Source organism: Demequina sp. NBRC 110057 (assembly GCF_002090175.1).
In the GTDB taxonomy this organism is placed as follows: Bacteria; Actinomycetota; Actinomycetes; order Actinomycetales; family Demequinaceae; genus Demequina.
In genome coordinates this window covers 794,965-852,494 of record NZ_BBRN01000003.1, presented here as the reverse complement: position 1 = coordinate 852,494, position 57,530 = coordinate 794,965, and the positions used below count along the sequence as shown (strand labels likewise).

Below are 57,530 nucleotides of genomic sequence, written 5' to 3'. Positions count from 1 at the left end.
CCGCGTCTACCAGATCAACTACCTGCGCTGCATCTTCTGCGGACTGTGCATCGAGGCGTGCCCCACGCGTGCGCTCACGATGACCAACGAGTACGAGCTCGCGGGTCCCACCCGCGAGGGCCTCATCTACGAGAAGCAGGACCTGCTGGCCCCCATGGGCGAGGCGATGCTCGCGGCCCCGCACCCGATGGTGCCCGGCACCGTGGATGACGACTACTACCGCGGGGATGTCCTCAAGGTCGTCGAGGAGCAGAAGGAGTGGGTGCGGGAGAACCGCCCCGAGGACCCGACGCTCCCCGAGAACCGCGCCGCGCACCAGGAGAACCCCGAGCACCGCAAGGGCGCGTACGTGAACCAGGACGCGAACGTGCGCAACCACCAGACGTCCATGCAGCATGCCTCCGGAAACCTGGGGAGCGGAATCTAACCATGGTCAACGAAGTCCTCTTCTGGGTGGTCGCCATCATCACGGTGACCGGATCGCTGTCGCTGCTGTTCGCCCGCAAGGGCGCGCACATCGCGATGAGCATCGTCACCGTGATGTGTGGCCTCGCCGCCGCGTATGTGGGCCTGGGCGCCCCGTTCCTCGGCGTCGTGCAGATCGTCGTCTACACCGGCGCGGTCATGATGCTCTTCCTGTTCGTCCTCATGCTCGTCGGTGTCGACCAGCGCGAGTCGCTCAAGGAGACCATCAAGGGCCAGCGCTGGATCGCGCTCGTCGGCGCTGGCGGCATCGCCCTGCTGCTGATCTCCGTCATCGGCCGCGTGGAGCTCACCTCCTCCGACCAGTTCACCGATGGCAACCCCGAGGAGATCGCGATCGAGCTGTTCTCCCAGTACGTGCTGGTGATGGAGGTGTTGGGCGCGCTGCTCATCACCGCCGCCGTGGGCGCGCTGGTGCTGACGCACACGCCGCGCCTCACGCCTCGCCGCACGCAGGTGGAGCTGCAGGCGGCCCGCATCCTCGCGGGTGCGGACCCGGTCAACAAGCCGATGCCGGGCGTCTACGCGCGCCACAACGCGCTCGACGTTCCCGCGCTCGACCCCGAGGGCAACCCCATCGACCACTCGGTCTCGCGCGTCCTCGAGGCGCGTCACCAGACGCAGGAGGGCGCGGAGTTCCGTCACCAGCTGGCGGATCCCGACAACCCCGACCACGACGCCAAGCCGGCGGACGCGCCGCCGCGTGACGCGCACGACCGCAACCCGCGCCAGGGTGAGGGGGAGTCCCGATGAACCCCATGAACTACGTCATCCTTGCGGCGATCCTGTTCTCCATCGGTGCCGCCGCCGTGCTGCTGCGCCGCAACGCCATCGTCGCGTTCATGGGCGTCGAGCTCATGCTGAACGCCGCGAACCTCGCGCTTGTCGCGTTCTCCCGCATTCACGGGGAGCTCGACGGACAGATCATGGCGTTCTTCGTCATGGTCGTCGCCGCTGCCGAGGTCGTGGTGGGCCTCGCGATCATCATCGCGGTGTTCCGCGCCCGCCAGACCATCTCGCTCGACGAGCCGGCAGAGCTGAAGGGATAAGCAACACATGCAGTCACTCATCTGGCTCGCCATCGCCCTGCCGCTGGCCAGCGCAGCCGTGCTCCTGTGCCTCGGGCGCAGGGCCGATGCGTGGGGCCACTGGATGGGCGTCGCCGCCTCGGGCGGTGCGTTCCTCGTCGGCCTCGGCGCGCTCATCGAGATGCTCGGCAAGCCCGCCGAGGAGCGCGCGCTCGACACGACGCTCTACACCTTCATCCCCGGTGGCGATCTCCACGTGGACGTCGGCCTGCTCGCCGACCCGCTGTCGATCACGTTCGTGCTGCTCATCACGTTCGTCGGCACGCTGATCCACGTCTACTCCGTGGCCTACATGGAGCACGACAAGGACCGTCGCCGGTTCTTCGCCTACCTCAACCTGTTCGTCGCCGCGATGCTGCTGCTCGTGCTCGCCGACTCCTACCTCCTGCTGTTCGTCGGCTGGGAGGGCGTGGGTGTCGCGTCGTACCTGCTCATCGGCTTCTGGAACTACAAGCCCGAGTACGCGACCGCCGCGAACAAGGCCTTCGTCGTCAACCGCATCGGTGACATCGGCCTCATCATCGCGATGGGCATCATGTTCACCACCTTCGGTGCGCTCGACTTCGCCACCATCGGCGAGCTCGCGGGCAACGCCTCGACGGCCACGCTCACGGCCGCCGGCCTCGCGCTGCTGCTCGCGGCGTGCGGTAAGTCCGCGCAGTTCCCGCTGCAGTCCTGGCTGGGAGACGCGATGGCGGGCCCCACGCCCGTCTCGGCGCTCATCCACGCCGCGACGATGGTCACCGCGGGCGTCTACCTGATCGTGCGCTCCGCACCCATCTTCGAGGGCGCCCCGAACGCCCAGGTGGTGGTGGCGATCGTCGGTGCCATCACGCTGACTCTCGGCGCGCTCATCGGTATGGCGAAGGACGACATCAAGAAGGCGCTCGCCGCCTCGACGATGTCGCAGATCGGCTACATGATGCTCGCGGCCGGACTCGGCCCGGTGGGCTACGCGTTCGCGATCTTCCACCTCATCACGCACGGCTTCTTCAAGGCGGGCATGTTCCTGGGCGCTGGCTCGGTCATGCACGCCATGAACGACCAGGTCGACATGCGCCGCTTCGGCGCGCTGAAGGGCGCGATGGTCGTCACCTGGGTGACCTTCGGCCTCGGCTGGCTCGCCATCCTCGGTGTCCCGCCCTTCTCGGGCTACTGGTCCAAGGACAAGATCATCGAGTCCGCGTTCGTGGGCGAGGGATGGCAGCCGTGGGTCTTCGGCCTCACCGCGCTCATCGGCGCCGGCCTCACGGCCTTCTACATGTCGCGCCTGTTCTTCATGACGTTCCACGGCAAGGCCCGCTGGACCGACGAGGTTCACCCGCACGAGAGCCCCGCGCTCATGACCGTGCCGATGATCATCCTCGCGGTCGGCTCCGCCTTCCTGGGTCTCATCCTCGCCACCGGCGACCGCTTCACGACCTGGCTTGAGCCCGTGACCGGACACGTCGAGCACCACGAGCCCGTGCTGCCCGTCGCCGTCATCGTCGCGCTCACGCTCATCCTTGTCGCGCTCGGCGCCGTCGGCGCCTGGTTCAAGTACGGCCGGGCCGAGGTCCCGCAGGAGGCGCCGTCGGCGTCGCTCGCGACCATCACCGCGCGCAACGACTTCTTCCAGGACTCCGTCAACCGCGCCGTGTTCCAGCGCCCCGGCCAGCACGTCACCCGCACCCTCGTCTACGCCGATGCGGCGATCGTCGACGGTGCAGTGAACAAGCAGGCCCGTGGCTGGAGCTCCCTCGGCTCGGCATCCCGCAAGCTTCAGACCGGTCAGGTCCGCTCCTACGCGGCGACGATGCTCGTCGGTCTGGTCATCGTCATCGCCGTCATCGTGGTGGGGGGTCTGTAAACCGTGTTCCCATTCCTGACCGTTCTCGTCGCGCTCCCCGCGCTCGGTGCAGCGCTGCTGTGGGCACTGCCCGCATCGGCCCTGACCCGCGTGCGGGAGATCGCGCTCGGCATCACCGTCGTCGAGGCCGTGCTGTTCGTCATCATGGCGCTGCAGTTCGACAAGGGCGACGCCGGAGCCTTCCAGTTCTCCGAGACCTACGCGTGGATCCCCCAGATCGGGGCCAGCTGGGCGCTGGGCGTCAACGGCATCGGCCTGCTGATGGTCGCGCTCGCCGTGATCCTCGTGCCGCTCACCATCCTCGCCGCCTGGCGTGAGGACAAGGTGCCCGCGCGCCGTCGCCACTACCTCGCCCTGGTGCTGCTCAGCCAGGCGTTCATGGTCGGCATCTTCGCCGCCCGCGACGTCTTCCTGTTCTACGTGCTGTTCGAGGCGATGCTGATCCCGCTGTACTTCCTCATCGGCTCGTTCGGCGGCGCCCAGCGCCGCTACGCCGCGGTGAAGTTCTTGCTGTACTCGCTGGTCGGCGGACTCGTCATGCTCGTCGGCGTGGTCGCGCTGTACTTCGTGGGCCCCGGCGGGGAGCAGGCGTTCCTCACGGACAACCTCACCGGCACGCTCGACCTCACCACGGCGCAGGAACGCCTCATGTTCCTGGCGTTCTTCCTCGCCTTCGCGATCAAGGCGCCGATGGTCCCCGTCCACACGTGGCTGCCCGACGTCGCGGAGAACGCGCGCCCCGGCACCACCGCGCTGCTTGTCGCCGTCCTGGACAAGATCGGCACGTTCGGCATGCTGACGCTGTGCCTCACGCTGTTCCCCGAGGCCGCCGACTGGGCGTCGCCGGTGATCATCGTGCTCGCCGTCATCTCGGTCATCTACGGCGCGCTGCTCGCGATCGGCCAGAAGGACATGATGCGCCTGGTGTCGTTCACCTCGGTGAGCCACTTCGGCATCATGGTGCTCGGCATCTTCGCGTTCCAGCAGACCTCGGTCGAGGGCGCGGCGCTGTACATGTTCAACCACGGCCTGTCGACCGGCGCGCTGTTCCTGCTGGTGGGCTTCCTCATCGCCCGCACCGGCACTGCCGACGTCGACGCGTACGGCGGCCTCCAGCGCATCGTCCCCGTCTTTGCGGGAACGTTCCTGGTGGTCGGCCTGTCCGCGCTGTCGCTGCCCGGACTGTCGCCGTTCGTGTCGGAGATCATGGTCCTCGTGGGCGCCTACCCGGTCGCCGCGTGGGCGGTCATCGTCTCCGCGGTGTCGGTGGTCCTCGCGGCGCTGTACATCCTGCTGACCTACAAGAAGGTCTTCACCGGACCCGCCCCCGAGGCGGCGCCGGCGACGACCCGCGACCTCACCCTGCGCGAGCGCCTGGTGGCGTGGCCCCTCGTCGGGCTCATGCTGCTGCTGGGCTTCGCCCCGGCGATCGCGATCGATTACCTGCGCGAGCCGTCGGCTGACATCGTCGCGCACGTCACCCTCGAGGAGGCCGACGCGTGAGTTTCACGACCCCCACGATCGACTGGGCGGCGTTCGCGCCCATCATCATCGTGCTCGGTGCGGGTGCCGCGGGCATCCTCGTCGAGGCGTTCGTCAAGACCCCGGCCACGCGCCGCACCGTCCAGCTCGCGCTGTCGCTCGCCGCGCTGGTGGCCTCGCTCGGCGTGATCATCGCCCAGTGGGCGGCCCTCGACGGCGCCGGCACCGTGGTGATGTCCGGCATGGCGACGGTCGACCGTCAGGCGCTCGCCTGGATGGCGATCCTGCTGGTCTTCGGCCTGCTGTCGATGCTGCTGTTCGCCTCGCGCGACGGCGGCGGCGCCTTCACCGAGCTGGGCGCCACCGCGCCGGGCTCCGTGGAGGAGAAGTTGGCGCGCCGCGCCGGCCTGCAGCTGACCGAGGTCTACCCGCTCGCGCTGTTCGCGGTGGGCGGCATGATGCTCTTCACCTGCGTCACCGACCTGGTGTTCCTGTTCGTCGCGCTCGAGGTGTTCTCGCTGCCGCTGTACCTGCTGGTGGCCCTCGCGCGCCGTCGCCGCTACCTCTCTCACGAGGCAGCGCTGAAGTACTTCATCCTCGGCGCGTTCTCGTCGGCGATCTACCTGTTCGGCGTCGCGCTCGTCTACGGCGCCACCACGGTGACCGACGTCAACATGATCGGCACGGCGATCGTCAACCTCGCCGACGCCGACCCGCTGCTGCTCGCGGGTGCCGTGATGATCATCGTGGGCTTCATGTTCAAGATCGGCGCCGTGCCGTTCCACTCGTGGGTCCCCGATGCCTACCAGGGCGCCCCCACCGCCGTCACCGCGTTCATGGGTGCCGCCACCAAGGCCGCCGCGACCGCCGCACTGGTGCGCGTCATGTTCGTCGCTTTCGCCCCCCTCGAGTGGGAGCTCTCCTGGCTGGTGTGGGCCGTCGCCATCGCGTCGATGGTCTACGGCACCGTCGTGGCTCTCGTCCAGACCGACATCAAGCGCATGCTCGCCTACTCCGGTGTCGCGCACGCGGGCTTCATCCTCGTGGCCTTCGCCGGCCTCGAGGGCGAGGCGCTCACCGCCTTGCCGTTCTACCTCCTTGCCTACGGCCTCGCCACCATCGGCGCTTTCGCGGTGGTGTCCCAGGTGCGCGAGCGCGCCGAGGACGGTGGCGTGGGTGCCGAGGCGGTCCGCCTTGGCCAGTGGGCGGGGCTCGGCAAGCGCTCCCCGCTGCTGGCGGGATCCATGGCGCTGTTCCTGCTGTCGTTCGCGGGCATCCCGATGACCGCTGGCTTCATCGGTAAGTTCGAGGCCTTCTCGGCGGCGATCGCCGGCGGCGCCTGGCCGCTCGTGCTCATCGCCGTGCTGGCATCGGCCGTCGCAGCGTTCTTCTACGTCCGTCTCATCGTCCTGATGTTCTTCACCGACGCCCCCGAGGGCGCGGAGGAGACCATCGCGATCGAGGACGGCGCCCTCACCCGCGTGGTCATCTACGTGACGGCGGCGGCGGTGCTGGTCCTCGGCATCCTGCCGTCGGGCGTGCTCAACCTGTTCGCCGACGCATCGGTGCTGCTGGTGAGCGTGGGAGGCTAGTCCCCATGACTCAGCTTCCCCTCGGCAGCGCCGAGCTCGAGGAGCGGCTGCTGCCGCGACTGGCCCTGGTCGAGGAGCGCCTGCGCGACGCCGTCGCACAGTCCGACTCCCTCGCCGACGCCACCTCGAAGCACCTGGTGAATGCCGGCGGGAAGCGCCTGCGGCCGATGCTGACGCTGCTTGCCGCCCAGTTGGGCGACGGCACGCGGCAGGAGGTCGTGGAGGCGGCCGTCGTGGTGGAGCTGACGCACCTCGCGACGCTGTACCACGACGACGTGATGGACTCCGCGCCCACCCGGCGCGGGGCTCCGTCGGCGCACTCCGTGTGGGGCAACTCCGTGGCGATCCTCACCGGTGACCTGCTGTTCGCGCGCGCCTCGCGCGTGGTGGCGGGGCTGGGCCCCGAGGCCGTCAGGCTGCAGGCCGCGACCTTCGAGCGCCTGTGCCTGGGACAGCTGCACGAGACCGTGGGCCCCGACGAGGGCGAGGACCCTGTCGCGCACTACATCCAGGTGCTTGCCGACAAGACCGGCTCCCTGATCGCCACCTCGGCACGCTTCGGCGCGCTGATGGCGGGCTGCGACCCGGCCACCGTCGAGCGCGTGACCCGCTACGGCGAGCTCGCCGGCGTCGCGTTCCAGCTGGCCGATGACGTCATCGACCTGCGCTCGGACGGCGAGACCACGGGCAAGACCCCCGGCACCGACCTTCGCGAGGGCGTCCCGACCATGCCGGTGCTGCTGCTGCGCGCCCGCGTGGCCGCCGGCGGCACCGAGGACGAGCGCCGGCTGCTCGCCGACATCGACGGCGACCTGTCCGACGATGCGGTGCTCGCCGACGTGGTGGCGCGCCTGTCGGCGCACGCGGTGGTCGACGAGACCAGCGCCAAGGCCCGCGAGTGGGCGGTGCGCGCGGAGGAGTCCGTCGCGGCGCTTCCTGACGGCGAGGTCAAGGACGCGTTCACCGCGTTCTCCGACGCCCTCGTCGCCCGCGCCAGCTAAGCCGCCCGGCTCCTCACCCGTACCGGCCCCTCACCGCCCGACAGTGTGAACCAGTTCGGGGTCGTGCGGCCGGCGTGTCGCCGCGTCGGAGCGCCCGCGCGCGGCGTGTCGCGGGCGACGCTGGTTCACAGTGTGGGGCCAGTGGGGGAGGCGCGGCGTCAGACCGGCTCGGCCGGCTCCACCTGGGCGACCCCGCGTCGCGGCCGCGCGCTCCACGCGTCCCACGTGATGATGACCAGCGCCACCCACACCAGGACGAACCCCGCCCACCGGGAGGTGGGCATCGGCTCCCCGAACTGCCATACGGCGAGCGCAAACATGAGCGTGGGGGCGATGTACTGCAGGATGCCCATCGCGAACAGCGGCAATCGCCTGGCCCCGGCAGCGAACAGCAGCAGCGCTCCCGCGGTGAAGATGCCTGTCGACATCATCAGCAGGTCGTGACCCAGCCCGAGGGCCTCCTCGCCCCGCACCCCGAACGTGCCGGAGCCGCCGATGACCAGCAGTGCCACCAGCCCGAGCGGCGCGAGCACCATCGTCTCCACGGTGAGCCCGGTGACGGCGTCGACGGATGCCCCGGCGCGCTTCTTCACCAGGCCGTATAGCCCAAAGGACGCCGCCAGCGCGAGCGAGATCCACGGAAACTCGCCCATGCCGACGCCGATGACCACCACCGCGACCGCCGCCACGGCGAGCGCCACCACCTGCAGCCTGCGCAGCCGCTCGCCGAGGACGACGACCCCCAGCAGCACGGTGAAGAGCGGATTGATGTAGTAGCCGAGCGAGGCGGAGTTCACGTGCCCCGAGACCACCGCGTAGACGTAGATGAGCCAGTTGGCGCCCACCAGCAGGGCCGCCACGGCGAAGGTCGCGACCATGCGGCGATCGCGCAGGACGGCGCCGAGCGCGCGCCAGCCGCGCACCACCGCGCACCACCGCGACCACGGCGAGGCACACCACGAGCGACCACACTGCCCTGTGCGCCGTGATCTCGACGGCGCCGGCCGGCTCGAGGGCCGCCATGAGCAGGGGGAACATCCCCCACATGAGGTAGGCGCCGGCGCCGTAGGCGAGGCCGGAGCGGGACGTGGTGTGAGGCATGGCGTCAGTCAACCACCGGCGGCCACTACCCACGGCCGATGCCGCCCGGCCCCGGAATTGAGGTTCCAGTTGCCGGGCGGCTGGCACCCGCGGCTCACCCTATCTGGGCGGCGATGAAGGCGAGCATGGCGGCGCGCGTGTTGCCGTCGTCGATCGCGTCGTCCGGCAGGGCGACGGCATCCTCCCAGGCCTGCGCGGCATCGTCCGGTCCGGCCAGCGCCTGGTACATCAGCAGGTAATCGCCGAACCCTGCCTCGTCGGCATCGGCCTGCGCGCCGGTGGCGGTGTCGCGAATCACCTGCGCGTCCTCGTCGGAGCGCGGGCCGAGGGTGGCGCCCTGGATGGGGGCCATGGGGATCAGCTCGATGCCGAGCTTCGCGGCCTCCGCGGGCGAGAACCACGTGGCGTGCTCGCGCTTGCCTCCCCACTCGAGCGACACGAAGTCGTGAGCGTAGTCGGGGAAGTCCGACAGGTCGGGCCTCACGTAGCGGGTGAGGGCCGCATCGGCCTCCGCCGAGAGGAGCCAGGTGGCGGTGTCGGTCATCGCCTGGTCTCCGCGCGCCTCGGCCCAGGCCGCGAGCCCATTCCACGCGATGACGGCCTCGGAGCTGGACTCCTGGTTGTTGCCGTCGCCGAACGGCGCCATTCCCGACGCCCACGCGTGTCCGGAGACGGGGTCGAAGGAGCGCAGTTGGGGGAAGCGATCGGAGGCCTCGGGGCTCGCGATGTCCTCCGCGAGCAGGTCGATCACGGGGCCGACGTCCTCGGCGAGCGAGGCGTCGTGGCCCACCGCGATCGCCGCGGCGGACAGGAAGTACCCGTAGTGGAAGTGGTGGTCGTTGAACTCCTCGGATCCGAACGACGCCTCGAGCCCGGTGACGCCCTTGAACCCCGTGTCGTAGACGAAGCAGCGGGAGTCGCGGGACTCGCAGCCGTCCGTCTCGGTCCAGGTGCGCAGCGCCTCGGCGAGGGGCTTGGCGAGCCGGTCGGCGAGGGTGTCCTCGCCCAGGGCCTCGGCCGTCGAGACCAGCATCGCCTGGCGATGGAGGGCCTTGCCTCCAAAGTAGGTGTCGGCGGGCAGTTCGGGCTCGCTCGCCGCGGCCTCCTGGAGGGCCTCGACGATCGCCGCGCGTGGGTACTGGCCGATGCCGGACAGGTCGAGCGCGGTGGTGGCCTGGGTGCGGGGGACGTCCCAGGACACGGCGTCGGCCGCGCAGGCGAGCAGGGGTCCGTTGATGGTCTCGTACGTGCCGAGCGAGCAGTCGAGGCCGTCCGCGCGGTCCTCCGGGACCGCCACCACCGTGCCGCCGTCCGCGTAGGTGACGGAGGTCGTGGCGGTGTCGCCGTCGACGCCCATCTGGAGCGTCGTCTGGGTCACGGGGGCGCCCAGCGCCTCGGCGAACGCCGCGGGGTCGCCGTCGTCGGGGACGACGGCGAGCTGCGCAGTGGCGCCCTCGGGAAGGGTGAGCGTGGCGCCGTCGACGGTGCCGCCGTCCGTGGCGAGCACGTAGGTGGTCTCGCCGATGACGAGGGTCGCGGGCCCATCAGCGCTCGTCGTCGCGGGCGAGGACAGGGTGATGCTCGCATCGGCGGCCGCGGTGAGGGTCACGGCAGGCCACCCCTTCGCGATGCTCGCCCGCACCAGCGTGTCGCCGGCGCCGTCGGTGTAGTCGAGGGTGGCCCCCACCGGGTCGGCGGCGGACGCGGCGGGAAGGCCCTCCGCGCCGTCGACCTGCAGGGTCACGTCCCGCGCGGCCGGGCCTGCGATGAGATCCGCGGAGGCCTGGACGCGGGGAAGGCCCACGGCGAGCCCGCCCTCGACGGCGGTGAACGACATCGGCTCCCCGAACGCCGAGTACGGGCCCGGGCCGAAGACGAGACCCGAGTACCACCGGTTGGTGGGGGCGGGAAGGTCTCCGACCACCCTGGCCTGGTCGGCGGGGGCGAGCTCGCGCTCGGGGAGGTCGGCGACGGCGGAGGTGGCAGAGGCCGCCACGGCGTCGCTCGACGGCGTCGCCGCCGGGGCATCGCCGTCGCAGGCGGCGAGCGCGAGGGCGCTCGCCAGGGCGACGGCGGTCAACGGTGCGGCCCTCATGACAGCCCCATCCGCGCGAGGAAATCGACCGCGGCGTCGCGCAGCCCCGCAAGGGGACCGTCGTCGCGCAGCGCGACGGTGGTCACCAGGGGAGTGCCCGGCGCCGTCAGCCCCGTCGGCTCGCTGCTCTTCAGCGCGGCCGATGCGACGGCCACCTTGGCGCGCGCGGCGCCGTCCTCAGTGGTCGCCTCGACGGACTCGACCGATCCGGTCATCTCGGAACTGTCGGGAAGCTCCACCGTCACCTCGGCGTCCTGCTCCAACCGGTCGTAGTCGCGCGGGCTCAGCACCAGCTCGGCCTCGATGGCGAGGGAGCCGTCCTCGTACACCGTCGCCGCGGTGCCGCCGGTGGGGATGTAGCCGCCCTGGCCCACGGGGACCTCCGCGACGGTGCCGGCCGCCGAGGCCGTCACCGTCCACGTGTCGTCGACCCTGTCGGCGGCATCGGCGGCCTCCTCGGCGAGGGACTCCGCCTCGTCGCGATCGGCCGCGGTGGCGTCGTCGGCCTCGGCAGCCTCGGCTGCACGATCCGCGGCGTCCTCGGCGGCATCGGCCTCCTGCTGGAGTTCGTCCTCGCGGTCGTGGCTCTCGAGGGTGACGAGGGGATCGCCCTCGGCGACCTGGTCGCCCGCCTCGACCATGGTGTCCACCACCCGGCCGCCGTAGTCGGTGCCGATGGGAAGGTCAGCCGCGGTGAACGTCGCGGTCTCGGACGTGGCGCTGGCCTCGCGGGCCGTGTAGATGTACGTGAGCGCGGCCACGAGAGCCACGACGAAGATCAGCCCCAGGGTGAGGCGAAGGCGATTGGCCCAGGTCATGACAGCTCCTTCCAGACGACGCGGGTGCCGTGGCCGGCCCCCGCGAGCGCGGGCTCGGGCGCGCGGCGAGGCTCGGCCGGTCGCGCGATGACGGTGCGGGGCGCCTCCTGCTCGGCGGGAGTGCGCGGCGCGGCGGCATCGGCCCCGAGCCCGCGGGCCTCGCGCTGGGCGGCGCGCAGGAACGCACCGAGGATGACGGTGTTGGTGACGCACCACGCGGTGGCCAGGGACAGCGCGCCGTCCTCGACGTCGCGCAGGATGCCGACCGCGGAGGTCAGCAGCAGGAACACGAAGAAGAGGATCTGCGGCACCACGTAGTTGTAGGGGGATCCCGACCGTGCCGTGCCCGTGGCCTGCCAGCCGACGTCCCGGCGCCGCAGCGCGTTGGTGAACGCCTTGAGGTAGATGGGGAAGGACACCGCTGCGAGGGTGAGGGTCTCCCAGCGGAAGGAGCCCATCGTGTACCAGGCGAACAGGATCTGCATGACGTAGAAGCCCGCGTAGTACAGGAACCACGTGAGCGCCGTGGTGGTGATGGTCACGGGGCGCAGGTCGAGGAAGATCTCCATGGGGGGCAACAGCAGCAGGATCAGCGGCGCGATGCCCGTGAGGTAGAACGTCGCGGTGACGAGGTACTGAAGCCGCTGCTCGCTGGTGAGGCGCACGCGCCGCGCCAGCGGATTGCGGGTCAGGAGGATCTCGAAGCCGCCGGTGGCCCAGCGCAGCTGCTGCTTGGAGTAGGCCTCGATGGTCTCGGGAGCCTCGCCCACGGCGAGCACGTCGGGGATGAACAGGGACCGCCAGCCGGCCTCGTGGAGGCGCATCGAGGTCCACACGTCCTCGGACTTCGAGTCGGTGCAGATGCCGTCGATGTCCTCGATGGCGGCGCGGCGGAACACGACGTTGGTGCCCACGCAGAAGGCCGCGTTGTAGCGGTTACGGCCCGGCTGGATGAAGCGGTAGAAGACGGACTGCATGTAGCCGGCGCCGCGAGCGATGGGGGTGCGCAGGTTGTCGTAGCTCTGCGGCGACTGCACGAAGGCCAGGCGCGGGTCGTGGAAGAACGGCACCGTCTGCTCGAGCAGGTGGGGGCGCGGCACAAAGTCCGCATCGAGGATCACGAACAGGTCGCCCTTGGCGAGCGTGAGCGCGTGGTTGACGTTTCCCGCCTTCGCGCCGCCCGACGTGCCGCGCCTCACGTACCTGGCGCCCTCCTGGGCGGCGAGCTCGCGCACGGCGTCGGACTTACCGTCGTCGAGGACCCAGGTGCGGTGCAGCCCGCGGATAGCGACGGCTGCCCTGACCGTGCGCCGGATCACCTCGGGGTCCTCTCCGCACGTGGTGATGAGGACGTCGACGTCGACGGGCCGGCCGGCGGAGTACAGCCGCCGATGCGCGGGGTCCTCCGACGGGTCGGGCTGCGGCCCGTACAGGTGGTCCTTGGCGTGGTAGTAGGCGAAGTCGCGGGGGTTATGGCCGCCGGACAGGATGGTCCACATGGCGACGAACGCCTGCGCGACGAGGACGAACTCGGCCAGCAGCACCATGGCGTAGGGAAGAAGGTCGCCGCGGTGGGCGGGGTTGAGGAGGAAGGCGGCGTAGGCGAGGGTGCCCAGCGCCGCGGCGCCGACGGTGAGGAACATGAGCGGGCTGGGGGTGGTGCCCGGCTCCGTCTCGGGCAGGGATCGGCGCGCCGGGGTGGGCGCCGTGGGGGAGGGGGGTGCGGACATGAGGCTCTCCTTGGACTCGTGCGGCGCGGGCGGGGGCCCGCGTGCCGGGACGGGGTGGGAGGCGGGCGCTCCGGGCCGGACGGTCCGTGCACGGAGTGCGGTCGACGTCGTCGGCGGTGGCGCCAGGGGCGCCCTGCGGGGTGAGGAGGTGAGGTCCTCCAACCCGGGCCAACCTAGGCAGGGCCGGCTCACAGAATCGAGACGCGTCTCTCAGAATCGTCGCGGGGCGCGGGCGCCGCCCGCGCCCCGCGACGCTCATGTCAGGCCGATGCGGTCGGCGAGGTCCCGCAGCGCGTCCTCGACCCCCGCGAGCGGGCCATCGTCGCGCAGGTGAAGGGTGGCGTTGAGCGGCGTTCCCGCCTGAATCAGGCCCCCGTCCTCGGCCACCAGGGCGTCCGAGTCGACGCGCATCGTGACGTGGGCGGTGCCGTCGATCGTCTCCACGGACATGTCGCTCACGGTGCCCGCGATGGTGCGTTCGTCCGGGAGGCGAAGGTCCACGGTGGCGCCGGATTCGACGAGGCCGAAGTCGCGTGGCGTGAGCACGAACTCGAGGTCCGCGTAGAGGGTGTGGGCCTGGTCGATGGTGGCGATCACGGTGCCGGGCGCGGCGTAGGAGCCCTTGCCCACGGCGACGTCGGCGACCGTGCCATCGGCCCCCGCCGTCACCAGCACGCTGCCGTCCGGCTGGATCGAGGCATCGGCCGCGGAGACCTCCCCCGCCGTGACGTCTTGCTCGAGCCTCAGGCTCGCGACGCGGAACAGGTCGTCGCCCGCGGCGACCTCGTCGCCCTTGGTGACGTAGGCCTCCGTGACGAGGCCGCCGTAGTCGGTGCCGACGGCGATCTCTGCCGCGCTGATCTCGCCCGAGGTGCTGGCCACCTCGGTACGGCGCTGGTTGAACAGGAGGGTGGCGGCGGCAGTGATGAGGAGGACGGCGATGATGCCGACCAGCAGCTTGAAGCGGTTGGCCCAGGTCATGGCACGAGCTCCTTCCTGCGGGCGGCGCGCCCGCGAGCGGGGACCGGGACGATGTCGTCGTCCGGGTCGGGGGTGACGGCGCCGGGTCTCGCCACGATGGTGCGCGGGACCGGCGCCACGGGAACGGCGGGCACGGGTGCGGGGCTGAGGGGTCGGCCCCTGCGCAGCGCCCTTGCCTCGCGGGAGGCGGTCCACACGAAGGCGCCCAGGATCAGGGTGTTCGTGAGGTTCCACGCTGTCGCGAGGGTGAGCACGCCGTTGTCGAGGTCGCGCCAGATCGCGACCGCTGACGTGAGGGACAGGAACAGCAGGAACAGGATCTGCGGGATCACGAAGTTGTACGGCGAGTGGCCCTTCGCGGTGCCCGTCGACTGCCACCCGACGTCCCGTCCCGTGAAGGCGTTGACGAAGGCCTTGGTGTAGATGGGGAAGGACACTGTCGCGAGGGTGAGGGTCTCCCAGCGGAACGACCCCAGCGTGTACCAGGCCAGCAGCACCTGCATGAGGTAGAAGCCCGCGTAGTACAGGAACCACGTCATGACGGTGATGGAGAGGTTCATGGGCCGCAGGTCGAAGTAGATCTCGAGCGGAGGCACCAGGATCAGCAGCAGCGGGCAGATGCCCGTGAGGTAGAACGTCGCCGTCACGAAGTACTGGACGCGCTGGTCCACGGTGAGCTTGCGGCTGAGGAGCGGCAGGTGGGTGAGGAGGATCTCGAAGCCGCCGGTGGCCCAGCGCAGCTGCTGCTTGGAGTAGGCCTCGATGGTCTCCGGGGCCTCGCCCACCGCGAGCACCTCGGGGATGAACACCGAGCGCCACCCGCGCTCGTGAAGGTTGAGGCTGGTCCACACGTCCTCCGACTTGGAGTCGGTGCAGATCCCGCCCACGTCGTCGATCGCCGCCCGCCTGAACAGGACGTTGGTTCCCACGCAGAAGGCAGCGTTGAAGCGATTGCGGCCCGGCTGAATGAAGCGGTAGAAGACCGCCTGCATGTAGGCGGCGCCGCGCGCGACGGTGGTGTGGAGGTTGCCGTAGGCCTGGGGGGTCTGCACGAACGCGACCTGGTCGTCGACCATGAACGGCACCGTCTCCTCGAGGAACCCGGGATCCGGCACAAAGTCGGCGTCGAAGATCGCGAAGCAGTCGCCCTTGGCGATGGTGAGCGCGTGGTTGACGTTTCCCGCCTTGGCGCCCCCGGAACTCAGGCGGCGCACGTACCGTGCCCCCAGCTGGGCCGCGAGGTCGCGGACCTCGTCCGAGCGGCCGTCGTCGAGGATCCAGGTGCGATGCGCGCCGCGCAGCGCGAGCGCCGCCTCGGCGGTGCGGCGGATCACCGCGGGGTCCTCGCCGTAGACGGTGATGAACACGTCGATGGTGAGGCGCTTGCCGGCGATCGTGACGGGCCACATGCGGGGGTCGCCCTGGGGGTGGGGGCCAAACATCGCGTCGCGCGCCTGGTGGTACGCGAAGGACCGGGGGTCCTGGCCGCCGGAGAGGATGGTCCACATGGCGAGCAGCGCGTGGAACACGAGGACGCTCTCCGCTGCGATCACCATGAGCCAGGGGATCATGTCGCCGCGGTTGTCGGGGTCGAGCAGGAACAGCGAGTAGACGAGGATGCCGAACGTGCTGACGAGCACGATGAGGATCATCACGGGGGACTGCCCGGCGAGGCGCTGGCGAGTGGCGGCGTCGCGGCTGGTGGTGGTCGAGGTCATGCGGGCCTCCGGGCGCGGCGGCGCCCAGCAGGGAAACAGACGGTCACGGCGCGAGCCGCGGTCGACCTCGTTGGCGGTGAGGCGGCAGCCGCCGGCCGGCGCCTCCTGACGAGCGCCGGGGGTTGCCACCTCCCCCGGTGCTCGTCAGGCTACGACGCGCGGCTGTGACATTCCAGACATCCCGCGTGAATTTCGTGTGACATGCGCCTCACCGGCGTGTGTCACGCGTCTCAAACGTGGATGCCGCACTCCGTCTTGCCCTGGCCGGCCCAGCGGCCCGAGCGCGGGTCCTCGCCGGGGGCGACCTTCTTGGTGCACGGCAGGCAGCCGATGCTCGGGTAGCCCTGGGCGACCAGCGGGTTGCGCGGCAGGTCGAAGCGCACCTGGTAGTCCTCGACTGCGGCGTCGTCCCACAGGGCGATCGGGTTGATCTTCACCAGCCCGTGCTTCGCGTCCCAGCTCACGACGGGCATCTCGGAGCGGGTGAGGGCGTCCACGCGGCGAGCGCCGGTGACCCAGGCGCTGTAGTTGCCCAGCGCCCGCTTGAGCGGCTCGACCTTGCGCATCTGGCAGCACAGGTTGGGGTCGCTGGCGAAAAGGTTCTTGCCGTACTGGGCGTCCTGCTGCTCGACCGTCAGTTCCGGCTCCACGTTGACGATCGTCACGGGGAACGCGGCGGCGGCGGCGTCGCGCGTCTCGATGGTCTCGGCGAAGTGGTAGCCGGTGTCGAGGAACAGGATGTCGACGCCGGTCAGGCGCGAGCCGAACATGTGGGGAAGGATCGTGTCCTGCATTGATCCGGCGACCACCAGGTCCTGGCCAAAGGTGGCCACGGCCCAGTCGGCGATGTGCCCCGCGGAGGCGTGCTCGAGCCGCGCGTTGACCTCCGCGCACGTCTCGGCGTTCCACTCCTTGGGGTTGAGCAGCGTGAGGGTCGCCGCTCCCGGCAGGATTGCTGTCATTTGATCAGCTCCTCCTCCGCACGGAAGGCCCAGTCGGCAAACGTCTCCTCGGGGCCCGTGCGGTCCGCGAGGTAGTGGGTGGTGACACGCTCGACGTACTCGGGCATGCCCTTCTCGGTGACCTTGTGGGCGCGGATCTTGCGACCGAAGTCGTTGTCGTCCCCGCGGCCAAGGCGGCCGCCGAGGTGGACCTGGAAGCCGGGCACCTGCTCGCCCGACTCCTCGTCCAGCACCAGCTGGCCCTTGAAGCCGATGTCCGCGATCTGCACGCGGGCGCACGAGTTGGGGCAGCCGTTGACGTGCACGGTGATGGGGTTGTCGAGCGTGGGGAACTTCTCGTCGAGGACCTTCACCACCTCGCGCGCCGTCGCCTTGGTCTCGACGATCGCGAGCTTGCAGTACTCGATTCCCGTGCACGCGATGACGTTGCGGTGGAACTCGCCGGGGTCGGACTCGAGCTCGAGGGCGCGTAGGCCGTTGACGACGTCGTTGACCTTGTCCTCGGGGACGTCGAGCACGAGGATCTTCTGCAGCGGCGTGAGGCGGATGCGGTCCGATCCCGCGGCCTCGGCGATGTCGGCGATGGCGTTGAGCTTGGCGCCGGAGACGCGGCCGGCCACGGGGGCGACGCCCACGTAGTAGTTGCCGTCCTTCTGACGATGGATGCCCACGTGGTCGCCGCGGTCGCCGCGCTCGGCGAGCTTGGGCTCGGGGCCCTTCGGCAGCTCGTAGCCCAGGTAGTCGTCCTGCAGCACCTGCAGGAACTTCTCGGGGCCCCAGGCCTTGAGGACGAACTTCAGGCGTGCGCGGGTGCGCAGGCGGCGGTAGCCGTGGTCGCGGAAGATTGACGCGACGCCCTTCCACACCTCGTGGGCGATCTCGGGCTTCACGAACACGCCAAGGCGGTGCCCGAGCATCGGGTTGACGGACAGTCCGCCGCCCACCCACAGGTCGTAGCCGATGCCCAGCTCCGGGTGCTCGACGGCGCAGAATGCGATGTCCTGCACCTCATGCAGGATGTCCGGCACGGGCATGCCGGTGAAGGCGGTCTTGAACTTACGCGGCAGGTTGGAGAACTCGGGGTTGCCGATGTAGCGGTCCATGATGTCGCGGATCTGCGGCGTGGGGTCGATGAGCTCGTCCTGGGCCACGCCCGCGACCGGGGAGCCCAGGATGACGCGCGGCACGTCGCCACAGGCCTCCGCGCACAGCAGGCCCACCTCTTCGACGCGGCGGAAGATCTCCGGGACGTCCTCGATGCGGATCCAGTGCAGCTGGATGTTCTGGCGGTCGGACACGTCGGCGGTGTCGCGCGCCATCGTCTCGGAGATGTCGCCGATGGTGCGCGCCTGGGCGACCGACAGCTGGCCGCCGTCGGAGCGCACGCGCAGCATGAAGAACTCGTCGTCCAGCTCGTGCGGCTCGAGGATGGCGGTCTTGCCGCCGTCGATGCCCTGGCGGCGCTGCGTGTACAGGCCCCACCAGCGGAAGCGGCCGCGCAGGTCGCCCGGGGGGATCGACCAGAAGCCCCACTTGGAGTACATGGACTCGATGCGTCCGCGCACCTCGAGCGGGTCACCCGCGGCCTTCATCTCCTCGTTGGGGTTCAGGGGGGTGCGGTCGCCCGCGGCCCACTGGCCGTCCTTGGAGGCGGTGTTCTTGCGCGCGGCGGCCTCGCGGGTACGGATGAGGCGCGCCTCCTCGCGGTGGCGCCGGCGCTCCTCCGCCTCGGCGGCGGCAGCATCGGGTGCAGGCTGGGTGGTGTCGGTGTCGGTCACCGAGACTCCTCGACTCGTCAAATTCTGGGAGCGAGGCCTTCGAGCGCGTCTGGTTCACGCTCGGAAGGCCGAGCGCCCAGGGCTACAGGGGACTGTATCCGCGGGCGGTCAGGCCGGCAGACACATGGCACAGCAGCAGCGGCACATCATGGATGCGCGGACAATCTGCTGCTGGGACATGGGGCCGATTCTGCCACAGCGCTCCCGCGTGCGGAACCCCCGGATTCAGCGGCGGCGCGGGGCTGCCGCCACGACCCGGTCGTGGTGGAAGGCGAGCAGCTGGTCGATCACCTCGTCGCGCTGCGTGAGCAGCGCGATCTCGCGGGTGCCAAGGCGGACGCCGCCGGCGACGAAGTTGTGGGAGCCGGTGAGGGCGACTCGGCGACCGCCTGGCAGCGTGAACACCATGAACTTCGCGTGCAGGTACGTGCCGCCGCGGTACGCGGTGCGGTGCCCGGTGCGCGCCATCGAGGCGGAGATGAGGACGCGGTTGGCCGGCGACGCGAGCCGTGGCGGGTTGAAGAACAGCTCGTGGTCGCGCTCCTCGATCACCCGCCCCAGTTCGCCCGTGGGGCAGTACTGGCTCACCAGTAGGACGTGCTCGGCCCGCCTCGCGTACGTCAGCGCCCGCCGGTAGATGATCGAGTCGCCCGGCTCGCCGCCGTCGACGAGCACCTCGTCGCGCCCGGTGGTGCGCAGCGCGAGCGAGCGGTGGCCCTGCTCTAGCAGGCTCGCCTCCCGGATCCGCGCGAACACGGCGTCGAGGCTGTCGGCGAGCTCCGCATCCTCGCACCGCAGCATGAAGTCCACGTTGCTCACCCCGCGGTCGTCGAGGTTGACGCCGCCGAAGGCGTACGCGACGTCGTCGACCACGCAGAACTTGGTGTGGGTGCGGCCGCGCCAGATGAGCCCTCGCTCGGAGCCCAGCCACATGAACGTCGCCCCCGCCCTTGCCAGGCGGGACGCCATCGCGGAGGACTCGCGCTTGCGGCGGGTGCGGTGGCCGCGCGGCAGGAAGGTGCCCGCCGCGTCGATGTAGGTGAAGACATCGGCCGCGACCCTGACGTCCACGCCGCGCCTGGCGGCGGCCTCGAGCGCGGCGATCAGCGGTCCGGTCTTGCCGTCGTCGGCGAGCGTGAGCGTGGTGATGAGCACCCGACGGGTGGCCGTCGCGATGCGGCTCACCGCATCGGCCAGGTAGTCGGGGCCCGCCAGCAGGACGGGGGTCGCCGGGACGGCGGTACGGGCGGCCGATGCGGGGGCCGGGCGGGCGGCGACAGGCGCCTGGGCGGCGGTGAGGGCCATGGGGCCAGCGTGGCGCCGGGCGGCCCCGGCCGCCACCGGACGCCGCGAAGGCCAGGAAATGTTCATGTCTATACTCGGGGCCTAGTGCCGTTCGAGAGCGCCCTCGCGGCCTGCTTCCCTGCCGCCAAGGAAATGTGAGTCCCGTGACCACCGAACGTCCCCTGCGCGTCGCCGTCATCGGCGCCGGCCCCGCCGGAACCTACGCGTCCGACATCCTGTCCAAGTCCGGCCTCGACGTGTCGATCGACATCATCGAGCGCCTCCCCGCACCCTTCGGGCTGGTCCGCTACGGCGTGGCCCCCGACCACCCGCGCATCAAGCAGATCATCGTGGCGCTGGCCAACGTCCTTGGCCGCGGCGACATCCGCCTGCTCGCCAACGTCAACATCGGCACCGACCTCACGCTCGACGAGCTCCGCGCGCACTACGACGCGGTCATCTTCGCGACCGGTGCCTTCAAGGACTCCGACCTCAACATCCCTGGTATCGACCTGGATGGTTCGTACGGTGCCGCGGACTTCGTGTCCTGGTTCGACGGCCACCCCGACGTTCCCCGCGAGTGGCCGCTGGACGCCAAGGAGGTCGCCGTCCTCGGCGTCGGCAACGTCGCGCTCGACGTGGCGCGCGTGCTCGCCAAGCACCCCCAGGACATCAAGGTCACCGAGATCCCCGACAACGTGTACGAGGGCCTCGCCGCCTCGCCCGTCACCGATGTCCACGTGTTCGGCCGCCGCGGCCCCGCGCAGGTGAAGTTCTCCCCGCTCGAGCTGCGCGAGCTGGGCCACGTTCCCGATGTCGACATCGTGGTCTACCCCGAGACCGACTACGAGTTCGACGAGGCCTCCATGGAGGTCGCGGAGAACAACAAACAGCAGAAGCAGGTCGTCAAGACGCTGACCGACTACGCGCTCAAGGAGCCCGGCACCGCGTCGCGCCGCATCCACCTGCACTTCCTGCAGTCGCCTCACGAGGTGCTCGGCGAGGACGGCAAGGTCACCGGCATCCGCATGGAGCGCACCGAGCTCCAGGGCGACGGCAACGTCAAGGGCACCGGCGAGTTCATCGACTACCCGGTCCAGGCCGTGTACCGCGCCGTGGGCTACTACGGCACCGAGATTGAGGGGCTTCCCTTCGACGCCTCGAAGGGCACCATCGCCAACGAGGGCGGCCGCGTGGTCGACGGCGGCGACGTGGTCCCCGGCATGTACACCACCGGCTGGATCAAGCGCGGACCCGTGGGCCTCATCGGCCACACCAAGTCCGACGCCCAGGAGACCATCGCGAACCTCGTCGAGGACGCGGAGCGCCTGTACGCCGAGTCCAAGGCCGGCGCCGAGCAGCTCAGCCCCGACAACGTCCTTCACCTGCTCAAGGAGCGCGGCGTGGACGTGGTCCAGTGGCACGACTGGGAGGTGCTCGACGCGCACGAGCGTGCGCTGGGAGAGGCCGACGGCCGCGAGCGCATCAAGGTCGTCCCCCGCGACGAGATGACGGACATCGCGCTCAAGCGCCACTAAGCATGTCGCAGCACGAGGCCGGCGCCGGGAGTTCTCCCGCGCCGGCCTTCGTGCGTTCCGGTGTCGCCGTGCGTCCAGCGCTGCTCGATGCCCCCGCCGACCGCGACGCCGTCGCCGCGATGCTCGCCGACTACCTGGTCATCACGGAGCGTGAGAAGGGCGGCCGGGTAAGCGGCGCATCGGCCCTCCCCGAGCGGTACCGGCGCGAGATCGAGGACCCCGCCGCCGCGCTCGCGGGCACGACGGTGCTGATCGCGGAGGGAGAGGGTGAGCCGCTCGGGATGGTCGTCCTCGCCGCACCCGACCTGGGCCGATGCGAGGTCAAGCGGCTGTGGACGCTCCCCGCGGCACGCGGGCGCGGCGTGGGTGCGTCGCTCATCGAGGCGGCGTGCGAGCTGGCCGCGGGGCGCGGCGACGACGTGGTGGCGCTGACAGTGTGGCGCTGGCGAGAGGGTGCGCGTCGCCTGTACGCGCGCCTGGGCTTCGTCGAGGTCGACTCGTGGGAGGCGCGGGCCGATCTCGTCTGTTACGCACGCGCACTGGCGCCCGCCGAGGCGGGACGGGGTGGGCGCGAGCGCTCGTAGAATCCTTCCAGCACAGCGATCGGGCGATCGGTGGGCGCGAGTGCCGCCGCGAGGCGGCGACGAGGGAACCTGGCCACGGCATCGGCCGTTTCCTCGCTGGACGCACGTGAGGGAAGAGGAAGCGTGGCAGGCAAGTACTTCAACGGTGTGAAGACCATGGGGCTGTTCGTGCTGCTGTGGGTGGTGCTGCTCGGCATCGGCTCGTTCGTCGGTAACGGCCAGTACATCTGGCTGTTTGCGGCGTTCGGCCTGTTCGGCACGTTCTACGGGTACTGGAACTCGGACAAGCTCGCGATCCGCGCCATGCACGCCCGCCCCGTGACCGAGGTCGAGCAGCCGGCGATGTACCGGATTGTGCGCGAGCTCTCGGCCCAGGCCAACCAGCCCATGCCGCAGCTGTACGTCTCGCCCACGGAGGCGCCCAACGCGTTCGCGACCGGCCGCAACCCCCAGAACTCGGCGGTGTGCTGCACCGAGGGGATCCTGCGGATCCTCGACGAGCGCGAGCTGCGCGGCGTCCTGGGCCACGAGCTGCAGCACGTGTACAACCGCGACATCCTCATCGGCTCCGTGGCGGCGGCCTTCGCGGGAATGATCACCGCCGTCGCGCAGATGCTGTTCTTCTTCGGTGGCGGCGGCAACAACCGCGACAACCCGTTCGGCCCGTTCGCCATGCTCGCCATGCTGATCCTCGCCCCCATCGCCGCGACGCTCATCAGGATGGCGATCTCGCGCACACGCGAGTACGACGCCGACGAGGACGGCGCCACCCTGACCGGCGACCCGCTGGCGCTCGCGAGCGCACTGCGCAAGCTCGAGCGCGGCACCGCTGCCCGGCCCCTCCCGGCGGACCCGAAACTCGAGAACGTGTCCCACATGATGATCGCGAACCCCTTCAAGGCGGAGGGAATGGCGAACCTGTTCGCGACCCACCCGCCCATGGACCAGCGCATCGGCCGCCTCGAGGACATGGCCAGGCGGAACGGCCAGCACTTCTAGGCCGTCACTGCTCCGGGGCGACGGGGCACGGGAATGGCCGGGCCCGGCCGATGCGTTGCCCCCCTGGCGAGGATCGCCGCCGGCCGCGCGACGCCCGCCTGGGAGGCACGATGCCCGACAAGCGGGTGGGCAAGGGGGTCGCCGGCGCCGCCGCCGCGCTGGGAGCCACGGCGGCGATCGGCGCGTACGACCTGATCCAGCGCCGCCACGCGGTGCTGCGCAACTACCCGCTGGTGGGCCACCTCCGCTACGGCCTGGAGAAGATCCGGCCCGAGCTGCAGCAGTACTTCATCGAGCGCGACTGGGACGGCAAGCCCTTCGACCGGGACACCCGCTCCATCATCTACGAGCGCGCCAAGGGCACCCACTCCGAGCAGGCCTACGGCACCGAGCTCGACGTGTACGAGGTGGGACACGAGTTCCTGGTGCACTCGACAGCGCCGCTCGAGGCGCCCGAGGAGCCCCCGCGCGTGAGCATCGGCGGCCCCGACTGCTCGCGGCCGTACTCGATGTCGCTCATGAACGTCTCCGCGATGAGCTTCGGCGCGCTGTCGGCGAACGCCATCCGCGCCCTCAACAAGGGAGCCGCGATGGGCGGCTTCGCCCACGACACCGGCGAGGGCGGCATCTCGCCGTATCACCGCGAGCACGGCGGCGACCTGGTGTGGGAGATCGGCACCGGGTACTTCGGTTGCCGCACCGAGGACGGCGACTTCGACCCCGAGCAGTTCGCCGCCAAGGCGCAGGACGACCAGGTCAAGACCGTCTCCCTCAAACTTTCGCAGGGGGCCAAGCCCGGCATCGGCGGCGTGCTTCCAGGCAAGAAGGTCACGCCGGAGATCGCGCAGACGCGCGGGGTGCCCGCAGGGGAGAAGTGCGTGAGTCCCCCCGGCCACCGCGTCTTCGACACTCCCGTCGAACTCATCGAGTTCATCGCCCGCATGCGCGAGTTGTCGGGCGGCAAGCCCGCAGGATTCAAGCTCTGCGTGAGCTCGCGCGTCGAGGTGCTCGCCATCGTCAAGGCGATGCTGGAGGTGGGGACCGCCCCCGACTTCATCATCGTCGACGGCTCCGAGGGTGGCACCGGCGCCGCCCCGCTCGAGTACGAGGACCACATGGGGATGCCGCTGACCGACGGCCTCATGGTGGTCCACAACGCCCTCGTGGGAGCGGGCCTGCGCGACCGCGTCCGCGTGGGAGCCAGCGGCAAGGTCGCCGCCGGCAACGACATCGTGAAGCGCCTGATCCAGGGCGCCGACTACACGAACGCTGCCCGCCCGATGATGATGGCCACCGGCTGCATCCAGTCCCAGCGCTGCCACCTCGACACCTGCCCGGTGGGCGTGGCCACGCAGGACCCGCGCCGGGCCCGCGCCCTCGACGTGGGCGACAAGTCCGAGCGCGTGCGCCGCTATCAGCGCGCCACCGTCGACGAGGCCGCGCGGATGATGGCCTCGATGGGCGTGCGCCGCCCCGAGGAGCTCAGCCCCGAGCAGCTGCGCCTGGTCATCGGCCCCGGCGAGACCGTGTCCTACGCGGACCGCTACGACTGGCTTCACCCCGGCCAGCTCCTGTCCGAGCCGCCCCAGAACTGGGCGCGCGACTGGGAGCTGGCCAGCGCGGACTCGTTCCGCATCCCGCACGTCACCACGAGAGGAGACACCCGATGAGCACCACCGTCGCGACCCACATCGTCGACGCCCTCGCCGACCACGGAGTCACGCAGGTGTGGGGGGTGGTGGGCGACGCCCTCAACCCCCTGACCGACGCGATCCGCACCGAGGACAGGATGGAATGGGTGGGGGTGAGGCACGAGGAGGCCGGCGCGTTCGCGGCGGCGGCACAGGCCCAGCTCACCGGGCGCATCGGCGTCGTGATGGGCACCGTCGGGCCCGGCTCCCTGCACCTCATCAACGGGCTGTACGACGCCAAGAAGTCGCACGCGCCGGTGCTGGCGATCTGCGGCCAGGTGCCCAGCCCCGAGATCGGCACCGACTACTTCCAGGAGGTCAACAACGACCGCGTCTTCCAGGACGTGTCGGTGTGGAACGAGACGCTGACCTCGCCCGAGCAACTGCCGCAGATGCTTGTCCAGGCCGTCAACGCGGCCTACGCCCAGCGCGGGGTGGCGGTGCTGACCATCCCCGGCGACATCGGCGGCCTCGACCTTCCCGACGGCACCCCGGCGCCGTCGTTCGCCGTGCCTTCGTCCGCCGCGATGCCGAGCGAGGGCGCGCTTGCGGCGGCGGCATCGGCCCTCGACAAGGGCTCCAAGGTGGCGATGCTCGTGGGACGCGGCGCCGAGCACGCGCGCGAGGACACCCTCGCCGTCGCCGAGCGGCTCGCCGCGCCGATGGTCGTCACCCTCAAGGGCAAGGGCGGCTTCGACGGCGACAACCCGTTCTCGGTGGGCCAGGCGGGCCTCCTGGGTAACCCCGGCGCCGCCGACGCGCTCAAGGACTGCGACGTCCTGCTCATGGTCGGCACCGACTTCCCCTACCGGGACTTCTATCCGGCCGATGCGACGGTCATCCAGATCGACCACGCCGCCACGCACATCGGCCGCCGCGTCCCCGTGGACGTCGCCGTGACGGGTGACGCAGGTCAGACGCTGCGGGCCCTGCTGCCCCGCCTCGCGGCGCACGAGGACACCGGGTTCCTCGACAAGATCCGCGGCACCTACGAGTCCTGGCGCGAGCGGCAGGCACACGTGGCCGACCCCGACTACGAGGAGTCGGGGATCGTCGCCAAGGTGCGCTCAGTGTTCGATAACCCCGACGACAGGATCCGCCCCGAGGCGCTCGCTGCCGCCGTGGACAGGCACGCGCCCGACGACGCGATCTTCACCGCCGACACCGGCATGTCCACCACGTGGTCGGCGCGGTTCATCGAGATGCGCGGGGAGCGTGAGCTGCTCGGGTCGTTCAACCTCGGGTCGATGGCCAACGCGCTGCCGCAGGCGCTCGGCGCCCAGGCGCTCGACCGGGTCCGCCGCGTGGTGTCCATGTCCGGCGACGGCGGCCTGATGATGCTCCTTGGGGACCTGCGGACCGCGGTGACGTACCGACTCCCGGTGGTCGTCGTGGTGTTCGACAACGGGTCGCTCGGCATGGTGCAGCTGGAGCAGCAGGAGGGCGGCATCGCCGCGTTCGGCACGGAGTTGGACAACCCCGACCTCGCCGCGGTGGCGACCGCCATGGGACTCGCGGCCCGACGGGTCGAGGAGCCCGAGGACCTCGACGGGGCGCTCGCGTGGGCGTTCGCGCAGGAGGGCCCGGTGTTGCTCGACGTCGTGACCAACCCCGACGAGATCGCCGTCCCGCCGCACCCGCAGGTGTCGCAGGCGTGGGGCTACGCGGTCGCCAAGCTCACCGAGGCGGTCGAGAGTCGCTGACGCGACGATGCCCGGGCCGCCCTCCGTACGGAAGGCGACCCGGGCATCGGCCGTCTGTCAGCGGTAGTTGACGAACTGCAGCGCCGTGTCGACGTCGGCGGTCTTGAGCAGCGCCATGGTCGTCTGAAGGTCGTCGCGGCTCTTGGAGCTGACGCGCAGCTCGTCGCCCTGGATGAGCGCCTTGACCGACTTGGGGCCCTCGTCGCGCACCAGCTTGGTGAGCTTCTTCGCGACGTCCGTGGCGATGCCCTCCTTGATGGAGGCGCCCAGGCGGAACTCCTTGCCGGACTGGGCGGGCTCGCCCTGGTCGATGGCCTTGAGCGAGATGCCGCGCTTGATGACCTTCGACTGGAACACGTCGAGGATGGCGAGCACGCGCTCCTCGGAGTTGGCCTTCATGACGATCGAGTCGCCCGACCACTCGATCGAGGCGCCCACGCCCTTGAAGTCGTAGCGCTGCTGGATCTCCTTGGATGCCTGGTTGAGCGCGTTGTCGACCTCCTGGCGGTCCACCTTGCTCACTACGTCGAAGCTGCTGTCGGAAGCCATGTCATCCTCCTTCGGGGGCCGCGGGATGGGCGGCCGATGCGTCTGAAGCGGGTGCGGCGGCGACGGATTAGCGTCGGAGCCGCTTTGGTTGCTATCCTTCCATGCGCGCCAGGTTCCTCGCGGACCGGACGCATGGCAGGTTGCCCGAGCGGCCAAAGGGAGCTGACTGTAAATCAGCCGTCACAGACTTCGGGGGTTCGAATCCCTCACCTGCCACATCAGAAGGCCCCGCTTCGGCGGGGCCTTCGTCGTTCCCGGGACTGAGAGAAGCATCACAGCGGCTCGTGAACGGGCGTGTGCGCGGGCTACAGTTCCCGGCAGTCACACGCTGAGGGAGCACCATGACGTCACGATTCACGCCGGCTGCCGCGCGCACGCGCACGGCCGTCCTGGCCGCCGGTATTGCGGTACTTGTCGCCGGGTGCGCGGTTCCGGCCGCCGCACCGTCGGCCTCGCCGAGCGCGACGGCGTCCGCCTCCCCGAGCGCCAGCGCGACCGCGTCGCCGAGCCCCTCCGCCACGCCGTCAGCGTCGCCGTCCGCCTCGCCGTCGCCGAGCGCGACCGCGGCGTCGCCCGCCCCGTCGCCGTCGGAGACGACAGAGTCCGGTGGCTCCGCCGAGGGGAGCGCGATGGCCGCCGTGCTGGCGCTCACGGTGCGCGCCGAGGCGTCGAGCGACGGCTACTCGCGCGACCAGTTCGGCGACGGGTGGGTCGACGTCGACCGCAACGGCTGCGGCACGCGCGACGACATGCTCGCGCTGCGGCTCGACAACGTCGAGACATCCGGCTCCTGCACCGTCACGTCGGGGGACCTCCCCGACCCGTTCACGGGGGAGTGGATCCACTTTGAGCGCGGCGGCGCGAGCGAGGTGGATATCGACCACCTGGTGGCGCTCTCGGCGGCCTGGACCACGGGTGCGCAGGACCTCACGTACTCCGAGCGGGTGAGCCTCGCGAATGACCCCCTCAACCTCGAGCCCGTGGACGCGGGCGAGAACCGCACCAAGGGCGACGACGACGCGTCAGAGTGGCTGCCTCCCGCCGCGGACTTCCGCTGCGAGTACGTCGCGCGCCAGGCCGCGGTGAAGACGAAGTACGGGCTGTGGCTGACGGCGTCCGAACGCGACGCCATGGTGTCCGTGCTCGAGACCTGCCCCCAGCAGCAGCTTCCCGACGAGGGCGATCAGCCGGTCATCTCCAGCGGGCTCGGCGAGGCGCCGAAGCCTGAGAAGACCAGCACACCCAAGAAGACCCAGGACTCCACCCCGGTGGCCGAGGGCGACGGCGACCTTGACCCCCGCTACGAGTACTGCAACCGGCTCCCGGCGGGCCTCGGGCCGTACGTTAAGGGAGTCGACCCCGAGTACGACTGGTACCGCGACGGCGACGGCGACGGGGTGGTCTGCGAGTAGCGCCGCCGGCCTCGCGCCCGCGCACCGTCGTGCGCACCACAGTTTCTGTGGAGCCGCGACGGCTGACGCGTAACCATGCGGGAGTCCGCCTCGCGGCCCCGCGGTCGCTCAGAAATTGTGGTGCGGACGGCGGGAAAGTGGCGCAACGCGGCCATGCACCCGCGCGCCAGTCACCCCGGGCTCAGCCCCAGGGCACCGCCCGCCCGGCGGCCACGGAGGCCTGCGCGTCGAGCACCCTCTGGTTGCGCGACCCCCGGAAGGCGAGCGAAAGGTCCCGCTGCTCCTCCTCGTAGGTGCCGTCCACGAGCACGTCGATCTCGGCCAGCAGCGCGCGTTTGTCCTCGGTGTCGACCGCGAGGCGCTCGAGCGTGTACCCGGTCCAACACCATACGTCGCGCTCGCGGCCAAACTCCTCGCGCAGCCTGCGGACCGCCGCCAGCGCCACCTGGGTGTTGAGGAACGGCTCCCCACCCAGCAGCGACAGGCCCTGCACGGCGGGGTGCGCGAGGTCGGCCATCAGGCGGTTCTCCAGCTCGCGCGAGTAGGGCTGGCCGTACCGAAACGACCATGCCGCCTCGTTGTAGCACCCCACGCACTTGAACAGGCAGCCCGCGACGTACAGCGAGCACCGCACCCCCTCGCCGTCCACGAAGCTGAACGGCTTGTAGTCCGCGACGTAGCCGTGGGAGACCTTGTCGGCCCTCCACGTGCGGACGTCCGGCTCGAGCGCCACCGCCGGTCCCCCTAGCCGCCTGCGACGATGCCCGAACCGGACGCCGAGGGGTTCGACCCGGCCGCGCGGCCGGCGCCCGGGCCCCCACCCGTGGCGTCGGGGCCCACGCGCACGGAGCCGGGCAGGTGCTTGACCCGCGCCGCGATCTCCTCGTGCCGTCCGTGGACCATGGGCCGCGCCTGGGGATTGCCCAGGTAGCCGCACGTGCGCTTGACGACGTCGCAGGTACGCGGGTCGTCATTGCCGCACTCGGGGCACGCGAAGCCGCGCGCGGTCGGGTCGAAGTCTCCTGTGTAGCCGCAGGCGTAGCAGCGGTCGATGGGCGTGTTGGTGCCCAGATAGCCCACGCGGTCGTAGGCGTAGTCCCACACTGCCTCGAGGGCCGCGGGGTTGGTGCGCAGCACCGGGTACTCGACGTAGTGGATGAAGCCTCCCGATGCCAGCGCCGGGTAGGGCGCCTCGAAGTCGAGCTTCTCGAACGGCGTGGGGCTCTTGCGCACGTCGTAGTGGAACGAGTTGGTGTAGTAGTCCTTGTCGGTAATGTCCGCGACTGCGCCAAAGCGCTCGCGGTCCAGCCGGCAGAACCTGTCCGTCAGCGACTCCGAGGGCGTCGAGTACACCGAGAAGTGGTAGCCAGTGTCTGCCTTCCACGCGGCCGTGGCGTCGGCCAGCCGGCGCAGCACGTCGAGCGTCAGCTCCTTTGCCGCCGCGTTGTCCTCCCACGCTCCCCCGTAGAAGGCCGCCGCGACCTCGTACAGGCCGATGTAGCCCAGCGAGATGGTCGCGCGCCCGTCACGGAACAGGTCGTCCACATCGTCCTCGACGGCGAGGCGCTGGCCGAAGGCGCCGTGGACGTACAGGATCGGGGCGTTGGCCGGCACTGCCTCCTTGCAGCGATCGACGCGGAACATGAGGGCGTCCCGCGCGACCTCGAGCCTCTCCTCGAGGAGCCGCCAGAACGCGGCCAGGTCCCCGTCGGCCTCGAGGGCGATGCGCGGCAGGTTGAGCGTCACGACGCCTAGGTTCATGCGGCCGTTGACGACGTCGTTGCCGTCGGCATCGGCCCATCCCTGGAGGAAGGACCGGCAGCCCATCGGCGCCTTGAAGGAGCCCGTGAGGTCGACGATCTTGTCGTAGGACAGCACGTCCGGGTACATGCGCTCGGTCGCGCAGCGCACGGCGAGCTGCTTGATGTCGTGGTTGGGGTCGCCCGCCTCGAGGTTGACGCCGCGGCGCAGGGTGAACAGCAGCTTGGGGAAGATCGCGGTGCGGCCCTCCTTGCCCAGGCCGCGGCGGCGGATCTCGAGGATGGCCGTCTGGATCTCGCGCTCGTACCAGCCGGTGCCCAGCCCGAATCCGACGGACGTGAACGGCGTCTGCCCGTTCGACGTGAACAGCGTGTTGATCTCATATTCGAGCGACTGCATCGCGTCGTAAATGTCCTTGCGCGTGCGCTCCTCGGCGTAGGGCCGATGCTTGCTCGGGTCGGCGATCCAGGTCGCCGCCTCGGCCATGTGCTTGTCGTAGTTGAGGGCCGCGTAGGGGGCGAGGACCTCGTCGATACGGTCGACGGTGCAGCCGCCGTACTGGCTCGACGACACGTTCGCGATGATCTGCGAGATCTGCGCGGTGGCGGTCTGGATGGAGCGCGGCGGCTCGATCTCGGCGTTTCCCATGCGGAATCCGTGCGCGAACATCTCGGGGATGTCGATGAGGCAACAGTTCGTCATGGGGGCGTACGGCTGGTAGTCGAGGTCGTGGAAGTGAAGGTCGCCCTTGGTGTGCGCGTTGGCCACGTGCGGAGGCAGCAGGCGCAGGCCGATCGCCTTGCCCACGAGTCCGGCGGTGAGGTCGCGCTGCGTGTTGAACACGTCCGCGTCCTTGTTCGCGTTCTCGTTGACCACCGCCGAGTCCTTCTCGAGGAGCGTGGTGACGGTGTGGTTGAGGTCGGTGGCCTTCGCGCGGCGGAAGTCTCGCGCCACGCGGTAGTCGATGTAGGCGCGGGCCACGTCGTACTCGCCCGCCTCGAGCAGCTCGTGCTCGACGGCGCCCTGGATCTCGTAAATCTTCACGTCGCCCAGGTGGCTGCTGCGCAGCTCGGCGACCACCCGTGCGGTGAGCGAGGTCAGGGTGGCCTCGTGGACGGCGCCCAGCGGCCCGTGTACCTCCACGAAGGCCTTGCGCAGTGCAGCCTGGATGCGGCTCGCGTCGAAGTCGAGCGTGCGCCCGTCGCGCTTGACGACGCGCAGGGCCGATGCCTCGGGCGCCGGCGCCGGCGCCGGCGTCGCGGCGGCGTGGTCAAGATCGGCGATGCTCATGGTGTCCTCCCGCGACGGTGTTGCTTCCAGCGACGCCGGAACCCACTACATGTGGTGGCGTCGCTTGGGAGATGACACTAGATGTGGAGGTTTCGAAGGCCTGGGCCCTTGGTCCCGTGCGGCGGCGTGTCCCCGCCTATCGGGGCCACGACACGGCCGCGACACGCCGTCCGAGCAGCGGATCGATCATGGCGCCGGTCGCGCTCATCACGGCGTCGGCGCCCGCCGCGACGTGCGCGGCGACGCCGGCGGTGTCCATGACGCCTCCCACGCCGACGATCGCGAAGCCCGCCCCGGCATCGGCCCTCCAGGCGGCGAGCCTGCGCACCATGGCGAGCGCGGCGGGCGCGATCGCCTCGCCGCAGACGCCCGCGACCTCTCGGCCGCGGCCGGGAAGCGCGGGCCTTCCCTCGTCCGTCACGAGGCGGGCGGGGACGGTGTTGATCGCGGCATAGCCGTCGACGAGAGGCGAGGTCGCGCGCAAGAGAGCGTCGAGCGCCTCGTCGGTGGGGAAGTGGGCGAGCTTCAGCACGAGCGGCACGTCGCCGACCTCCTCCTTGACGGCCCCGGCGATGCGCGCGACCAGCCGGGTGTCGAAGCACAGCAGCGCGCCCGTGCCCTCGTTGGGGCACGACAGGTTCATCTCGAGGACGGGCGCACCGGCCTCGACGCACAGGGCGGCGGCGTGCACGTGGTCGGCGACGTAGGCGTCCTCGCCGCCGGGGCCGCGCGTTCCCTGGAAGGAGCCGACCAGGACCTGGCCGGCACCTGCCGCCGCGACCGCGCGCGCCATGTCCGGCTGCCACGCGTCGGGATCGCGCGAGGGCACGCCGAAGGAGTTCGAGATCGACCGTGCCGCGTCGAGTGCGGAGTCGGCGACAAGGGTGTCGAGGCGGCCGGGATCGAGGGGGCCGGCCGTGCGGACCGCGAGGCAATTCGGGAACGGATGAGACGGGTGCGCCCCGGTGCGCACCGTCTTGTAGACGGCGATGTCGAATGCGTGGGCGAAGGCTGCCTCGCAGAAGGCGGCGTTCACGAGCGGGCCCGCGGGGATGCCGAAGGGGCGGCACACCGGCCGGCCCAGGAAGCTCAGGGTGGGAAGCTCCTCGGCGGGCGCGACCGCAGGCGACGGCCCGGCATCGGCGTCGGCTCCGGCATCGGCCGCGAACGCCCCGAACGGCCCGTGGGCGAGGTTGTCCTCATACGTGGCGCGCGGGTCGTAGAACCAGGTCACGCCTCCACGGTAGGTGCCGCAACGCACGGAAGGCCGGGACCCATGGCCCCGGCCTTCCGTCACGCGTGCGCGGTGCGGTTAGGAGATGACCTTCTCCTCGCCGCCCTCGATCTTCACGAACTTGCCGCGGTGGATTTCCACGCCGTCCATGTCCTCAAGCTCCATGCCCTTGGTCTCGGGCACCTTGAAGATGACGAAGAACAGCGACAGGAGAGCCATCGCCGCGTAGAAGCCGTAGGCGAAGGTGAGGCCGATGTCCGCGAAGACCGGGAAGGTCATCGTGATGGTCCAGTTGGCCAGCCACTGGGCGGCGGCCGCCACGGCGAGCGCGACCGCGCGGATCTTGTTCGGGAACATCTCGCCCAGGAGGACCCACACGACGGGGCCCCACGTGGCGGCGAAGAACGCGGTGAACAGGTTGGCGCCGCCGAGCGCGATGCCGCCCCACGCGCCGTCGAGAGCGGCGTTGCCGTCGGCGTCGACGGTGGCGGTGGAGAACGCGATCGCCATGGCCAGGAGGGACACGAACATTCCCGACGAACCGATAAGCAGCAGGAGGCGGCGGCCGATCCGGTCCACGAAGATGATCGCGACGATGGTGAAGACGATGTTGGTGATCGACGTGATGGTCGAGGTGAGGAACGCCTGGCTCTCGTCGAAGCCCACCGACTGCCACAGGGACGTGGAGTAGTAGAAGATCACGTTGATGCCGACGAACTGCTGGAAGACGCTCAGCAGGATGCCGATCCACACGATCGGCATGAGGCCGAATCGCTTGCCGCGCAGGTCGCGCACCGACTGGTTCTCGTCGTGACCGATGGAGCGCTCGATCTCCGCGATGCGGTGGTCGACGTTCGACTCGCCCGAGTACTTGCGCAGGACCTCGGCGGCCTCGTCCTTGCGGTTGCGGAACACCAGGTAGCGCGGGGATTCGGGGAGCTTCAGCGCGGCAAGGCCGTACACGAGGGCCGGCACCACGCAGGCGAGGAACATCCAGCGCCAGGCCTCGATGCCCAGCCAGAACTCGTTGTCGGCGCCGCCGGCACCCTCTGCGAACAGCTGGTCGCTGAGCAGCGCGGCGAAGATACCGAGCACGATCGCCATCTGCTGCAGCGAGCCCAGGCGGCCGCGGTACTTGGCCGGCGCGACCTCGGCGATGTAGGCGGGCGCGATCACGGAGGCCGCACCGATGGCGAGACCGCCGACGATGCGCCACAGCATGAGGTCCCACACGGCGAAGGCGAAGCCGGAGCCGATCGCGGAGATGAGGAACAGGATCGCGGAGATCACCATCACGCGGATGCGGCCAAAGCGGTTGGCGATGCCTCCCGCGAACCAGGCGCCCACCGCGCAACCGAGCAGCGCGGAGGCGACTACGAAGCCGGTGACGCCCTCCGAGAGGTCGAAGACGCCGGAGATCGAGTCCACCGCGCCGTTAATGACGGAGGAGTCGAAGCCGAACAGGAAGCCACCGAGGGCGGCGCCGATCGTGATGCCAAGAACCTTGCGATTCAGTTTCGCATCGGCGATCGGTGCGGGGGACTGGGTGCTCACGGGGAGACTCTCGCTTTCTCGTCAGCCGCGGCGGCCATCGCCGCGGGTGTCGCTCCGCTCACCCTAACGCCGCATCGTTCGCGTCGCCCAGGCGAGTGACCAGGGCCGATGCAAGCGCCGGGGCGAGGTCGCCACGAGGGGCGACGCTGACCGACTCCAGTCCCAACCATCGCGCCATGGTGGTCAATTCCCGTGCAGCCGCGCGGGCCACCGCGGAGTCGGGAAGGCGGCGGGCCCCCGGCGCCCGCCCCGGCTCGCGCCAGGACGCCTGCACCAGCAGGGCGCCGGCCTTGCGGTCGGCCTTAAGGTCGAACCGCGCCGGGATCTGGTCTCCCACGAGGAGGGGCAGGCAGTAGTACCCAAACTGACGCTGCGGCTCCGGGGTGTAGATCTCGATCCGGTAGTCGACGTCGAACATCCGCTTCAGGCGCGGCCGGAACCAGCACACCGGGTCGAAGGGGCTGAGGAGCGCTGTCGCGCCGGCGCGTCCCGGGTCGGCAGCGCCCGCCGCGAGGAGGGCCGGCTCGCCCCAGCCCTCGACGCTCACCCAGGTGGCGATCCCGCGCTCGACGGCCGAGGCCGCCCACGCCTTCGCGCCCGCGACATCGGGCGTCTTGGGACCCGCCTGGTAGCGCAGGCGGAAGTGGTCCGCGAGGTCGCGCGGGGTGCCGATGCCGCACGCCGCTATAGCGCGGTCGAACAGCGCCTGCCTGGCGTCGTCCGCCGATAGGCCCCAGTCGCCTTCCGCGCTGGCGGGCGACAGCTCCCACGCGCGCGCCGTCGAGTCGTAGGTTCGCGCGAAGTGCCTCCCGCGCGACGCCGCGACGCCGCCGGTCATGAAGAGGTACTCGAGGGCGCGCTTGACGAGCCCCTGGTCCCACCACGGCCCACGCGGGCCCTCCGCGGAAGCCAGGTGCTCGAGGTCGCGGGCGATGACGGGGCCGTGCTCCTCGACCGCGGCCTGCACCGCGGCGATGAGGCCAGGATGGGCCGCCTCGAGCTCGGCGCGCGTGCGGGCCTTCCACGACTCGCCAGCGACCATGCGGTGATGCATGAGCGGCAGCAGGTCGTGGGGCATCACGGACGCCTCGTGGCCCCAATGCTCGAAGGCCTCGGCCGCGTGCCCCGCTTCGTGCCCCCATAGGACGTGGTCGGCCATCGCCGTGTCGTAGGGCCCGAGCCTTGAGTAGAAGGGCAGGTAGTGGGCGCGGGCCAGCACGTTGACGGTGTCGAGTTGAAGGACGCCTTGGTGCTCGAGATAACGCGCGATGTCCGCGGGCCGCGCGCGCCGCCGCGGCCGGGGCCCGGCGAGCGACTGGGCCGCGAGAAAAATGCGCCGCGCCTCGCGCGCGCCGAGGTCGGTCGAGGCGGCATCGACGCCGGTATCCACGCTCATGGGGACACCCTAGTAAGGGGCGCTGACACGCTCGCCCGGCCACCGCATCGGCCGTCCCGAGGGCCGATTTCACTTTCTGGTCTCGTGGCGTGTACCCTAGTCCGGCTGGCCCCGATAGCTCAGTCGGCAGAGCGTTTCCATGGTAAGGAAAAGGTCCAGGGTTCGATTCCCTGTCGGGGCTCCAAGGATGGCTCGCCGCCGTCTCTCTCGCGAGAGCGGCGGCGGTCCCATTCTCGCGGCGGGGTAGCTCAGTTGGTTAGAGCACACGACTCATAATCGTGGGGTCGCGGGTTCAAGTCCCGCCCTCGCTACGACGCGGACGATCCGTCCGCTTTCGCGCTTATCGCATAGCGCGCCCTCACAAGGCTGGGAGAGAACCATGGCCAAGAACGACGTTCGTCCGAAGATCACGCTCGCGTGCACCGAGTGCAAGGACCGCAACTACATCACGCGCAAGAACCGTCGCAACAACCCTGACCGTGTGGAACTCTCCAAGTTCTGCCGGAAGTGCGGCAAGCACACCGCGCACCGCGAGACGCGCTGATCTACCGATCTGCCAGGCCCGTTCCTCCGCAAGGAGGGGCGGGCCTTTCTCGTTGTCCCGGCGTGTCCCGCCGGCAACGTTCGCACGCGTGAGATAGAGGGGCGCGGACGGGGTACGCTATCGCCGCATCCCCACCCGGACAAGCGCCGTCCCCGCGCGCGCCGGGTGGATTCATTTTGGGAACTCAGCACCCATTAAGTCACTGAGGAGACACTCATGTCCGCGCCTGCGCGCACCGGCCTGCTCGGCCGCGTCGACGGTTACTTCGAGATCACCGAGCGGGGTTCCACCTTCGCTCAGGAGATCCGCGGTGGCCTCACCACCTTCTTCACCATGGCCTACATCGTGGTGCTCAACCCGCTCATCATCGGCACCGTCGCTGACGGCCAGGGCAACTTCCTGGGAGGCGGCTCGGAGCCGAACATCCCGCTGGTCGCCGCCGCCACCGCGCTGATCGCGGGCCTGCTGTCGATCCTGATGGGCGTGTGGGCACGCTTCCCGCTGGCCATGGCCGCAGGACTGGGCATCAACGCCTTCCTGGCGTACGGCATCGCGTCGCGCGAGGGAATGAGCTGGCCCGAGGCCATGGGCTTCGTAGTCATCGAGGGCATCGTCATCACGCTGCTGGTCCTCAGCGGCTTCCGCAAGGCCGTCTTCGCGGCCGTCCCCGCGTTCCTCAAGCAGGCCATCGCCGTGGGCATCGGCCTGTTCCTGGCGTTCCTCGGTCTGGCCGATGCCGGCATCGTCACCGCCGGCTCCGGCACGCTGGTGCAGTTCGGCCAGGGCGGCTACATCTCGACGTGGCCCATGGTCGTGTTCTTCATCGGCCTCGTCACCGCCATCGTGCTGATGGTGAAGAAGGTGCGCGGCGCGCTGCTCATCTCGATCGTCGTCGCGACCGTGGTCGCCGTCATCGTCGAGGCCGTCGCCTCGCTCGGCTCGTCCACCGACAACCCCGACGGCTGGGCCCTCGTGGTGCCCTCCGTTCCCGACTCGCTTGTCGCGGCCCCCGACTTCTCGCTCGTGGGTCAGGTGGACCTCTTTGGCGGCTTCACCTCGCTGCCGGTCCTGACCGCGCTGCTGCTGATCTTCTCGCTGCTCATCACCGACTTCTTCGACACCATGGGCACCATGACCGCGGTGGGCGCGGAGGCCGGCCTGAACGACAAGGACGGCAACCCGCCCCGCTCGCAGCAGGTGCTGCTTGTCGACTCGATCGGTGCCGCCGCCGGTGGTCTCGGATCGGTGTCCTCGAACACCTCGTACGTGGAGTCCGCCGCCGGCGTGGGTGACGGTGCGCGCACCGGCCTCGCCCCCGTGGTGACCGGCCTCGCGTTCCTGCTGTCGACCTTCCTCACGCCGCTGTACGCGCTGGTGCCGTTCGAGGCGGCGAGCCCCGTGCTCGTGGTCGTCGGTTTCCTCATGGTGTCGCAGATCGCCGGCCTGGACTGGAAGGACTACCGGATCGCCATCCCCGCGTTCCTGACCTTCATCGTCATGCCGTTCGGCTACTCGATCTCGGCGGGTATCGGCGTGGGCTTCATCTCCTACGTGATCCTGCAGATCGTCACCGGTGGCGCCCGCAAGGTCCACCCGCTGATGTGGGGCACGGCCGCCGCGTTCGTCCTGTACTTCGCGCTCGGCCCCATCATGAACGCCGTCGGCTAACCCCCGACACGCGCGTCACGCCCCCGTCCCCCGTGCAGGGAGGCGGGGGCGTTTTCGTGTCCCCACCCCCTCCCCTCTGACGCAAATGTCCGCATTTGCGGCGCGAGGGAGGCGCCGGGGGAGCTGGAGGGGGAGGGGGACGCGACCGTTCGCTAGGCTGGCGGCGTGCCAGTGAATCCCGATGCCGTGGGCCGCGAGTACGGCCCCTTCGAGCCGTACGAGGTGACGCGGGTGAAGATCCGCGAATTCGCCGATGCCGTCGACGCCCGTTCCGGCGCCCACTACGACGTCGCCGTCGCGCGCGCCGAGGGCTACGCCGACCTCGTCGCCCCCTCCACCTTCGCCGTGATCATCGCGCAGAAGGCCGAGTTCCACGTGGTGGTCGACCCCGAGGTGGGCGTCGACTTCTCGCGCGTGGTGCATGCCGAGGAGCGCTTCACCCACGTGCGCCCCATCGTCGCGGGGGACGAGATCTCCGCCACCATTCACATCGACGGCATCAAGCAGCGCGCGGGCATCGCCATGGTGACCACGCGCGCCGAGCTCGCCGACTCGGACGGCGCTCCCGTCGCCACCGTGATCTCGACGCTCGCCGTGAGGGAGGACGCATGACCGAGTCGACCAGCCCCACGTTTGCCGGGCTCGAGGTGGGCCAGGTGGTCGCCGAGCGTGAGGTCGCCCTCACCCGCGACTCGCTCGTGCGCTACGCCGGCGCGTCGGGTGACTTCAACCCCATTCACTACAACGACGTGGTCGCCGAGGGAGTGGGCCTTCCCGGCGTCATCGCCCACGGCATGCTCACCATGGGCGTGGGTGCCTCCGTCGTTGAGGAGTGGGCCGGCGCTGGAAACGTGTCCGATTACCAGGTGCGTTTCACGCGCCCCATCCCGGTGCCCAATCCTGGCGAGGCCGTCGTGGCGGTGCGCGCCGTCATCGGCGCGCTCGACGAGGAGCGCCGTACCGCACGCGTGGACCTCACCGTCGAGCACGACGGCGCGAAGGTGCTGGGCAAGGCCCAGGCCGTCGTCGACTGCGACTAGACACAGGCGGTGGCCGATGCGGTGGCCGGGCTAGCGGCTCGGCGTCACCGCGGCGGTCGTCGTCCCCAGGCGTAGTTCGAGCGGGGTGAGGACCGGCGTCGGCTCCTCGCCGGCGAGGAGGTCCTTGACCGCCTTCGCGAGGGCGTGGCCCTTCTCGACGCCGTCCTGGAACACCGTGGTGAGCTCGAGCGGGGCGAGCCACGGCAGATCGAGCCCGTCGAAGCCGGTGATCGACACGTCGCCGGGCACGGACAGGTCGAGCTCGCGCGCGGCGAGGACGGCGCCGGCGGCCAGGAGGTCGGACTGCACCACCAGCGCGGTGGGCTGCGACTCGTGGGTGAGGGCAAGGTGGCCGGCGGCGATGCCCTCGGCGACCATCGACTCGCGCGTCTCCACGACCACGCAGGGCTTCACGCCGGCCAGGCGGAACGCCTCGAGGCGGTGGTGGGCGGGCGCCCACGACGTCTCGGGCCAGTAGTCCACGGGGCGCAGCGACGTCTCGAGGCCGGGGGCGTGCGGCAGCGTGATGGTGCCGATGCGCTCGTGCCCCAGCTCCCGCAGGTGCTCGATCAGTTCCACGGTGGCGGAGGTGTCATCGATCGTGACCTGGCCGCCGCCCGCGGGGGGCTCGGCGTCCATGACGACCACGGGCAGGCCGCGCTTCTTGAGTATGGCGAGGGCGGGGTCGTCGTGGTCACGGACGCGCAGCACCACTGCCGCGTCCATCGGGGCCGACTCGAGCAGTGAGGTCTCGCCCTCCTCGCCGCGGGGGGCGGGGATCAGCAGGGCGCCCAGGCCCATCTCGCCAAGGTCGGAGATGAGTCCATCCATGACGTTGAGGATGAGCGGGGCGCGGAACGCGAGGGTGAGCGAGTCGTGGATCACGACGCCGACCACGCCGGAGCGCCCCGAACGCAGCGCCCGCGCCTGCGCTGAGGGGCCGGTGTAGCCCAGCTCCTCGGCGGCGCGCACCACCTTCGCCTTCATCTCGGGCGAGATGGGACCCGCTCCGGAGTAGGCGAGGGAGACGGTCGACAAGGAGACCTTCGCCTTCGCGGCGACGTCAGCCATGGTCGGTCGACGGGTCCTGGCCACAGCGCCTCCTGTTCGTGGGTGCTCCTACACTAGTGCCGCCCCATTTTCCCCCGCCAAATGGATCCCATTGGTTCGTCTAAGGCCTTAGGTGCACCAAGTGGATCCATTTGACGGTGACGTGTCAGGAGTCGCGCCAGTGCCGAGAGTCCGCATTGCCCCCACCACGACGCCCGATGCGGGGCGGGTGCGGCAGGCACGGCTCGGCGTCCTCGCGCTGTTCGCCCTCATGGGCGCGTGCATGGCGACGTTCCTGTCGCGCGTCCCGACCATCCGCGACCTGCTCGGAGTCAGTTCGGGCGAGCTGGCGCTGCTCATCGCGCTCGGCGCCATCGGCTCCCTGATCGCGCTGCTCGTCACGGGCTGGGCCGCCGCCCGCTTCGGCACCCGCGCCCTCCTGGTGTGGTCGAGCGTCGGCTGGGCCGTGGCGATCGTGCTCGTCGGCCTGTCTACCGCGCTGTCCGCGACCTGGCTGTTCTCGCTGGGCTACTTCCTGGTGACCTTCTCGATGGCCTTCACCAACGTCGCCATCAACGCCGAGGCCGCGACCGTCGAGCGCTTCATGGGCCGCGCGATCATGAGCCAGTTCCACGGCACGTTTTCCCTGGGCGTCGCGATCAGCCTGGGCGTAGGCGCGGCGCTCAGCCACGCGGGCGTCGACCCCGTCTGGCACTTCCTCGGCGCCGCCGCGGTGATCACCGCCGTCCGCCTCGCGATCGTCCCCGTCTCCTGCCTCGACGGCAGCGCCCAGCCCGCCACCGCATCGGCCACGCTGGGAGGGCCCTTCGCCACCGCGAAGGCCGAGTACCGCGAGCGACGCGTCATCCTCATCGGCCTCATCGTGTTCGCCGCGTCGATGACCGAGATGACCGCAGCGCAGTGGATGGCCCTCACCATCGTGGACGACTTCGGACGCCCCGAGGCGATGGGCGACGTCATCTACTGGGTGTTCGTGGTCGCGATGGTGACCGTGCGCTGGTTCGGCGCGCCCATCATCGCGCGGCTGGGCCGCGTGGTGTCGCTGCGCATCTCCGCTGTGCTCGTGGTCGCCGGCCTGCTCGTGTTTGCCTTCGCGCCGTCGTTCGCCTGGATCCCCGTGGGCGCCGTGCTGTGGGGAATGGGAGCGGCGCTCGGAGTCCCGATCGCGTTCACTGCCGCCGCCGACGACCCCACCCGCGCCGCCGCTCGCGTCGCCGCCGTGGCGTCCTTCTCCACCGTGGCGGGCCTGCTCGTGCCGCAGCTCATCGGCTTCCTGGGCGAGGTGGTGCCGCTGCGCGACGCCCTGCTCGTCGTGGCCGCGGCCTCCGCCACCTCCTTCCTGCTCGCGCGTGCCGTCCGCACGGAGGGAACGCTGTTTGGCTCGCAGCGCCTTGCCAGGCGCCGGGCCGAGCGCGCGGCGCTCGAGGCCGACGAGGCGGGGGCGGGAGGCGCCGGCTACATCGCCGACGACGAGGACGGCGCCCCGGCGGGGGACGCCGGCACCGGCCGCGCCTCCTAGGCTGGGACGCATGACGACCCTCGCCGAGCTCACCACCCTGCGCGTCGGCGGCCCCGCCCGCGACGTCATCGAGGCGCGCAGCGAGCGCGACCTTATCGACGCCGTACGCGAGGCCGATGCCGCCGGCACCCCGCTGCTCATGCTCGGCGGCGGCTCCAACCTCCTGGTGGGCGACGAGGGCTTCGACGGCGTCGTGGTGCGCGACGCCCGTGTGGACATCTCGCTGCAGAACGACGGCGCGTGTGGCGGGGTGTCCATCACCGCGTCCGCTGGCACGCCCTGGGACCACCTCGTCGAGACCGCCGTGTCCGAGGACTGGATGGGCCTCGAGGCGCTGTCGGGCATCCCCGGCTCCACGGGCGCCACGCCCGTCCAGAACGTCGGCGCCTACGGCCAGGAGGTGGCGGACACCGTCGCGCTGGTGCGCGTGTGGGATCGCGCGGAGGAGCGCGTGCGCTCGTTTCCTCTTGTCGCCCTGCAGTTTGGCTACCGCGACTCGCTGCTGAAGCGGTCGATGCGGGGCGAGGCCCCCGACGGCGGTGTGTGGCGCCCCACCCCGCGCTACATCGTTCTCGACGTCACCTTCCACACGCGCATGGCGAGCCTCTCGGCGCCCATCAAGTACGCGCAGCTCGCGGCGGCCCTTGACGTCGCCGAGGGCGAGCGCGCGCCGCTGACCGAGGTGCGCGAGGCGGTTCTTGCGCTGCGCCGCTCCAAGGGGATGGTGCTCGACGGCGCCGACCACGACACCTGGTCGGCCGGATCCTTCTTCACCAACCCGATCCTCACCCGGGAGGCCGCCGCGGCGCTTCCCGAGGACGCTCCCCGCTTCGCGGCGACCGGCGGCATGGTCAAGACGTCCGCCGCGTGGCTCATCGAACGCGCGGGCTTCTCCCGCGGCTTCGCCGTCGCGGCCGATGCCCCGGCGTCGCTGTCCACCAAGCACACCCTCGCGCTCACCAACAGGGGAGGGGCGACGGCCGCCGATGTGGTCGCCCTCGCCAGGGCCGTCCAGGCGGGGGTCGCTGAACGCTTCGGAGTGGAGCTGGTGCCCGAGCCCGTCACCGTCGGCGTCACGCTGTAGCGACCCGCCGCATCGGCCACCCGCACCGACGCCGGGGGACATGCACGAAGGCCCGGCCATCCTCGCGGAATGGCCGGGCCTACGTGGTGTGAGGGACTACCCGTCAGCGGCGATCGCCTGCAGGATGTCCAGCCTCGAGGCACGGTAGGCGGGCCAGATGGCGGCCAGCACTCCCGCGATCGCGGCGAGCACCGTGTAGACGATGAGCCAGACCCACGGGATGGTGACGCCGTCGAAGCCGAAGTCGGCAAGCGACAGCACCAGCGCCGATCCGAGCGCGACGCCCAGCACCATGCCGAGGATCGTGCCGAAGACGGCCATGATCATCGACTCGATGGTGATCATGCGCCACACGGAGCGGCGCTTCATGCCCACCGCGCGCAGCAGCCCGATCTCGCGGGTGCGCTCCGTCACCGACAGCAGCAGCGTGTTCGCGACGCCCAGCAGGGCGATCACGAGCGCGGAGCCCAGCAGCGCGGAGATGATGCCGAGCAGCAGGTCGATGAACTGGTTGGCGAGCTGCTCGAGCTGACCCGGCTGGGCGAGGATCACGAGCGGGAAGTCCTCGCTCAGTGCTTCCTGGATCTTCTCCTGCTGGTCGGTGAACGTGATCTCCCCGGCGGCCGGCTCCTGGTCGTCGGGCACCACAGTGTCGTCGAACACCACGAGGGTCTGGACGGCCTGGACGTCGCCGAACAGCTCGTCGCCCGTGGGGAACGTCACGAAGAAAGCGCCCTCGTTCTCGTTGAGGTAGCGGCCCGTCACCTCGAGCGTGACGTCGCCCTCCGTGCCGGTGAGGGTGACCTCGTCGCCCACCTCGACGCCGAGCTCTTCGATGACGGGGTTGATGTAGACCTCGCCGTCCGACAGGTCGCCGATGGCGGGGTCGGTCGCGTACTCGTAGGTCTCCGCCGCCGTCTCGGGGTCGATGACGCCCACGGCGTATTGCGTGCCGTCGTAGTCGGCGGTGCCGAAGCCGATGGAGCTGGTGAACTCGACCCCGTCGACGCCCGCGATCACGTCGATCGCCCCGTCCGGGATGGGGCCCTGGGTCGAGGTCGCGAAGAGGTCGGCCTTGGTCGACGAGAACTCCGACGTGACGACCGTCTTGAGGGACTCGGTGAACGTCGCCACGAGGGCGAGCAGCATGACGCCGATCATCAGCGCGGCCGCCGTGTTGGCGCTGCGGCGCGGCTCTCGCTGGATGTTGTTGGCGGCGAGCTTGCCGTCCACGCGGAACCACGACGTGAGCGGGCGGCGCATGGCCCCCGCCAGCGGCGACAGCAGCTGCGCGGCGAGCAGGGTGACGCCCACCACGAGGACCGCCGCGCCCGCGCCCACGTAGATGTAGGGCTTGTCGAGGTCGACGTAGAGGCCGAGGGTCACGAGGCCAGCGCCGATGAGGGCGAGCGCCCCGCCCACGATGTTGCGCACCTTGAGGGGCTTCTTGCCTCCCGTGGCGGACTCGCGGAGCGCCTCCATGGGCGCGACGCGCGACGCGTGAAGCGCCGGCAGGAGGGCGGACACCAGCGTGACAGCGCCGCCCATCACGTAGGCCCACACGACGGCGTCCCACGGGAGCGTGAGCGTGCCGAAGATGTCGCCGGCAAACAGCGACACGATCCAGGAGAACGCGAGCGCCAGCAGGTAGCCCATGACGATGCCGAGCGTCGAGGCGAGGATCGCGACGATGACAGCCTCGAGCAGGATCATCGAGCGAATCTGCCGCCCCGTCACGCCGATCGCACGCATGAGGCCGAACTCGCGCGTGCGCTGGGTGACGATGATGCGGAACGTGTTGACGATGATGTACGCGCCCACGAAGAGCGAGATGCCGGCGAACGCGATCGCGAAGATGTCGACGTACTGCAGCACGTCGTCGAGCGCCTCGGTCTGCTCCGCTGCCTTGTCCTCGCCGGTGATGGCGCGGGTGCCGTCGGGGATGACCTCGTCGATGCCGGCGACGACGGCGTCGAGGTCGGCGCCCTCATCGGCGATCACGCTGACTGACGCGTAGTTCGGGTCGTCGGCGAGGCGATGGGCGTCGGCGTCGGAGATGTACGCGAGCGTCGCGCCCTGGAGGTTGTTGTCCTCTCCGAAGCGCACGGTGCCGACGAGGGTGAACTCGTCCACCCCGGTCTCGGTGGCGATGGACACTGTGTCGCCCAGGGAGTAGCCCAGGGTCTCGAGCGAGTCGATGTCGAGGGCGATCTCGCCGTCGGCCTCGATCCCGCGGCCGTCCACGACGGTGGACTGGTCCACGGAGGGCTCCCCGTACCAGTTGAAGATCTGGCTGGGGGCGCCGCCGCCCGTGGCGAGCGCGTCGGTCGACGTCTCCCCGGCATCGGCCGGGAGCACGGTGCCGGACACCTGGAGGCCGCCGGCGGCGATGGCGACGCCGTCCACGTCGCCGATGGCCATGACGTCCTCGGGCGAGAAGACGCCCTCGGCGGCGGCGAACGGGTCGCCGCCCTGGTCCTCCTCGGAGGCGGCCCCGGGGTCGATCTCCACCACGATGTCGGTGCCGGCGTAGATGTCGTCGAACAGATCGGAGAAGCCCGAGGACAGCGCGTTGGTGAACGTCTGCGTGGCGGCCACGAGCGAGACGCCGAGCGCCACCGCGACAGCGGTGAGGATCAGGCGTTTGGGATTGTGCCTGACGGACTTGAAGGCAAGGCGGAACATCAGTGACCCATCTGCTTCATGCGGTCCAGCACGCGGTCCGCGGTGGGCTCGCGCATCTCGTCGACGATGGTGCCGTCCTCGAGGAAGAGGATGCGGTCGGCATACGACGCGGCGGTCGGGTCGTGCGTCACCATGACGATGGTCTGGCCGAACTCCTTCACGGCGCGCTGCATGAACGCGAGCAGCTCGGCGCCGGACTTCGAGTCGAGGTTTCCCGAGGGCTCGTCGGCGAAGATGATCTCCGGGCGCGACACGAGCGCGCGCGCCACAGCGACGCGCTGCTGCTGGCCGCCGGAGAGCTCGGCGGGAAGGTGGGTGAGGCGCTGGCCCAGGCCCAGGATGCCGATGATCTCGTCGAACCAGGCCTTGTCGACCTTGGTGCCCGAGATGTCGAGCGGCAGCGTGATGTTCTCGCGCGCCGTCAGCGACGGGATGAGGTTGAACGACTGGAACACGAAGCCGATGTACTTGCGGCGCACCTCGGTGATCTGCGCCTCGGACAGGCTCGTGATGGTGGTGTCCGCAATGGTGGACTGTCCCGCCGAGAGCTTGTCCAGGCCCGCGAGCGTGTGCAGCAGGGTCGACTTGCCCGAGCCCGACGGCCCCATGATCGCGGTGAACTCGCTGCGCGCGATGTCCACGTTGACACCGTCGAGGGCGCGGACCGCCGCCTCCCCGGTGCCGTAGTCCTTGTAGCCGTCTCGCATGGACGCCGCGAGGGCGGGTGCGGCGGTGGAGGTCATGGTGGTGCCTTTCGTTCGGCAAAGGGGGAGCAGACGTCAGCGTCGACGCGCCCAGTCTGCCAAGGATCGGGGCGCGCGTCCCATCCCCCACACGGACGGTTCGGCCCTCCCGTTCTCAGGGTTCACCCCGTGGGGGTGGGGCCGATGCGTGGCTGCGGCCGATGCGGTGGCTAGCCGCGGGGGACGACGATGCCTGACTCGTACGCCTCCACGACCGCCTGGACACGGTCGCGCACGCCGAGCTTGGTGAGGATGTGGCTCACGTGCGTCTTGACGGTGGTGGACGACACCCACAGTTCCTGCGCGATCTCCTGGTTGGACATGCCGCGGGCGATGAGCCTCAGCACCTCCACCTCGCGATCCGACAGGTCGCCAATCGCCTCGGGGGAGGGAACGTGCTCCGCGGGGTCGGTGTGGGCGAAGCGTTCGATGACGCGGCGCGTCACCTGCGGCGCGAGCAGCGCCTCCCCGGCCGCGACGACGCGCACAGCGTTGACGAGGGTGTCGCCGTCGGCGCTCTTCAGGAGGAAGCCGGAGGCGCCCACCCGGAGGGCCTCGTAGACGTACTCGTCGTCGTCGAAGGTGGTGAGGATGACCACGCGCGTCTCGGGGTTCGCCTCGAGCACCGTCGAGGTCGCCGCGAGGCCGTCCATGCCTGGCATGCGGATGTCCATGAGCACCACGTCGGGGGTGTGCTCGCGCGCCATCGCTGCGGCCTCGGCGCCGTCGGACGCCTCCGCCACCACGGCGACGTCGTCCTCGGCCTCGAGGATCATGCGTAGCCCCACCCGCACCATCGCCTGGTCGTCGACCAGCGCCACCCGGATCATCGGTCCTCGCTTCCCGCCGCCTGAGCGGCCTCTCGCACCTGGTCGTCTCCCGAGGGAAGCACGGCGTGCACCTCGAATCCTCCGCCGCGGCGCGGGCCGTGCGAGAGTGCCCCGCCGAGCGCCTGCACCCTCTCCGCCATGCCCGCGAGCCCGTGGCCGCCGCTGACCCTCGCGCCCTCGGAGCCCACGCCGCGGCCGTCGTCCTCGACCGAGATGCGCACAGCATCGGCCGTGCGATTGACGATGACCTGGGCGCTCGCGCCGGGGCCCGCGTGCTTCATGGCGTTGGTGAGGGCCTCCTGGATGATGCGGTAGGCGCTCACCTCGACGCCGGCGGGAACGTGGGCGGAGCCCGACACCTCGAGAGTCACGGGCAGTCCCGCCTCGCGCACGTGGCGGGCGAGGGCGGGAAGCGCCGCCAGCGAGGGCATGGGGGACAGCTCGTCCCGCACCGGCGGGCGCTCGGCGCCGTGGCCGCCCACGAGGGCGCGGTCCACGACGGCGCGCTCGGCCGCCTCCTGCTCGGAGGCGCGCAGCACGCGGATCATGCGCTGCATCTCCTCGAGGCCCTTGCGGCCGGAGGCGGCGATCGTGACGAGCGCCTCGGTGAGCTCCGGCGACGCGTCGCGGGCGCGGCGCCGCGCCCCCTCCGCCTGCAGGGTCATGACGGTCATCTCGTGTGCCACGACGTCGTGAAGCTCGCGGGCGATGCGCGCGCGCTCGGCCCTCACCGCATCGGCCGCCACCTCGTAGCCCGCCTGCTCGCGCCGCGCGTGAGCCACCTCGAGCTCCGAGACGCGCTCGCGGCGACGCCTGTCGTTGAGCCCGAGCAGCAGCGGGATGGCGATCCCGAGCGGCTCCATGAGCAGCGCGTAGGCGCCGATGGAGTCGATGGTGACGATGCCCACCGCGGTCCACGCGAGCATGATGCCGAGCAGCACCCCGCACTGCTTGATCACCGTGGTGCGCGGCGCAAGCGACGCGACGGTGTAGACCGCGAGGAACAGGCCGAGCATGGCCGGTGTCGGCTCGTAGCCGAGGCCGGCCATCGCCATCCAGAACGCGAACGTCACCCACATCACCACGCGCGGATAGCGCTGGCGCCACACCAGCGGCACCACGAGAGCTGCCATGAGGGACCATCCGAGGGGGTCCATGCCGCGGTAGCTGTCGATGGGGACGCTCGTGAGCTGGAGGGTCCAGGCGACAGACACCACCATGAGCCCTGCCGCGATGGCGGCGTCGACCCACCGCGGTGCTCTCACGTCCACGCGCCCAGCGTAGGCGCAGCGACGCTGGTGAGCATCGGCCACGGGGCCGATGCCGCGCGTGCGTTAGCCGACGAAGCGGTAGCCGATGCCGCGGATGGTCTCGATCGCGTCGGAGCCGAGGTGGGAGCGCAGGTAGCGGATGTAGACGTCGAGCACGTTGTCGCGCGCCGCCGAGCCCCACACGTGCTCGAGGGCGTCAGCGCGGGGGACCACCTCGCCGCCGTGGGTCATCAGGAGGTGCGCCAGCTGGAACTCGCGGGGGCTCAGGGGGATCTGCACGCCGTCACACGTGAGCAGGCGCGCGATGGGGTCGAGCTCGCAGCGGCCGACGACGATGACGCCGTCCGGCGGCGGCGTGTCCTCGCTGGGCTTGCGCGCGCGCAGGCGGATGCGGGCCACGAGCTCGTCGAACACGAAGGGCTTCGCCATGTAGTCGTCGGCGCCGCGCTCGAGCCCTCGCACGGTGTCCTCCGCTGACGTGCGGGCGGTGAGGATGATGACGGGAAGGTCCGAGCCGGAGGAGCGCAGGCGACGCAGCACCGTGAAGCCCTCCTGGTCGGGAAGGCCGATGTCGAGAAGCATGATGTCGTGGTCGCCGTGGACAGCGCGGTCGAGCCCCTCGCGACCGGTGCGCACTGCCTCCACCTCGATGTCGGCGGTCCTGAGGCCCTTGATGAGGGAGGCGACGAGCTTGTCCTCGTCCTCCACGAGCAGCAGGCGGATCATGGCTGGGCTCCGTTCCTCGGCAGGATCATGGTGAAGGTGGAGCCGCGGCCGGGCTCGGAGAAGACGTCGAGCCTGCCGCCGTGCGCGCGCACGATGGCGACGACGATGGTGAGGCCGAGCCCCGATCCCTCGACGTCGGGGTCCAGCCGGGTGAAGCGCTCGACGATGTCCTTGTGCTTGCTGGGGGCGATGCCGATCCCCTCGTCGCTCACCCACAGACGGATCTGGGTCGCGGAGACGCTCGAGCCGAGCAGGATGCGCGAGCCCGGCTCGGAGAACTTCACGGCGTTCGCCGCCAGCTGCAGCCAGGCCTGCGTGATGCGCTGCGCGTCGACGAGTACCGTTCCCTGGCCCACGCCGTCGAGGTGCCAGTCGCGCTCGGCAAGAGCGCTGGCCCTCGCGTAGGTCGAGTCGGTGAGCTCCCCGAGGTCGGTGTCGGTGCGGTGCACGAACTCGGGGCGGTCGGACTTCGCGAGCGTCACGAGGTCGTCGACAAGGCGCGACATCATCGAGACCTCGTCGAGAAGCTCGCCCTGCGAGCGCTCCACCTCCTCGGGGTCGCGAGGCTCCAGCACCTCGAGGTTGGTGCGCATGATCGCCAGCGGCGTGCGCAACTCGTGCGAGGCGTCGTCGAGCAGGCGGCGCTGGTCCTCGAAGGCGCGCTCGAGGCGGTCGAGCATCGCGTTGACGGTCTTGGTGAGCCGCGCCAGGTCGTCGTGCCCCTCGACGGGGATGCGCTGCGAGAGGTCGTGCTCGGAGATGCGGCGCGTGCGGGCCTCAAGGGTGGCGATGGGCTGCAGGGTGCGGCCGACGGTGCTCCACGCGACCACGCCGATCATCGCGAGCGCGAGCAGCGCGACCAGCGCGTACAGCTGAAAGGTTTCCGCGAGGTTTGCCTGCTGGGCGCCGCGGTCGGTGCCCAGGGTGAAGACTCCCACCGTGGTGCCGTCCGGCTCCACGATCGGCACCGCGGCGTAGCGGTAGTCTGCGGTCTCGGTGGTCACCGACCGGACCACGACGGTCTCCGAGGCATGGTCGGCGGCCTCCTGGAGGAACTCCTCGTCGTCCTCGAGCCGCAGGCGGGTGGGGGTCGACGGCACGTACCTGGCCACCGTGCCCACGTGAGCGACGGCCGATGTGGTGGGGCTCGCGACCACGCGCAGCATCGCCTCGCGCATGAGGGCCTGAGACGAGGCGAAGGGCTCGCCTGTGGTGGGGTCGACGTCGTTCGCGAGCTCGGTGAACGCCTGGGCCCTGAGCGCCAGGTCGTCGTTGATCTGGCTGTCGATGCGGCCGCGTTCGATGGCCCACGCGGTGAGGCCCGCGATGAGCAGCGCGGCGGCGGTGAGCGCGATCAGGTACATCAGCAACCGCGAGCGCACGCTGGTGCGCTGCATGGCGGCGGCCGCCCTGTCGATGATGCGCGCGATGATGTCCTCCTGAGCCTTGCCGCTCACGGTAGCGCGCCCGGGGGTCGACGCAGGCTCACGCACGGACGGCCCCGGCGTGTGCCGGGGCCGTCCGTGCGTGAGCGTGTGAGGGTTCAGCGGTGTCCGTCCCATGCCCCGCCGTCGCGGTCACGGTCGCCTCCGCCGTCCCACCCATCGCGGTCCTGGCTGCGGCCCTCGTCGGAGTCCCGGTCGCCCCAGGAGCCCCGGTCCTCGCCCCACTCGTCGTCGCCGTCGCGGTCGTCCTCGACCGAGCGGGAGGCCGCCGCGGCATCGGCACGCTTGTCGGTGCTGTCGCGGTGGGCTCCGTCGCGCTGCTCGCGCGCGCCCTTCCAGCCGTCCATCAGGCGGTCGCAGCCCTTGCCGTTGGCGAGCTGTCCGGGGGAGAGGTCGACGCCGCATTCCTTCGCAGCCGCGACCAGCTGGTCCTTCCAGGCGGCGAAGGCGGCGTGGCGTTCCTCGCGCGTGGCGTCGTCGCCGAGCGACGGCTTGTCGGGAAGGTCGCAGTCCGCCAGCTGGGCGCCGATGCCCGCCAGCCCGTCGGCCTTGTCCTTGTCGTCCCCGGTGCCGGCGGCATCGGCCGTCGCCTCGGCGGGTTCGGAAGCCGCGGTCTCCTCGCCGACGACCGCGGTCTCCACCGCGCCAGTGTCAGCGGTGCCGGTATCGGCGGCGTCGCTCTCGGCGGCCGCGGTGTCCTCCTCGGATCCGCACGTGCCGGCCTCGTCGCACTCGAGGAGCGGGTCGCTGCCCACCTCGATGGGCAGGCCGGGGACGAGGGCGGCGCCCGTCGGGGAGGGCGTGGGAGTCGGGGTGGCGCCATCGGCCTGCGTCAGTTCGATGCTGCTGCCGATCGGCTCGGCGTCGGACCCGCCCGCCATGGCGGTCGCGGTGCCCGCGACGATCAGGGACAGACCACAGAAGCCCGCGGCGACGGCAACAGTGCGGATGCTCGGTGCGTTCATGGCCACCACTGTGCCTCGCCGCCTCTGAGGACTTCCTCAGGCGTGAGGATCAGCGGTCGTCGAGGCGCAGCCAGCGGAACGTGCGGGCGGAGATCACCAGGCCCGCGACCAGCCACACGGCGAGCATGAGCGCCACCAGCGGCAGCTGCCACGATCCCGCCGCCTCGGCCGCCGCGAACTGCTCGGGCAGGAACACGGCGCGCATGCCCTGGGCGAGCCACTTCAGCGGGAACACCTCGGCGAAGTGCTGCAGCCAGGTGGGCAGCTCGGTGAACACGAAAAACACGCCGGAGGTGAACTGCAGCACCAGCACCACCGGGGTGAGGATGGCCGATGCCGCCTTGCCGTTGCGCAGCAGCGAGGACGTGGCGATGCCCCACGCGGTGGAGCAGGCGAGCCCGAGCACGAACACCCACACGAAGGTGAACCAGTGCCATGCGTCCGCGGGAAGCGACACGTCGAACAGCAGCGCCCCCATCGCGATCAGCAGCGCGACCTGGACAACCGACACTGCCAGCACCTGGAGGATCTTGCCGAAGAAGTAGGCGGTGGGAGGCAGCGGCGTCGCGTGGATGCGCTTCAACACGTCCTCGGAACGGTCGATCGAGATCGAGATGGCGAGCGACTGGAAGCCGGTGTTGAGCATGCCGGAGGCGATCATGCCCGCCAGGAAGTACTGGCCGAACGAGACCCCGGTGCCGTACAGGTCGTCGGTGTTGAAGATCGCCCCGAACAGCGCCAGGAAGATCATCGGGAAGAAGAAGATGAAGATCATCTGCTCGCGCGAGCGGGTGAACTCCTTGACCTCGACCACGAACCTGTCGGCCGTCATCGACCACCACGAGGGGGCGGTGCGGGCGGTCACGCGGCGCCCCCTGCATCGGCCCCAATGAGGTCGAGGTAGACGTCCTCGAGGCTCGGGTGGACCACCTCGAGCCCGGGGATCTCGCCGTCGTGGCGCGCGATGAGGTCGCGCAGGAGAGCGGTCGGCGCGGCAGTGGTCTCGGTGCGAGCCGTCCCGTCCTCGGTCCACGTCACGCGGGCGCCGCTCGCGAGGGAGCGCAGCCCGGCGGGGGAGTCGAGCGCCACCAGGCGGCCGGCGGACAGGATGCCGATGCGGTCGGCAAGGTGGTCGGCCTCGTCGAGATAGTGGGTGGTGAGCAGCACGGTGGTGCCGTCCGCGGTGAGGGACTGGATGAGTCCCCAGAACTGGCGCCTTGCCTCGGGGTCGAAGCCCGTGGTCGGCTCGTCGAGGAAGATCAGCTCCGGGCGGCCGATGACCGCGAGGGCCACATCAAGGCGGCGCCGCTGGCCGCCCGACAGCTCCTGGGGCTTGGCGTCCGACTTCTCGGTGAGCCCCACGGCCGCGAGCGTCTCGTCGACGTCGCGCGGGTCGGAGTAAAGCGCGGTGGCGTGGCTGAGCGCCTCGCGCGCCGTGAGCACCGACCGCGGGGAGGTGGACTGAAGCATCAGCCCCACGCGCTCGCGCCACGAGCGGGTCGCCATGACCGGGTCGACCCCCAGGACGCTCACGTCCCCGGCGTCGCGCGTGCGGAAGCCCTCGAGGATCTCCACCGTGGTCGACTTGCCGGCGCCGTTGGGGCCCAGCAGGGCGAACACCTCGCCGCGCTCGATCGTGAGGTCGAGCCCGTCGACCGCCCTCACCCCGCCATAGGACTTCACCAGGCCGCTGACCTGGACCACCGCATCGGACATGACTACGAGGCTAATGCGCCGCCGATGCGGTGGCGGCCACCTCTACAGGCCGTACGCCTCGCCCAGGCGCAGCCAGGCCTCGCTGACGGTGGGGAAGGCGGGGACGGCGTGCCACAGGCGGTCGATCGTCACCTCGCCCACGACGGCGATGGTCGCGGCGTGCAGCATCTCTCCCGCCTCGGGGCCCACGACGGTGGCGCCCACGATCACGCGGCGCTCGCGGTCCACGAGGATCTGGATGCGGCCGGCGTAGTCCGGGTGGGTCACGCTCGCGCCGCCGACGGCGCCAAGGTCCACGCCCACCTCGTCGACCGACAGCCCTGCCGCGTCGGCCTGCGCGCGGGTGAGGCCCACCCACGCCACCTGGGGGCGCGTGAACACCGCCTGGGTCTGGGCGCCGTGGTCGGCCGTGGCGCGCAGGGGGCTCCACTCGTGGTCGGCGTCCTCGGTGCCGGCGGCCCGCGCTGCGATGACGTCGCCGCACACGCGTGCCTGGTACTTGCCCTGGTGAGTCGTGGCGACGCGTCCGGTGACGTCCCCGCAGGCGTAGAGCCACGGGTCGCCGTCGGCGCTCGCGGCGAGCACCGCGGTCGAGTCGTCGATCGCGAGCGGGGCCCGGGGGTCGAGGCCGACGGTGTCGAGCCCCACGTCGCCCGTGCGGGGGGTGCGCCCGGTGGCGACCAGGATCTCGGAGGCGACGATGTCGCGCTCGGCGCCCGCGGCATCGGCCACCGTCACGGTGACGTCGCCGTCGCGGGCGGCGCGCGTGGCCGATGCTCCGGTGAGGACCTCGACGCCGAGGTCCCGCAGCGAGTCCGCGACGGCCGCGCCGGCGAAGGGCTCCGCGGCGCCGAGCAGGCCGCCGCGCGCGATCAGGGTGACGCGCGCGCCGAGGTCGGCGTAGGCCATGGCCATCTCGCAGCCCACCACTCCGCCGCCGAGGATCACGAGCGAGTCGGGGACAGCGTCCGCCGCGGTGGCGTCGCGAGAGGTCCAGGGGTCGGCGTCGACGAGGCCAGGGATGTCGGGAAGGACGGGGACGGAGCCGGTGGCGACCACGACCGCGCGGGTCGCGGTAAGGGTGCGCGTCGAGGCCTCGCCCTGCGCGAGCTCGCCCGCCGTGACCTCGACGGTGCGCTCGCCGGCCAGGCGGCCGTGGCCGCGGATGAGCGTGATGCCCGCCGAGTCGAGCCACTCCTCCTGGCCGGAGTCGTCTCCCTCTCCCGTGACCTTGTCGCGCCACGCCAGGATCGCGATCGGGTCAAGCGGGCCGATGTCGGGGACGCCCGGCACTCCCGCGGCGGCGGCGCGGGCCGCCCCCGGCCGCAGCAGGGTCTTGGACGGCATGCAGGCCCAGTACGAGCATTCGCCGCCCACCAGCTCCGCCTCGACGATGGCGACGCTGAGGCCGCCCCGCTTCGCCCTGTCGGCGGCGTTCTCGCCCACGGGTCCTGCGCCGATCACGATCACATCGAAGGTGTCCATCCCCGCATCGTCACCCGTGGCGGACGCGGGGCGCAAGGGCAACGCCCCTGACAGACGCGAAGGGCGGCCCGGGCGGATGCCCGAGCCGCCCCGTCGACGGAAGGTGAGGCGTTACTCGGCGAGCAGCGCCTGGATGCGACCCACGCCCTCGGCGAGGTCGGCATCGGCCAACGCATACGAAAGGCGCACGTAGCCCGAGGGGCCGAACGCCTCGCCGGGCACCACGGCGACCTCGGCCTCGTCGAGGATGATCGCGGCGAGCTCGGCCGACGTCGAGGCGACCTTGCCGCGGATCTCGCGCCCGAGCGCACCCTGGACCGACGGGTAGGCGTAGAACGCGCCCTGGGGCACGGGCACCTGGAAACCGGGAATCGCGGACAGCATCTCGACCATGGTCTTGCGGCGGCGGTCGAAGGCGACGCGCATGGCCTCGACCTCGTCCATCGGGCCGGTGAGGGCGGCGATCGCGGCGCGCTGGCTCACGTTCGCGACGTTGCTCGTCAGGTGCGACTGGAAGTTAGTGGCGGCCTTGATGACGTCGGCGGGGCCCTGCATCCAGCCCACGCGCCATCCGGTCATCGCGAAGGTCTTGGCGACGCCGTTGAGCACCAGGGTGGTGTCCGCCAGCGCGGGGACCTCGCGCAGGATGGGGGTGAACTGGGCGCCGTCGTACAGCAGGTGCTCGTAGATCTCGTCGGTGATGACCCAGATGCCGTGCTCAAGAGCCCACTCGCCGATCGCCTTGGTCTGCTCGGGGGAGTAGACGGCGCCGGTGGGGTTTGAGGGCGAGCAGAACAGCAGCGCCTTGGTCTTGTCGGTGCGGGCCGCCTCGAGCTGCTCGACGGTGACGAGGTAGCCCTGGTCGGCGCCCGCGAAGACCTCGACGGAGGACGCGCCGGTGAGCGCGATCGCCTCGGGGTAGGTGGTCCAGTACGGGGCGGGGAGGATGACCTCGTCGCCCGGGTCGAGGATCGCGGCGAAGGCCTGGAAGACGGCCTGCTTGCCGCCGTTGGTGACGAGCACCGTCGCGGGGTCTACCTCGTAGCCGGAGTCGCGCTGGGTCTTGTCGGCGATGGCCTGCTTGAGCTCCGGGAGGCCGGCGGCGGGCGTGTACCGGTGGTTCTTGGGGTCGCGCGCCGCCTCGACGGCGGCGTCGACGATGTGCTGCGGCGTGGGGAAGTCGGGCTCACCCGCTCCGAAGCCGATCACCGGGCGGCCGGCGGCCTTGAGGGCCTTGGCCTTGGCGTCGACGGCGAGGGTGGCGGACGGCGCGATGGCGCCGAGGCGGGCGGAGACGCGGCTGGAGGAGGTCATGGGGGCATTGTTCCACGCGCGTGGGGTGTGCCCGCCGTCCCCTCGACCGTGCGGGCGTTTCGCCAGGATGCCCGCGCCTTCGCGGCAATAGGCCTCACCGTGCGGTCACCTGCGGAAACGCCCGCGCGGGCTATCCACAGATCGCGCTCGTCGCCCTTCTCGTCGCGCCCGATCCGCCAGCCTGAGGACATGGACGTCATCGCCGCGCTGCGCAGGTGCGGCTCTGTCGCCCGCACGCGAGACCTCGCCGCACGGGGGTGCACCCCTGCCCACGTGGCGGCCGCGATGGCGAAGGGGCAGGTCGTGGCGGTCTCACGGGGGCTCGTTGCCCTCCCGGACGCGGACCCTGCACGCCTGGTGGCGGCGCGGCTGCACGGAACCGTCACGTGTGGCTCGGCACTGGTGTTCCGCGGCGTCGCGCTGGCCCAGCGACCCGAGAAGCCCCACGTCGAAGTGGGCCGCAATCGTGGCGGCACTGCACCGTTCTCTCAGCAGGCTTCCCTGCACTTTTCGGTTCACGCGAGCAAGCCGCGACTCGCGCATCGGATGGCTCGCGTCCCGGAGGCGCTCGATGCCGCAGGCCGTTGCCTGAGCCCTCGCGATCACCTTGTCGCGGTGGATTCCGCCCTCCACCAAGGCCTCGTCCGCCCAGACCAGGTCGCCGCCTTCGTGCGAAGCACACGGGAGCGCAGGGACTGGCTGCTGAGCTACATGGACGGACGCGCGGAGTCGCCGCCGGAAACCTGGGCGCGGTTCGACCTCGCGAGCGCCGGCATCCCCGTGCACCCGCAGCGGTACATCCCGGGAGTCGGGAGGGTCGACATGGTCGCGGCGAACCGGGTGGTCGTGGAGGCAGACGGCCGCCAGTTCCATGATGACCAGGAGGCGTTCCAGCGTGATCGGACCCGGGATCGCGAGCTCGCGCGTCTGGGCTACACCGTGCTGCGGTTCACCTATCGCGACCTCGCCGGCCCCAACGCTGTCAGCGTGGCGGCCGCCGTGCGCGCGGTTCTCGGCTCGTGAGAGCGGGGTCGACGCGGGCATGTGCGAGATCGCCCGCGGTGCACGGCGCCGCGAAGCCCGCACGCGGGCAATGGCACAATTGACCGCACGGCGTGACGGCAGGGACGCCCCGGTCACGACCCGGGTTCGCTTTTTGGCCCGGGAACCCGTACCATTGCAGTTCGGCGATTGACGATCGCGATGATGACCCGCGCCCTGGTGCGGTCCCTCATCCGGGAGTCGAGAAGCCACGGAGGTCCCAACGCCTCCGGAGGGTAGTGGCGCAATTGGTAGCGCATCGGTCTCCAAAACCGACGGTTGGGGGTTCGAGTCCCTCCTACCCTGCTGGGTGCGGCCCAGGCCGCACGCACGAACACACCCCGATTCCGAGCAAAGGACTTACCTGGTGAGCGAATCTGCCGTGACGGATTCCGGAGAGAAGGACCCGCGGCACGAGAGCCGCGAGGGCCTGAGCATCTTCGGACGTATCGCGCTGTTCGTCCGCCAGGTCGTGTCCGAGCTGAAGCGGGTCGTGACCCCCACGCGCGAGGAACTCATCCAGTACATCTGGATCGTCCTGGGCTTCGTCGCCGTGATGATGCTCCTCGTCTTCGTGCTCGACGTCGGCTTCGGCTGGCTGTCCGCGTGGGTGTTCGGCGGCTAACTGCCGCACAACGAATCTAGGAAGTGGTGACTCGTGAGTGACGACAAGCTCGACGCGGCCGGCGACAAGCTGGACGCCCTCGTAG

Annotated in this window: 49 protein-coding genes and 4 tRNA genes (2 of these 53 only partly in view); 26 read left to right on the top strand and 27 right to left on the bottom strand. The window is 70.7% G+C overall.

Features of this window, described 5'->3' with window-relative positions; translation table 11 throughout:
• The 7 genes in view from nuoI to B7K26_RS03905 are tightly spaced (at most 7 nt apart) and all read left to right on the top strand, a layout consistent with a single transcriptional unit that may run on beyond the window.
• Positions 1–427: the 3' portion of an NADH-quinone oxidoreductase subunit NuoI gene (nuoI, locus tag B7K26_RS03935; RefSeq protein WP_084077339.1), read on the top strand. Its footprint begins 356 nt before the window's first position; 427 of the gene's 783 nt are visible here — the last part of the coding sequence; its start codon lies beyond the left edge, outside the window; it ends in the stop codon at positions 425–427.
• Between the two features lie 2 nt (positions 428–429).
• On the top strand, positions 430–1,236 hold the full coding sequence (locus B7K26_RS03930) for an NADH-quinone oxidoreductase subunit J (RefSeq protein ID WP_084077338.1): 807 nt from the start codon (positions 430–432) through the stop codon (positions 1,234–1,236).
• Positions 1,233–1,532, top strand: a complete 300-nt coding sequence (nuoK, locus tag B7K26_RS03925; RefSeq protein WP_084077337.1) for an NADH-quinone oxidoreductase subunit NuoK — start codon at positions 1,233–1,235, stop codon at positions 1,530–1,532. Before B7K26_RS03930 ends, nuoK begins: the two co-directional genes overlap by 4 nt.
• A gap of 7 nt (positions 1,533–1,539) precedes the next feature.
• Positions 1,540–3,420 carry an NADH-quinone oxidoreductase subunit L gene (gene nuoL / locus B7K26_RS03920; protein ID WP_084077336.1) on the top strand — a complete coding sequence of 627 codons (1,881 nt, stop codon included), beginning with the start codon at positions 1,540–1,542 and terminating at the stop codon, positions 3,418–3,420.
• Positions 3,421–3,423: 3 nt separating this feature from the next.
• Positions 3,424–4,923 (top strand): NADH-quinone oxidoreductase subunit M, encoded by a 1,500-nt coding sequence (locus B7K26_RS03915; RefSeq protein ID WP_084077335.1) that lies wholly within the window; start codon positions 3,424–3,426, stop codon positions 4,921–4,923.
• Positions 4,920–6,494 carry an NADH-quinone oxidoreductase subunit NuoN gene (nuoN, locus tag B7K26_RS03910; protein WP_084077334.1) on the top strand — a complete coding sequence of 525 codons (1,575 nt, stop codon included), beginning with the start codon at positions 4,920–4,922 and terminating at the stop codon, positions 6,492–6,494. The genes B7K26_RS03915 and nuoN overlap by 4 nt, the downstream gene beginning before the upstream one ends.
• 5 nt (positions 6,495–6,499) lie before the next feature.
• Entirely contained in the window at positions 6,500–7,495 is a 996-nt protein-coding gene (locus B7K26_RS03905) for a polyprenyl synthetase family protein (RefSeq protein ID WP_084077333.1), read from the top strand.
• A gap of 158 nt (positions 7,496–7,653) precedes the next feature.
• Here B7K26_RS03905 and rarD read toward each other — a convergent pair whose 3' ends face one another.
• The 9 genes from rarD to B7K26_RS03860 all read right to left on the bottom strand — a co-directional run bounded on the left by rarD (position 7,654) and on the right by B7K26_RS03860 (position 19,983).
• On the bottom strand, positions 7,654–8,418 hold the full coding sequence (gene rarD / locus B7K26_RS03900) for an EamA family transporter RarD (RefSeq protein ID WP_234998675.1): 765 nt from the start codon (positions 8,416–8,418) through the stop codon (positions 7,654–7,656).
• 272 nt (positions 8,419–8,690) lie between these two features.
• Positions 8,691–10,691 (bottom strand): glycosyl hydrolase, encoded by a 2,001-nt coding sequence (locus B7K26_RS03895; protein ID WP_143340442.1) that lies wholly within the window; start codon positions 10,689–10,691, stop codon positions 8,691–8,693.
• Positions 10,688–11,509 carry an HlyD family efflux transporter periplasmic adaptor subunit gene (locus B7K26_RS03890; protein ID WP_084077331.1) on the bottom strand — a complete coding sequence of 274 codons (822 nt, stop codon included), beginning with the start codon at positions 11,507–11,509 and terminating at the stop codon, positions 10,688–10,690. The genes B7K26_RS03895 and B7K26_RS03890 overlap by 4 nt, the downstream gene beginning before the upstream one ends.
• A complete protein-coding gene (locus tag B7K26_RS03885) occupies positions 11,506–13,239 on the bottom strand; it encodes a glycosyltransferase family 2 protein (RefSeq protein ID WP_084077330.1) in 1,734 nt (577 codons plus the stop codon). Before B7K26_RS03885 ends, B7K26_RS03890 begins: the two co-directional genes overlap by 4 nt.
• Before the next feature lie 255 nt (positions 13,240–13,494).
• Positions 13,495–14,220: an efflux RND transporter periplasmic adaptor subunit gene (locus B7K26_RS03880; RefSeq protein ID WP_084077329.1), complete on the bottom strand. Its 726-nt coding sequence runs from the start codon at positions 14,218–14,220 to the stop codon at positions 13,495–13,497.
• A complete protein-coding gene (locus B7K26_RS03875; RefSeq protein ID WP_084077573.1) occupies positions 14,217–15,938 on the bottom strand; it encodes a glycosyltransferase in 1,722 nt (573 codons plus the stop codon). Before B7K26_RS03875 ends, B7K26_RS03880 begins: the two co-directional genes overlap by 4 nt.
• A 230-nt stretch (positions 15,939–16,168) precedes the next feature.
• Complete coding sequence (locus B7K26_RS03870; RefSeq protein ID WP_084077328.1) at positions 16,169–16,900, bottom strand: phosphoadenylyl-sulfate reductase; 732 nt, start codon at positions 16,898–16,900, stop codon at positions 16,169–16,171.
• A complete protein-coding gene (locus B7K26_RS03865) occupies positions 16,897–18,678 on the bottom strand; it encodes a nitrite/sulfite reductase (RefSeq protein ID WP_304441435.1) in 1,782 nt (593 codons plus the stop codon). Before B7K26_RS03865 ends, B7K26_RS03870 begins: the two co-directional genes overlap by 4 nt.
• A gap of 225 nt (positions 18,679–18,903) precedes the next feature.
• Complete coding sequence (locus tag B7K26_RS03860) at positions 18,904–19,983, bottom strand: phosphatidylserine/phosphatidylglycerophosphate/cardiolipin synthase family protein (protein WP_084077327.1); 1,080 nt, start codon at positions 19,981–19,983, stop codon at positions 18,904–18,906.
• A gap of 143 nt (positions 19,984–20,126) precedes the next feature.
• Here B7K26_RS03860 and B7K26_RS03855 point away from each other — a divergent pair, with 143 nt between their 5' ends.
• From B7K26_RS03855 to B7K26_RS03835, 5 genes are all read left to right on the top strand, one after another.
• A complete protein-coding gene (locus B7K26_RS03855; RefSeq protein WP_084077326.1) occupies positions 20,127–21,500 on the top strand; it encodes an FAD-dependent oxidoreductase in 1,374 nt (457 codons plus the stop codon).
• Between the two features lie 2 nt (positions 21,501–21,502).
• The gene (locus B7K26_RS03850; protein WP_200810940.1) at positions 21,503–22,084 is read left to right on the top strand and encodes a GNAT family N-acetyltransferase; all 582 of its coding nucleotides are present in this window, start codon (positions 21,503–21,505) and stop codon (positions 22,082–22,084) included.
• Between the two features lie 123 nt (positions 22,085–22,207).
• Positions 22,208–23,083: a zinc metalloprotease HtpX gene (gene htpX / locus B7K26_RS03845; RefSeq protein WP_143340441.1), complete on the top strand. Its 876-nt coding sequence runs from the start codon at positions 22,208–22,210 to the stop codon at positions 23,081–23,083.
• Between the two features lie 110 nt (positions 23,084–23,193).
• Positions 23,194–24,753, top strand: coding sequence for an FMN-binding glutamate synthase family protein (locus tag B7K26_RS03840; RefSeq protein WP_084077325.1), 1,560 nt, complete (start codon positions 23,194–23,196; stop codon positions 24,751–24,753).
• Positions 24,750–26,477: a thiamine pyrophosphate-dependent enzyme gene (locus tag B7K26_RS03835; RefSeq protein ID WP_084077324.1), complete on the top strand. Its 1,728-nt coding sequence runs from the start codon at positions 24,750–24,752 to the stop codon at positions 26,475–26,477. Before B7K26_RS03840 ends, B7K26_RS03835 begins: the two co-directional genes overlap by 4 nt.
• 57 nt (positions 26,478–26,534) lie before the next feature.
• On the opposite strand, the gene B7K26_RS03830 is transcribed toward B7K26_RS03835, so the two are convergent.
• On the bottom strand, positions 26,535–27,026 hold the full coding sequence (locus B7K26_RS03830; protein WP_084077323.1) for a YajQ family cyclic di-GMP-binding protein: 492 nt from the start codon (positions 27,024–27,026) through the stop codon (positions 26,535–26,537).
• A 134-nt stretch (positions 27,027–27,160) separates the two neighbouring features.
• Between B7K26_RS03830 and B7K26_RS03825 the strand changes: the two genes are divergently transcribed.
• A tRNA-Tyr gene (locus B7K26_RS03825) sits at positions 27,161–27,242 on the top strand.
• 413 nt (positions 27,243–27,655) lie between these two features.
• Entirely contained in the window at positions 27,656–28,438 is a 783-nt protein-coding gene (locus B7K26_RS03820; protein ID WP_084077322.1) for a DUF1524 domain-containing protein, read from the top strand.
• A gap of 181 nt (positions 28,439–28,619) precedes the next feature.
• Here B7K26_RS03820 and nrdG read toward each other — a convergent pair whose 3' ends face one another.
• The 5 genes from nrdG to B7K26_RS03795 all read right to left on the bottom strand — a co-directional run bounded on the left by nrdG (position 28,620) and on the right by B7K26_RS03795 (position 35,673).
• On the bottom strand, positions 28,620–29,171 hold the full coding sequence (gene nrdG / locus B7K26_RS03815; protein WP_084077321.1) for an anaerobic ribonucleoside-triphosphate reductase activating protein: 552 nt from the start codon (positions 29,169–29,171) through the stop codon (positions 28,620–28,622).
• Positions 29,172–29,182: 11 nt separating this feature from the next.
• Complete coding sequence (nrdD, locus tag B7K26_RS03810; protein ID WP_084077320.1) at positions 29,183–31,489, bottom strand: anaerobic ribonucleoside-triphosphate reductase; 2,307 nt, start codon at positions 31,487–31,489, stop codon at positions 29,183–29,185.
• Positions 31,490–31,625: 136 nt separating this feature from the next.
• Positions 31,626–32,723, bottom strand: a complete 1,098-nt coding sequence (locus B7K26_RS03805) for a tRNA-dihydrouridine synthase (protein ID WP_084077319.1) — start codon at positions 32,721–32,723, stop codon at positions 31,626–31,628.
• A gap of 78 nt (positions 32,724–32,801) precedes the next feature.
• Complete coding sequence (locus B7K26_RS03800; RefSeq protein ID WP_143340440.1) at positions 32,802–34,277, bottom strand: sugar porter family MFS transporter; 1,476 nt, start codon at positions 34,275–34,277, stop codon at positions 32,802–32,804.
• Between the two features lie 58 nt (positions 34,278–34,335).
• Entirely contained in the window at positions 34,336–35,673 is a 1,338-nt protein-coding gene (locus tag B7K26_RS03795) for a winged helix-turn-helix domain-containing protein (protein WP_084077318.1), read from the bottom strand.
• 108 nt (positions 35,674–35,781) lie between these two features.
• Here B7K26_RS03795 and B7K26_RS03790 point away from each other — a divergent pair.
• From B7K26_RS03790 to B7K26_RS03765, 6 genes are all read left to right on the top strand, one after another.
• Positions 35,782–35,857, top strand: a tRNA-Thr gene (locus tag B7K26_RS03790).
• 53 nt (positions 35,858–35,910) lie between these two features.
• Positions 35,911–35,984: transfer RNA gene (locus B7K26_RS03785), tRNA-Met, on the top strand.
• A gap of 68 nt (positions 35,985–36,052) precedes the next feature.
• Positions 36,053–36,217, top strand: coding sequence for a 50S ribosomal protein L33 (gene rpmG, locus B7K26_RS03780; RefSeq protein WP_042213233.1), 165 nt, complete (start codon positions 36,053–36,055; stop codon positions 36,215–36,217).
• 216 nt (positions 36,218–36,433) lie between these two features.
• Complete coding sequence (locus B7K26_RS03775) at positions 36,434–37,885, top strand: NCS2 family permease (RefSeq protein ID WP_084077317.1); 1,452 nt, start codon at positions 36,434–36,436, stop codon at positions 37,883–37,885.
• 165 nt (positions 37,886–38,050) lie between these two features.
• The gene (locus tag B7K26_RS03770) at positions 38,051–38,497 is read left to right on the top strand and encodes a MaoC family dehydratase N-terminal domain-containing protein (protein ID WP_084077316.1); all 447 of its coding nucleotides are present in this window, start codon (positions 38,051–38,053) and stop codon (positions 38,495–38,497) included.
• A complete protein-coding gene (locus B7K26_RS03765) occupies positions 38,494–38,925 on the top strand; it encodes a MaoC/PaaZ C-terminal domain-containing protein (protein ID WP_084077315.1) in 432 nt (143 codons plus the stop codon). The genes B7K26_RS03770 and B7K26_RS03765 overlap by 4 nt, the downstream gene beginning before the upstream one ends.
• Before the next feature lie 30 nt (positions 38,926–38,955).
• On the opposite strand, the gene B7K26_RS03760 is transcribed toward B7K26_RS03765, so the two are convergent.
• Positions 38,956–39,996, bottom strand: a complete 1,041-nt coding sequence (locus tag B7K26_RS03760; RefSeq protein ID WP_084077314.1) for a LacI family DNA-binding transcriptional regulator — start codon at positions 39,994–39,996, stop codon at positions 38,956–38,958.
• A gap of 160 nt (positions 39,997–40,156) precedes the next feature.
• Here B7K26_RS03760 and B7K26_RS03755 point away from each other — a divergent pair, with 160 nt between their 5' ends.
• A complete protein-coding gene (locus B7K26_RS03755) occupies positions 40,157–41,515 on the top strand; it encodes an MFS transporter (protein ID WP_143340439.1) in 1,359 nt (452 codons plus the stop codon).
• A 10-nt stretch (positions 41,516–41,525) separates the two neighbouring features.
• On the top strand, positions 41,526–42,599 hold the full coding sequence (locus tag B7K26_RS03750; RefSeq protein WP_084077312.1) for a UDP-N-acetylmuramate dehydrogenase: 1,074 nt from the start codon (positions 41,526–41,528) through the stop codon (positions 42,597–42,599).
• 96 nt (positions 42,600–42,695) lie between these two features.
• Here the strand turns inward: B7K26_RS03750 and B7K26_RS03745 are convergent, their stop codons facing one another.
• From B7K26_RS03745 to B7K26_RS03695, 11 genes are all read right to left on the bottom strand, one after another.
• Complete coding sequence (locus tag B7K26_RS03745; protein ID WP_084077311.1) at positions 42,696–45,284, bottom strand: ABC transporter permease; 2,589 nt, start codon at positions 45,282–45,284, stop codon at positions 42,696–42,698.
• A complete protein-coding gene (locus B7K26_RS03740; RefSeq protein WP_084077310.1) occupies positions 45,284–46,027 on the bottom strand; it encodes an ABC transporter ATP-binding protein in 744 nt (247 codons plus the stop codon). The genes B7K26_RS03745 and B7K26_RS03740 overlap by 1 nt, the downstream gene beginning before the upstream one ends.
• 170 nt (positions 46,028–46,197) lie before the next feature.
• Complete coding sequence (locus B7K26_RS03735) at positions 46,198–46,857, bottom strand: response regulator transcription factor (protein WP_084077309.1); 660 nt, start codon at positions 46,855–46,857, stop codon at positions 46,198–46,200.
• Positions 46,854–48,128 carry a sensor histidine kinase gene (locus tag B7K26_RS03730; RefSeq protein WP_084077308.1) on the bottom strand — a complete coding sequence of 425 codons (1,275 nt, stop codon included), beginning with the start codon at positions 48,126–48,128 and terminating at the stop codon, positions 46,854–46,856. The genes B7K26_RS03735 and B7K26_RS03730 overlap by 4 nt, the downstream gene beginning before the upstream one ends.
• A gap of 63 nt (positions 48,129–48,191) precedes the next feature.
• Entirely contained in the window at positions 48,192–48,854 is a 663-nt protein-coding gene (locus B7K26_RS03725) for a response regulator transcription factor (RefSeq protein ID WP_084077307.1), read from the bottom strand.
• Positions 48,851–50,311 carry a cell wall metabolism sensor histidine kinase WalK gene (locus B7K26_RS03720; RefSeq protein ID WP_159449598.1) on the bottom strand — a complete coding sequence of 487 codons (1,461 nt, stop codon included), beginning with the start codon at positions 50,309–50,311 and terminating at the stop codon, positions 48,851–48,853. The genes B7K26_RS03725 and B7K26_RS03720 overlap by 4 nt, the downstream gene beginning before the upstream one ends.
• Before the next feature lie 86 nt (positions 50,312–50,397).
• Positions 50,398–51,264, bottom strand: a complete 867-nt coding sequence (locus B7K26_RS03715) for a hypothetical protein (RefSeq protein WP_084077305.1) — start codon at positions 51,262–51,264, stop codon at positions 50,398–50,400.
• Between the two features lie 49 nt (positions 51,265–51,313).
• Complete coding sequence (locus tag B7K26_RS03710; RefSeq protein ID WP_234998674.1) at positions 51,314–52,129, bottom strand: ABC transporter permease; 816 nt, start codon at positions 52,127–52,129, stop codon at positions 51,314–51,316.
• Positions 52,126–52,980, bottom strand: coding sequence for an ABC transporter ATP-binding protein (locus tag B7K26_RS03705; RefSeq protein ID WP_084077304.1), 855 nt, complete (start codon positions 52,978–52,980; stop codon positions 52,126–52,128). Before B7K26_RS03705 ends, B7K26_RS03710 begins: the two co-directional genes overlap by 4 nt.
• Before the next feature lie 42 nt (positions 52,981–53,022).
• Positions 53,023–54,465, bottom strand: a complete 1,443-nt coding sequence (locus B7K26_RS03700) for an NAD(P)/FAD-dependent oxidoreductase (RefSeq protein WP_084077303.1) — start codon at positions 54,463–54,465, stop codon at positions 53,023–53,025.
• A gap of 111 nt (positions 54,466–54,576) precedes the next feature.
• The gene (locus tag B7K26_RS03695; RefSeq protein ID WP_084077302.1) at positions 54,577–55,779 is read right to left on the bottom strand and encodes a pyridoxal phosphate-dependent aminotransferase; all 1,203 of its coding nucleotides are present in this window, start codon (positions 55,777–55,779) and stop codon (positions 54,577–54,579) included.
• A 189-nt stretch (positions 55,780–55,968) separates the two neighbouring features.
• On the opposite strand from B7K26_RS03695, the gene B7K26_RS03690 reads away from it, so the two are divergent.
• The 4 genes from B7K26_RS03690 to nusG form a co-directional block, all read left to right on the top strand.
• Positions 55,969–56,802, top strand: coding sequence for an endonuclease domain-containing protein (locus tag B7K26_RS03690; protein ID WP_143340438.1), 834 nt, complete (start codon positions 55,969–55,971; stop codon positions 56,800–56,802).
• A 251-nt stretch (positions 56,803–57,053) separates the two neighbouring features.
• A tRNA-Trp gene (locus B7K26_RS03685) sits at positions 57,054–57,126 on the top strand.
• 61 nt (positions 57,127–57,187) lie between these two features.
• Positions 57,188–57,445: a preprotein translocase subunit SecE gene (secE, locus tag B7K26_RS03680; protein WP_084077300.1), complete on the top strand. Its 258-nt coding sequence runs from the start codon at positions 57,188–57,190 to the stop codon at positions 57,443–57,445.
• A 33-nt stretch (positions 57,446–57,478) separates the two neighbouring features.
• On the top strand, positions 57,479–57,530 hold the 5' portion of the coding sequence (gene nusG / locus B7K26_RS03675) for a transcription termination/antitermination protein NusG (RefSeq protein WP_084077299.1). The gene runs 812 nt beyond the window's last position; only the first 52 of its 864 coding nucleotides appear in the window; its start codon is at positions 57,479–57,481; its stop codon lies off the right edge, out of view.

Coding starts and splice junctions, on each gene's coding strand:
- B7K26_RS03850 (WP_200810940.1), top strand. CDS start 21,503: ATGTCGCAGCACGAGGCCGGCGCCGGGAGTTCTCCCGCGCCGGCCTTC.
- B7K26_RS03930 (WP_084077338.1), top strand. CDS start 430: ATGGTCAACGAAGTCCTCTTCTGGGTGGTCGCCATCATCACGGTGACC.
- B7K26_RS03765 (WP_084077315.1), top strand. CDS start 38,494: ATGACCGAGTCGACCAGCCCCACGTTTGCCGGGCTCGAGGTGGGCCAG.
- B7K26_RS03860 (WP_084077327.1), bottom strand. CDS start 19,983: ATGGCCCTCACCGCCGCCCAGGCGCCTGTCGCCGCCCGCCCGGCCCCC.
- rpmG (WP_042213233.1), top strand. CDS start 36,053: ATGGCCAAGAACGACGTTCGTCCGAAGATCACGCTCGCGTGCACCGAG.
- B7K26_RS03715 (WP_084077305.1), bottom strand. CDS start 51,264: ATGAACGCACCGAGCATCCGCACTGTTGCCGTCGCCGCGGGCTTCTGT.
- B7K26_RS03775 (WP_084077317.1), top strand. CDS start 36,434: ATGTCCGCGCCTGCGCGCACCGGCCTGCTCGGCCGCGTCGACGGTTAC.
- B7K26_RS03795 (WP_084077318.1), bottom strand. CDS start 35,673: ATGAGCGTGGATACCGGCGTCGATGCCGCCTCGACCGACCTCGGCGCG.
- B7K26_RS03890 (WP_084077331.1), bottom strand. CDS start 11,509: ATGACCTGGGCCAATCGCCTTCGCCTCACCCTGGGGCTGATCTTCGTC.
- B7K26_RS03870 (WP_084077328.1), bottom strand. CDS start 16,900: ATGACAGCAATCCTGCCGGGAGCGGCGACCCTCACGCTGCTCAACCCC.
- B7K26_RS03905 (WP_084077333.1), top strand. CDS start 6,500: ATGACTCAGCTTCCCCTCGGCAGCGCCGAGCTCGAGGAGCGGCTGCTG.
- B7K26_RS03725 (WP_084077307.1), bottom strand. CDS start 48,854: ATGATCCGCCTGCTGCTCGTGGAGGACGAGGACAAGCTCGTCGCCTCC.
- B7K26_RS03835 (WP_084077324.1), top strand. CDS start 24,750: ATGAGCACCACCGTCGCGACCCACATCGTCGACGCCCTCGCCGACCAC.
- nuoL (WP_084077336.1), top strand. CDS start 1,540: ATGCAGTCACTCATCTGGCTCGCCATCGCCCTGCCGCTGGCCAGCGCA.
- B7K26_RS03895 (WP_143340442.1), bottom strand. CDS start 10,691: ATGAGGGCCGCACCGTTGACCGCCGTCGCCCTGGCGAGCGCCCTCGCG.
- B7K26_RS03690 (WP_143340438.1), top strand. CDS start 55,969: ATGGACGTCATCGCCGCGCTGCGCAGGTGCGGCTCTGTCGCCCGCACG.
- nrdD (WP_084077320.1), bottom strand. CDS start 31,489: ATGAGCATCGCCGATCTTGACCACGCCGCCGCGACGCCGGCGCCGGCG.
- B7K26_RS03830 (WP_084077323.1), bottom strand. CDS start 27,026: ATGGCTTCCGACAGCAGCTTCGACGTAGTGAGCAAGGTGGACCGCCAG.
- B7K26_RS03875 (WP_084077573.1), bottom strand. CDS start 15,938: ATGACCTCGACCACCACCAGCCGCGACGCCGCCACTCGCCAGCGCCTC.
- B7K26_RS03760 (WP_084077314.1), bottom strand. CDS start 39,996: ATGGCTGACGTCGCCGCGAAGGCGAAGGTCTCCTTGTCGACCGTCTCC.
- B7K26_RS03885 (WP_084077330.1), bottom strand. CDS start 13,239: ATGTCCGCACCCCCCTCCCCCACGGCGCCCACCCCGGCGCGCCGATCC.
- B7K26_RS03745 (WP_084077311.1), bottom strand. CDS start 45,284: ATGTTCCGCCTTGCCTTCAAGTCCGTCAGGCACAATCCCAAACGCCTG.
- B7K26_RS03880 (WP_084077329.1), bottom strand. CDS start 14,220: ATGACCTGGGCCAACCGCTTCAAGCTGCTGGTCGGCATCATCGCCGTC.
- B7K26_RS03840 (WP_084077325.1), top strand. CDS start 23,194: ATGCCCGACAAGCGGGTGGGCAAGGGGGTCGCCGGCGCCGCCGCCGCG.
- B7K26_RS03820 (WP_084077322.1), top strand. CDS start 27,656: ATGGCCGCCGTGCTGGCGCTCACGGTGCGCGCCGAGGCGTCGAGCGAC.
- B7K26_RS03695 (WP_084077302.1), bottom strand. CDS start 55,779: ATGACCTCCTCCAGCCGCGTCTCCGCCCGCCTCGGCGCCATCGCGCCG.
- nuoK (WP_084077337.1), top strand. CDS start 1,233: ATGAACCCCATGAACTACGTCATCCTTGCGGCGATCCTGTTCTCCATC.
- B7K26_RS03740 (WP_084077310.1), bottom strand. CDS start 46,027: ATGACCTCCACCGCCGCACCCGCCCTCGCGGCGTCCATGCGAGACGGC.
- B7K26_RS03750 (WP_084077312.1), top strand. CDS start 41,526: ATGACGACCCTCGCCGAGCTCACCACCCTGCGCGTCGGCGGCCCCGCC.
- B7K26_RS03735 (WP_084077309.1), bottom strand. CDS start 46,857: ATGATCCGGGTGGCGCTGGTCGACGACCAGGCGATGGTGCGGGTGGGG.
- B7K26_RS03705 (WP_084077304.1), bottom strand. CDS start 52,980: ATGTCCGATGCGGTGGTCCAGGTCAGCGGCCTGGTGAAGTCCTATGGC.
- B7K26_RS03700 (WP_084077303.1), bottom strand. CDS start 54,465: ATGGACACCTTCGATGTGATCGTGATCGGCGCAGGACCCGTGGGCGAG.